52 protein-coding genes, 1 tRNA gene and 1 pseudogene (2 of these 54 only partly in view) are annotated in these 57,671 nt (G+C 46.9%); 46 read left to right on the plus strand and 8 right to left on the minus strand.

Annotated features, from left to right (window positions below):
- The 13 genes and pseudogenes from recR to rlmD all read left to right on the plus strand — a co-directional run.
- On the plus strand, window positions 1–134 hold the 3' portion of the coding sequence (gene recR, locus ICN15_RS04380) for a recombination mediator RecR (protein ID WP_216201411.1). 490 nt of this gene lie to the left of the window's left edge; the window shows 134 of its 624 coding nt (coding positions 491–624); its start codon lies beyond the left edge, outside the window; it ends in the stop codon at window positions 132–134.
- Window positions 135–334: 200 nt separating this feature from the next.
- The gene (locus ICN15_RS04385) at window positions 335–559 is read left to right on the plus strand and encodes a CopG family transcriptional regulator (RefSeq protein WP_216201412.1); all 225 of its coding nucleotides are present in this window, start codon (window positions 335–337) and stop codon (window positions 557–559) included.
- The gene (locus tag ICN15_RS04390; RefSeq protein ID WP_216201413.1) at window positions 543–812 is read left to right on the plus strand and encodes a type II toxin-antitoxin system RelE/ParE family toxin; all 270 of its coding nucleotides are present in this window, start codon (window positions 543–545) and stop codon (window positions 810–812) included. Before ICN15_RS04385 ends, ICN15_RS04390 begins: the two co-directional genes overlap by 17 nt.
- Window positions 812–1,009 carry a ParD-like family protein gene (locus ICN15_RS04395; RefSeq protein WP_255532856.1) on the plus strand — a complete coding sequence of 66 codons (198 nt, stop codon included), beginning with the start codon at window positions 812–814 and terminating at the stop codon, window positions 1,007–1,009. The genes ICN15_RS04390 and ICN15_RS04395 overlap by 1 nt, the downstream gene beginning before the upstream one ends.
- 141 nt (window positions 1,010–1,150) lie before the next feature.
- Window positions 1,151–2,563, plus strand: coding sequence for a carbohydrate porin (locus ICN15_RS04400; protein WP_216201415.1), 1,413 nt, complete (start codon window positions 1,151–1,153; stop codon window positions 2,561–2,563).
- A 175-nt stretch (window positions 2,564–2,738) separates the two neighbouring features.
- A complete protein-coding gene (locus ICN15_RS04405; protein ID WP_255532857.1) occupies window positions 2,739–4,259 on the plus strand; it encodes a TolC family protein in 1,521 nt (506 codons plus the stop codon).
- A gap of 6 nt (window positions 4,260–4,265) precedes the next feature.
- On the plus strand, window positions 4,266–5,528 hold the full coding sequence (locus ICN15_RS04410; RefSeq protein WP_370625400.1) for an efflux RND transporter periplasmic adaptor subunit: 1,263 nt from the start codon (window positions 4,266–4,268) through the stop codon (window positions 5,526–5,528).
- Window positions 5,529–8,648, plus strand: a complete 3,120-nt coding sequence (locus tag ICN15_RS04415; RefSeq protein ID WP_216201416.1) for a CusA/CzcA family heavy metal efflux RND transporter — start codon at window positions 5,529–5,531, stop codon at window positions 8,646–8,648.
- Between the two features lie 5 nt (window positions 8,649–8,653).
- Window positions 8,654–9,442 carry a 5'/3'-nucleotidase SurE gene (gene surE / locus ICN15_RS04420; protein ID WP_216201544.1) on the plus strand — a complete coding sequence of 263 codons (789 nt, stop codon included), beginning with the start codon at window positions 8,654–8,656 and terminating at the stop codon, window positions 9,440–9,442.
- Between the two features lie 29 nt (window positions 9,443–9,471).
- Window positions 9,472–10,095, plus strand: a pseudogene (locus tag ICN15_RS04425) (protein-L-isoaspartate(D-aspartate) O-methyltransferase); the annotation flags it as partial.
- A complete protein-coding gene (locus ICN15_RS04430; RefSeq protein WP_216201418.1) occupies window positions 10,092–10,853 on the plus strand; it encodes a peptidoglycan DD-metalloendopeptidase family protein in 762 nt (253 codons plus the stop codon). The pseudogene ICN15_RS04425 and the gene ICN15_RS04430, both read left to right, overlap by 4 nt.
- A 24-nt stretch (window positions 10,854–10,877) precedes the next feature.
- Window positions 10,878–11,699, plus strand: a complete 822-nt coding sequence (locus tag ICN15_RS04435; protein ID WP_216201419.1) for a 3'-5' exonuclease — start codon at window positions 10,878–10,880, stop codon at window positions 11,697–11,699.
- Window positions 11,692–13,122 carry a 23S rRNA (uracil(1939)-C(5))-methyltransferase RlmD gene (gene rlmD, locus ICN15_RS04440; RefSeq protein ID WP_216201420.1) on the plus strand — a complete coding sequence of 477 codons (1,431 nt, stop codon included), beginning with the start codon at window positions 11,692–11,694 and terminating at the stop codon, window positions 13,120–13,122. The genes ICN15_RS04435 and rlmD overlap by 8 nt, the downstream gene beginning before the upstream one ends.
- Before the next feature lie 294 nt (window positions 13,123–13,416).
- Here the strand turns inward: rlmD and ICN15_RS04445 are convergent, their stop codons facing one another.
- Window positions 13,417–14,118, minus strand: coding sequence for a Bax inhibitor-1 family protein (locus ICN15_RS04445; protein WP_370625401.1), 702 nt, complete (start codon window positions 14,116–14,118; stop codon window positions 13,417–13,419).
- A 295-nt stretch (window positions 14,119–14,413) separates the two neighbouring features.
- Between ICN15_RS04445 and ndk the strand changes: the two genes are divergently transcribed.
- The 15 genes from ndk (at window position 14,414) to ICN15_RS04520 (ending at window position 31,629) form a co-directional block, all read left to right on the plus strand.
- Window positions 14,414–14,839: a nucleoside-diphosphate kinase gene (gene ndk, locus ICN15_RS04450; protein WP_216201421.1), complete on the plus strand. Its 426-nt coding sequence runs from the start codon at window positions 14,414–14,416 to the stop codon at window positions 14,837–14,839.
- A gap of 93 nt (window positions 14,840–14,932) precedes the next feature.
- On the plus strand, window positions 14,933–16,147 hold the full coding sequence (gene rlmN, locus ICN15_RS04455) for a 23S rRNA (adenine(2503)-C(2))-methyltransferase RlmN (protein WP_370625416.1): 1,215 nt from the start codon (window positions 14,933–14,935) through the stop codon (window positions 16,145–16,147).
- 46 nt (window positions 16,148–16,193) lie between these two features.
- Entirely contained in the window at window positions 16,194–17,462 is a 1,269-nt protein-coding gene (ispG, locus tag ICN15_RS04460; protein ID WP_216201422.1) for a flavodoxin-dependent (E)-4-hydroxy-3-methylbut-2-enyl-diphosphate synthase, read from the plus strand.
- 68 nt (window positions 17,463–17,530) lie between these two features.
- Window positions 17,531–18,859 (plus strand): histidine--tRNA ligase, encoded by a 1,329-nt coding sequence (gene hisS / locus ICN15_RS04465; RefSeq protein ID WP_216201423.1) that lies wholly within the window; start codon window positions 17,531–17,533, stop codon window positions 18,857–18,859.
- Between the two features lie 72 nt (window positions 18,860–18,931).
- Window positions 18,932–19,591, plus strand: coding sequence for a tetratricopeptide repeat protein (locus ICN15_RS04470; RefSeq protein ID WP_216201424.1), 660 nt, complete (start codon window positions 18,932–18,934; stop codon window positions 19,589–19,591).
- On the plus strand, window positions 19,591–20,745 hold the full coding sequence (gene bamB / locus ICN15_RS04475; protein ID WP_216201425.1) for an outer membrane protein assembly factor BamB: 1,155 nt from the start codon (window positions 19,591–19,593) through the stop codon (window positions 20,743–20,745). Before ICN15_RS04470 ends, bamB begins: the two co-directional genes overlap by 1 nt.
- Window positions 20,742–22,103, plus strand: a complete 1,362-nt coding sequence (gene der, locus ICN15_RS04480) for a ribosome biogenesis GTPase Der (RefSeq protein ID WP_216201426.1) — start codon at window positions 20,742–20,744, stop codon at window positions 22,101–22,103. Before bamB ends, der begins: the two co-directional genes overlap by 4 nt.
- A 139-nt stretch (window positions 22,104–22,242) precedes the next feature.
- A complete protein-coding gene (hfq, locus tag ICN15_RS04485) occupies window positions 22,243–22,485 on the plus strand; it encodes an RNA chaperone Hfq (protein ID WP_216201427.1) in 243 nt (80 codons plus the stop codon).
- Window positions 22,445–23,719, plus strand: coding sequence for a GTPase HflX (hflX, locus tag ICN15_RS04490; RefSeq protein WP_370625402.1), 1,275 nt, complete (start codon window positions 22,445–22,447; stop codon window positions 23,717–23,719). The genes hfq and hflX overlap by 41 nt, the downstream gene beginning before the upstream one ends.
- Entirely contained in the window at window positions 23,709–25,220 is a 1,512-nt protein-coding gene (gene hflK, locus ICN15_RS04495; protein ID WP_216201428.1) for an FtsH protease activity modulator HflK, read from the plus strand. Before hflX ends, hflK begins: the two co-directional genes overlap by 11 nt.
- Window positions 25,220–26,092, plus strand: coding sequence for a protease modulator HflC (hflC, locus tag ICN15_RS04500; protein ID WP_216201429.1), 873 nt, complete (start codon window positions 25,220–25,222; stop codon window positions 26,090–26,092). Before hflK ends, hflC begins: the two co-directional genes overlap by 1 nt.
- Before the next feature lie 18 nt (window positions 26,093–26,110).
- Window positions 26,111–27,286 (plus strand): ATP phosphoribosyltransferase regulatory subunit, encoded by a 1,176-nt coding sequence (locus tag ICN15_RS04505; protein ID WP_216201430.1) that lies wholly within the window; start codon window positions 26,111–26,113, stop codon window positions 27,284–27,286.
- An 84-nt stretch (window positions 27,287–27,370) separates the two neighbouring features.
- Window positions 27,371–28,714: an adenylosuccinate synthase gene (locus ICN15_RS04510; protein ID WP_216201431.1), complete on the plus strand. Its 1,344-nt coding sequence runs from the start codon at window positions 27,371–27,373 to the stop codon at window positions 28,712–28,714.
- Between the two features lie 57 nt (window positions 28,715–28,771).
- A complete protein-coding gene (locus ICN15_RS04515; protein WP_216201432.1) occupies window positions 28,772–30,985 on the plus strand; it encodes a malate synthase G in 2,214 nt (737 codons plus the stop codon).
- A 134-nt stretch (window positions 30,986–31,119) separates the two neighbouring features.
- Window positions 31,120–31,629, plus strand: coding sequence for a hypothetical protein (locus ICN15_RS04520; RefSeq protein ID WP_216201433.1), 510 nt, complete (start codon window positions 31,120–31,122; stop codon window positions 31,627–31,629).
- Window positions 31,630–31,744: 115 nt separating this feature from the next.
- Here the strand turns inward: ICN15_RS04520 and ICN15_RS04525 are convergent, their stop codons facing one another.
- Both ICN15_RS04525 and ICN15_RS04530 read right to left on the minus strand, forming a co-directional pair.
- Window positions 31,745–31,900 carry a hypothetical protein gene (locus ICN15_RS04525; protein ID WP_216201434.1) on the minus strand — a complete coding sequence of 52 codons (156 nt, stop codon included), beginning with the start codon at window positions 31,898–31,900 and terminating at the stop codon, window positions 31,745–31,747.
- A gap of 71 nt (window positions 31,901–31,971) precedes the next feature.
- Window positions 31,972–32,463, minus strand: coding sequence for a hypothetical protein (locus ICN15_RS04530; protein ID WP_216201435.1), 492 nt, complete (start codon window positions 32,461–32,463; stop codon window positions 31,972–31,974).
- Between the two features lie 88 nt (window positions 32,464–32,551).
- Between ICN15_RS04530 and ICN15_RS04535 the strand changes: the two genes are divergently transcribed.
- The 5 genes from ICN15_RS04535 (at window position 32,552) to ICN15_RS04555 (ending at window position 37,603) form a co-directional block, all read left to right on the plus strand.
- On the plus strand, window positions 32,552–33,856 hold the full coding sequence (locus tag ICN15_RS04535; protein ID WP_255532859.1) for an MFS transporter: 1,305 nt from the start codon (window positions 32,552–32,554) through the stop codon (window positions 33,854–33,856).
- A 38-nt stretch (window positions 33,857–33,894) separates the two neighbouring features.
- Window positions 33,895–34,593 carry a dienelactone hydrolase family protein gene (locus tag ICN15_RS04540; RefSeq protein WP_216201436.1) on the plus strand — a complete coding sequence of 233 codons (699 nt, stop codon included), beginning with the start codon at window positions 33,895–33,897 and terminating at the stop codon, window positions 34,591–34,593.
- A gap of 42 nt (window positions 34,594–34,635) precedes the next feature.
- Window positions 34,636–35,133 (plus strand): hypothetical protein, encoded by a 498-nt coding sequence (locus ICN15_RS04545; RefSeq protein WP_216201437.1) that lies wholly within the window; start codon window positions 34,636–34,638, stop codon window positions 35,131–35,133.
- Window positions 35,134–35,227: 94 nt separating this feature from the next.
- Window positions 35,228–36,037 (plus strand): hypothetical protein, encoded by an 810-nt coding sequence (locus ICN15_RS04550; RefSeq protein ID WP_216201438.1) that lies wholly within the window; start codon window positions 35,228–35,230, stop codon window positions 36,035–36,037.
- Window positions 36,038–36,292: 255 nt separating this feature from the next.
- Entirely contained in the window at window positions 36,293–37,603 is a 1,311-nt protein-coding gene (locus ICN15_RS04555; RefSeq protein WP_216201439.1) for an alpha/beta fold hydrolase, read from the plus strand.
- Window positions 37,604–37,731: 128 nt separating this feature from the next.
- On the opposite strand, the gene ICN15_RS04560 is transcribed toward ICN15_RS04555, so the two are convergent.
- Window positions 37,732–37,818, minus strand: a tRNA-Leu gene (locus ICN15_RS04560).
- A gap of 143 nt (window positions 37,819–37,961) precedes the next feature.
- Between ICN15_RS04560 and rnr the strand changes: the two genes are divergently transcribed.
- The 3 genes from rnr to ICN15_RS04575 are packed head-to-tail and all read left to right on the plus strand — an operon-like array spanning window position 37,962 to window position 41,368.
- Window positions 37,962–40,364 (plus strand): ribonuclease R, encoded by a 2,403-nt coding sequence (rnr, locus tag ICN15_RS04565; RefSeq protein ID WP_216201440.1) that lies wholly within the window; start codon window positions 37,962–37,964, stop codon window positions 40,362–40,364.
- A gap of 31 nt (window positions 40,365–40,395) precedes the next feature.
- Entirely contained in the window at window positions 40,396–41,151 is a 756-nt protein-coding gene (rlmB, locus tag ICN15_RS04570) for a 23S rRNA (guanosine(2251)-2'-O)-methyltransferase RlmB (protein WP_216201441.1), read from the plus strand.
- Between the two features lie 31 nt (window positions 41,152–41,182).
- Window positions 41,183–41,368 carry a DUF2892 domain-containing protein gene (locus ICN15_RS04575; RefSeq protein WP_216201442.1) on the plus strand — a complete coding sequence of 62 codons (186 nt, stop codon included), beginning with the start codon at window positions 41,183–41,185 and terminating at the stop codon, window positions 41,366–41,368.
- 20 nt (window positions 41,369–41,388) lie between these two features.
- On the opposite strand, the gene trxC is transcribed toward ICN15_RS04575, so the two are convergent.
- Both trxC and tal read right to left on the minus strand, forming a co-directional pair.
- Window positions 41,389–41,811, minus strand: coding sequence for a thioredoxin TrxC (gene trxC / locus ICN15_RS04580; RefSeq protein ID WP_216201443.1), 423 nt, complete (start codon window positions 41,809–41,811; stop codon window positions 41,389–41,391).
- A gap of 10 nt (window positions 41,812–41,821) precedes the next feature.
- Window positions 41,822–42,799: a transaldolase gene (gene tal / locus ICN15_RS04585; RefSeq protein ID WP_216201444.1), complete on the minus strand. Its 978-nt coding sequence runs from the start codon at window positions 42,797–42,799 to the stop codon at window positions 41,822–41,824.
- A 109-nt stretch (window positions 42,800–42,908) separates the two neighbouring features.
- On the opposite strand from tal, the gene rpiA reads away from it, so the two are divergent.
- A complete protein-coding gene (rpiA, locus tag ICN15_RS04590) occupies window positions 42,909–43,619 on the plus strand; it encodes a ribose-5-phosphate isomerase RpiA (RefSeq protein WP_216201445.1) in 711 nt (236 codons plus the stop codon).
- Between the two features lie 220 nt (window positions 43,620–43,839).
- Here rpiA and ICN15_RS04595 read toward each other — a convergent pair whose 3' ends face one another.
- Window positions 43,840–44,112, minus strand: a complete 273-nt coding sequence (locus ICN15_RS04595; RefSeq protein ID WP_216201446.1) for an oxidative damage protection protein — start codon at window positions 44,110–44,112, stop codon at window positions 43,840–43,842.
- 86 nt (window positions 44,113–44,198) lie between these two features.
- Window positions 44,199–45,563: an amino-acid N-acetyltransferase gene (argA, locus tag ICN15_RS04600; RefSeq protein WP_216201447.1), complete on the minus strand. Its 1,365-nt coding sequence runs from the start codon at window positions 45,561–45,563 to the stop codon at window positions 44,199–44,201.
- Between the two features lie 17 nt (window positions 45,564–45,580).
- Here argA and hrpA point away from each other — a divergent pair, with 17 nt between their 5' ends.
- The 9 genes from hrpA to ntrC form a co-directional block, all read left to right on the plus strand.
- On the plus strand, window positions 45,581–49,663 hold the full coding sequence (hrpA, locus tag ICN15_RS04605) for an ATP-dependent RNA helicase HrpA (protein WP_370625403.1): 4,083 nt from the start codon (window positions 45,581–45,583) through the stop codon (window positions 49,661–49,663).
- 59 nt (window positions 49,664–49,722) lie between these two features.
- Entirely contained in the window at window positions 49,723–50,751 is a 1,029-nt protein-coding gene (locus tag ICN15_RS04610) for a beta-propeller fold lactonase family protein (RefSeq protein WP_216201448.1), read from the plus strand.
- A 9-nt stretch (window positions 50,752–50,760) separates the two neighbouring features.
- A complete protein-coding gene (locus ICN15_RS04615) occupies window positions 50,761–51,531 on the plus strand; it encodes a polysaccharide deacetylase family protein (RefSeq protein WP_255532860.1) in 771 nt (256 codons plus the stop codon).
- 14 nt (window positions 51,532–51,545) lie between these two features.
- A complete protein-coding gene (locus tag ICN15_RS04620; RefSeq protein WP_216201449.1) occupies window positions 51,546–52,517 on the plus strand; it encodes a sterol desaturase family protein in 972 nt (323 codons plus the stop codon).
- 48 nt (window positions 52,518–52,565) lie between these two features.
- A complete protein-coding gene (locus ICN15_RS04625) occupies window positions 52,566–53,435 on the plus strand; it encodes an EI24 domain-containing protein (protein WP_216201450.1) in 870 nt (289 codons plus the stop codon).
- The gene (locus ICN15_RS04630; RefSeq protein WP_216201451.1) at window positions 53,428–54,291 is read left to right on the plus strand and encodes a molybdopterin-binding protein; all 864 of its coding nucleotides are present in this window, start codon (window positions 53,428–53,430) and stop codon (window positions 54,289–54,291) included. Before ICN15_RS04625 ends, ICN15_RS04630 begins: the two co-directional genes overlap by 8 nt.
- Window positions 54,292–54,488: 197 nt before the next feature.
- Window positions 54,489–55,904, plus strand: coding sequence for a type I glutamate--ammonia ligase (gene glnA, locus ICN15_RS04635; RefSeq protein WP_216201452.1), 1,416 nt, complete (start codon window positions 54,489–54,491; stop codon window positions 55,902–55,904).
- Between the two features lie 11 nt (window positions 55,905–55,915).
- Window positions 55,916–57,052, plus strand: coding sequence for a nitrogen regulation protein NR(II) (gene glnL, locus ICN15_RS04640; protein WP_216201453.1), 1,137 nt, complete (start codon window positions 55,916–55,918; stop codon window positions 57,050–57,052).
- Window positions 57,049–57,671, plus strand: partial view of a nitrogen regulation protein NR(I) gene (gene ntrC, locus ICN15_RS04645; protein WP_216201454.1) — the start only. The gene runs 826 nt beyond the window's last position; 623 of the gene's 1,449 nt are visible here — the first part of the coding sequence; it begins with the start codon at window positions 57,049–57,051; its stop codon lies off the right edge, out of view. Before glnL ends, ntrC begins: the two co-directional genes overlap by 4 nt.

Consider the following 57,671-nt stretch of genomic DNA (forward strand, 5'->3'; position numbering starts at 1 on the left):
TTGGTGAGATGCTCAAAGCCAAAGGCATCAAAGTCACCAGAATTGCCAGAGGCATTCCGGTTGGTGGAGAGCTTGAATATGTGGATGCAGGCACCTTGGCTAGAGCGTTGATGGATCGCCGCACAGTAGGCTAGTTTTCCTAAAAACCCTTTTGTGATTAGCGTTGAATGCCAGACGCTATTTCAATAAAATCTTTCCTTAGTATTTAATTGAAGATGCCCTAATTTCTAGGGTATTTCTCAACTTACTTTTTTTTATTAATGTTGTTCTAGCTGCGTTCCCTTATCAATTCGTCAAAATTGCTATACTTGTATAGCAAAAATAGGGAGGGCATATGTTGGCAATACGATTACCCAAGGAAATTGAATTGAGATTAGATTATTTAGCCAAGGCCACTGGCAGAACTAAAACCTTCTATGCCCGAGAGGCAATACTGACCTACTTAGAGGATTTAGAAGACCTATATCTGGCAGATAAAGGGATGAAGGCGCTAAAAAGTGGCAAAGTAAAAGCTATTCCATTGGATCAAGTGGAGCGAAATCTTGGTTTGGCTGATTGAGTTTCTTCCATCAGCAGAAAAACAATTGAGCAAGTTAGATCGTAAGGTAGCTAAAAGAATTTTAGAGTTTTGTAGGAATCGGCTCGCTGCACAGGTCGATCCAAGAAATCTTGGCGAAGCTTTAAAAGGAACGTTATATGGTAATTACTGGCGTTATCGAGTGGGTGATCACCGAATTATTGCCTCCATCCGAGATAAAGAGATCAACATTCTCATTGTAAGTGTTGGTGACCGTAAGCACATCTACAAATAATGCCTAAAGTGATTCGGATATCTCACGACCTAGTTATGCAAGCCAGAAAAGCTAGGGAGGTAAACGGAAGATCACCATCGCAACAAATTGAGCATTGGGTGCGCTTCGGAAAACTGGCTGAAGACCATTCAGAATTAACACCTCAAATGTTGCTTGATATCCTCAATACCAATTCTCTTAAGCCCATTCGTCACTAAAGAGACACAAATTCTAGGTAAATTGCCCCGTTTTGGGGATAATCCGTTTTGTGTCTTTGCGCGACTTCAATCCCGCACCGTGCCTTTCTAATTAGCTTTACTGGTTACTGGCCATTGATGCTACTTATTGTGAAATTGTGAATGACCCACAAGTCCTATCTTCTCCTGTTGAGTTTGCTTGCTGCAGTTTGTAGTACAAATGCGCTCGCTCAAAAAGCAGGATCGGGTTCAGACCAAGTTGCTACATTTGCTGCCCCCATTGAAGATATACCCACTGAAGGAACGCTCTTTGGTTTACCAGTGAACATTCACGGTCAAACAACTTACATTAACCAGCGCTACAACAATTTCACCTCATCCTATTCTGGTCAGAACAGTTTGAATGCTCAGAAATCGATGAGCTACACCTGGTCAGGTACATTATTCTTTGGTGCTCGCATTGCACCGAATACCGATGTGTATTTCAATCCAGAAGTTGTTTCTGGAGTGCCATTTTCTGGCTTAACCGGTTTGGCTGGTTTTACAAATGGCGAAGCAACCAAAGCGGGCGGAGCCCAAGCGAAGTTTTATTCTGCCCGCGCCTTTGCACGTCATACGATTAATCAAGAGGGCGACAAAGTCGTGCTCGAGAACGAAGCCAATCAAATTACGCAGACTGTGAGTAGCAATCGCGTAGTGCTCACTGGCGGTCAGTTCTCTACGCTCGATATCTTTGATGACAGTCGTTACGCCAAAGATCCCCGGGTACAGTTCATGAACTGGGGCAATATGACCTATCTCGCCTATGACTATGCAGCCGATGCGCGTGGCTACAGCTGGGGCTTAGCAGGGGAGTGGTATCTCGATAACTGGGTGATGCGTGCATCACGCATGTTGGCTCCTAAGTCTCCTAATGGCCGTGATCTGAATTGGCAAATCTTTAACAACTATGGTGATCAGATTGAGGTAGAACGTCAACACCATATTGCCGACCTACCAGGTAAGGTCAGCGTATTGGCCTATCGCAACAAAATGATCTTGGCCCGGTTTGAGGATGCGACAAATTATGTGATCCAGAACAATGCCCAGGGAACACAGGCTATTAATAATGTCCGCACCAGCAATCAATTTAAAACCGGTATTGGTATTCATGGTGAGCAAGCCTTGACCAAAGATCTGGGTGTCTATGCACGTGCCTTCACATCGGATGGCCATACAGAAACCATGTCCTTTACTGAAGCAGATAACTCGCTCTCGATTGGTATGGGTATGAATGGCACAAGCTGGCAGCGCCCCCATGACAGCATCGGTGTCTCCATGATGCAAAATGGTTTATCTAGCTACCGTCGCAGCTATCTGCAAGCAGGCGGCGTTTCTTATTTCATTGGCGACTATGCCAGCCGAAATCAAACGATCTCTTACACACCAGAGCGCATTGGTGAGGTCTATTACAACGCGACGGTAGTTAAGAACGTCCTTGCTGGACTGAACTTCCAACACATCATCAATCCAGCCTATAACTCTGCCCGTGGCCCGGTAAACATCCTCTCTTTTAGGATTCATGCGGAGTTTTGAGTATTTGAGGGTGCTGAGATTTCATTATTTCTTTTAGAATCAATAAGATAGAAATCCTCTATTAATAGACTTTTGGCTTTTCTCACCTATAATCACCCAAACCCCCTGTAAAGACAGATAAATCTGCATCTGGGGCTATAAAAACAGCATTAGTACAGATTTAGAGGCAGTCGATTTGATTCACGCCCAGATTAAAACGAGCGAATTGATTATTCCGAACATCACCCCCTTCAAGCGGGCAATCTGTGCTGTCGCATCTGTGTTTTTAATCCCCTCAGTTTGTGCGCAATCATCCCCTGCCAGCGTGACGGTTCAGACGAATGAATCCAAAGCGCTATTGTCTGCGCCTCCAATTGTAGGTAATGACACTGGTGCGGCAAATGCAGCCTCCCTATTTGCTCCAGTTACTCCTAGCAATATGCCGAAGATTTACGCCAAGGGCGCACCTTCTGGCCCGGCTGAAATGGATTTGCGTCAACTGTGGACCGAGTTAAAGATTAACAATCCGCAACTATCCTCTTTGCGTGAATCTTACTTATCTGCCAAAGCAACCGTGCCCCAGATTAATGCACCAGCCAATCCCCAGGTTGGTCTGGTCTGGTCTGGTATGCCAGTGAACTCGCCATTTGCTTTGGGTGGCGCTAATGCACCAAGTCCTTCAAACCCGGGGGGTGGGGGTATTAGTAGCAACAATTCAATTTCTATTGCTCAGCCATTTCAGTTCCCAGGCAAGAAGAGTTTGGCTGCAGATATTGCCAACACCAATGCTGAGGCGCTTCTGGCCCAGAGTGAATCCACCTATTTGCAATTGGGTGCCCAGCTATCGACTTTGTATTACGGCGCTCTGGCATCCCAAAAACAATTGCAAGTCTTAAAAGAATCTGTGATGCGTTTGGAGATGATCAAGAACGTCGCTAAAGCACGTTATTCCAATAATGCCGCTGCTTACGTGGAATATCTCAACGCGCAGGTCTCGCAAAGTGCGGCCCAAGCTGATCAATTTAACGTAGAGCGTCAACTACAAGTGGCGCTCAACAATATCAATACCTTGGTCGGTCGCCACTCACGAGAGAAGTTAGTCTTGCGTGGTGATGTGCGTCGGGCGATGACTAGCGTGCCAACCTTAGTTGAATTGGAGGATTATGCTGAAACGAGTCATCCCTCCTTAAAGAGTTCCGCATTACAACTCGATGCAGCCCGCAAGGGCGTCGATTTAGCAAAGAAAGCCTATTTACCAGACTTTCAGGTAATTGGATCGTCTTTCACTCCCCGAGGCCCTTTTTCTGCAAACAATGGCGCAATGTTTTATCAGCTAGAGCTAGACCTGATCATTCCGCTGTATTTCTTCACCAAGGAGAAATACGGAGTAGAGCAGGCGCAACGGAATCAAGCGGCCGCTGAAGCGGGTAATATTTCGAATCGGCAGCAAATTGTGTTGGCCGTGAATAGTGCTTTTGCAGCTTATGAGCAAGCGAAGAATCAAACCCAATTCTTGAAAGAGCGTCAAGTGCCTCAAGCAGATGCTGCTTATAAGGTAGGTTTAACGCAGTATTCTAATAATGGTCAGGGATTTAATGATTTACTGACAGCGCAGACTCAATTGCGTAACCTCGAAGTTCAATTAGCGCTAGCGGAGAGCAATCTTCTGCAGGCCCAAGCAGTATTGCTAGTGACCTCTGGCAAAGAACCTTTTTAAGGAGCAGTGTTGAAAGACAAAATTCTTTCTTTTTTGCAATCTGGGCTCAAGACCTCGAAGCGCCTATGGGGCGAACTACTCCATCACGCTAGCGTCAAATTAGAGGAGCTACGAACATCGTACTGGGCCTTAGAGGCTTCGACCCGTGCCCGCATTCGCTTTGCTGCGATTAGCATTTCCATTCTGATGTTCGGTATCGTGATTGGCTTGGCGGTCAATGTAAATCGCCCCGTCAAGATAGAGAAGACGGATAAGAGTTTAAAGATTGAAAAAACGGGTTCGATGGAATTGCGTTTGCCAGGAGTTGAACTCAATCCTAATATTTATATTTTTCAAACCGCAGTCAAAGTTCCCGTTCCTGTCGAGTTAAATGTTCCTGGACGTCTGGCATTTAATGCTGAAAAGTCCAAAGTACTGTCGGCTCGAGCGCCTGGCCGAGTTGAGCGTATTTATGCATTCGATGGAGCGAATGTCAGCATCGGTTCTCCGGTAATCGAGCTTTATAGCCCCGACTTTATTTCTGCCCAACAGGAATATTTATTGTCATCAAAGATGGCAAAAATCCTTGAAGCAAATAAGTCCATGAGTGATCTCATGGCAGATGCCTCCATTACCCAACAGGCTGCAGCCAATCGGATACGCAACCTGGGTGTTGGCGAGGGAGATATTAAAGGGCTGGAGAAGAATGGTAAAACTCAGGCGAACCTAGTGATGCGTTCGCCATTAGAGGGTATCGTTGTCAAGCGTTCCGTTGAGCCAGGTTCAATTGTGAACGCAGGAGATGTTCTGGTTACCCTCGCAAATCCGCGTGAGCTGTGGTTCCTGGGGAGTGTTTATGAGCAGGATATCCGCAAAATTCAGAAGGGCCAGACGATTATTTTGCGCTCTCAATCCTACCCAGATCGGGAGTTCACCGCGGTTGCCAATTACATTTCCCCAGTGATTGACCCTGAGACGCATGCCCTATTAATTCGTTGTGACGTAGAGAATGCAGAAGGTTTGTTGCGTCCAGATATGTATGTTAGCGCCAAGTTAAAAGTCGGTGATGCTGAGGCGGTAGTAGTTCCTCAGACAGCTATCGTGCGGGTGCGCGAAATGCGTTACGTCATCATCAAAACAGCCTCTGATACTTTTCGTCGATTTGCAATTAAGGGCTATGACTTAGATGGCAAGCGATTTGCTGTGACCGAAGGGTTGGAGCCAGGCATGCAAGTGCTGACTGACGGCGCAGTCTTGCTGAATGATCGCTTTGCAAAGCAGGAGGAATAAGTGAGTTTCGTCACCTCATTTATTCGGGGGGTTTTAGAAAAACGCGTCATCATCATGGTCGCTGCTGGTATCTTGCTGTGTTTGGGGGCCTTTAGCCTGAAGCAGTTGCCAATTCAGCCTTATCCTGGTGTTGCACCTCTAACCATTCAAGCCATTTCTCAGTGGCCTGGACGCAGCACGACAGAGGTCGAGCAGCAAGTCACTATTCCAGTTGAAAATGCCTTAGCTGGTATCCCCGGCGTAAAGACATTTCGCTCGGTTTCTCTTTTTGGGCTTTCAGTTGTTACTCTGAAATTTAATGACAGTGCTGATGCCTTTAAAGCTCGGCAGATATTCTTTTCCAGTCTTGCCAATGTCAATTTTCCGCCGGGAGTGAACTCCAGTGTTAGCCCAGACTCTGATGCGACGGGTGAGATCTTGCGCTATCAAGTTAAATCAGACTACGCCTCACCAACCCGTTTAAAAACACTACAGAACTACGAGATCTATAAAGAGCTCAAGCAAACTCCTGGCGTTGCTGATGTTTCTTCTTTTGGTGGCAAAGTTCGCCAATATCAAGTAATCGTTAGCCCTGAGAGCTTGCAATCCAAAAATGTCACGGTCCCTCAGCTAATTGAGGCGTTGTCTAAAGCGAATGACAATATCGGTGGTGGTATTTTGCCCAGTGGAGAGCAGCAATTTGTAGTTCGTGGCGTGGGCTTATTAAGAAATATTGAGGATATCAAGCAGGTAGTCATTGCTGTGAACAAGGGCGTACCAGTTCGTATAGGGGATGTCGCTACAGTTCAAATTGGCAATGCACCACGCTTAGGCCTGTTTCAGTTTGATGAAAATCCTGATTCTGTTGAGGGTATTGTCTATCTGCGCCGTGGTGAAAATGCCTCTGAAGTTTTGGCCCGCGTACGTGAAAGAATTACCAACATAAATGACCACATTTTGCCTCCGGGCATTGAGGTCAAGCCTTTCTATGACCGTCAGGTATTGCTGGACATTACGGTTGGTACCGTCAAACACACCATGTTTTTTGGTATCACCATGGTGTTGGTCTTGCTTTATATTTTCTTGGGCAATATGCGAGCTGCTGCGGTAGTAGCCGCAGTTATTCCGCTGGCACTCTGTTTTTCTTTCATTCAGATGTACATCTTTAATGTACCTGCCAATTTAATTTCTCTGGGGGCCATTGACTTTGGGGTGATCGTAGATGCGGCAGTGATTGTCACTGAAAACGTGATGCGTCACTTAGAAGAAAGAGGCAGCAGACTGAAGCAAAGCATCATTCTCGCGACCAGTGAAGTGCAAAGAGCCATGGTGTATTCAACCAGCATCATTATTGTTGCCTACTCACCACTATTTTTGATGGGCGGAGTAGAAGGGATCATCTTCAAGCCAATGGCCTTCACCATGGGCTTTGCTTTAGTTGCCTCCATCATCTTGAGCTTAACCTTTTTGCCAGCTGCTATTTCCTTAGTGTTTGGTGATAATTTTCATCACTCGCCACCTAAATTTATTACTTGGATGCTTGAGCGGTATAGGCCATTGCTACGAAAGTGGATGGATCACCCAAGGCATGTGATTGCCGTTTCCGTGTTTATTTTAGGATTGACCCTACTGAGCGCTACCCGCTTAGGCACTGCATTCCTGCCGACTCTCGAAGAAAACAATATCTGGCTGCGGGTGACTCTACCCAATACCGTTGACTTGGATTATTCAATCAAAGTGTCGAATCAATTGCGTGAACTTTTCTTAAAGCAGCCGGAGCTGGAAAAAGTGGCGGTACAAATTGGCCGACCTGATGATGGGACTGATTCCACAGGCGTATTTAATCAAGAATATGGTTTATATCTTAAATCTCCTGATGAAATGCCAAAGGGATCTAATAAGGCGCTTTTGCTGGAGCATCTCCAGGCCGAGCTTACCAAGATTCCTGGGGTCAATTTCAGTTTCTCTCAGTACATTCAGGACAACGTCAATGAAGCGCTCTCGGGTGTCAAGGGCGAAAACTCCGTCAAGATTTATGGCTCAGATTTAGATGTCTTAAACGATAAGGCCCACGAAGTGGTTGCACAGTTGAAGAAAGTACGCGGCATCGAAGATGAGAATATCTTAAAAGAATTGGGCCAGCCAACACTCAATATTCAGATTGACCGAGTTGCCGCTGCCCGTTACGGCATCAATGTTAGTGATATTCAAACCGTGGTAGCGAACGCGATTGGCGGCGCTCCAGTCTCTAACTTTTTGGAAGATGAAAAAACGTTTGGTATTGCCGTTCGTTTGAATGAGGCGAGCCGAAACGATATTCCAGATGTAGCCAGCTTGTTGATTGATTCTCCCAACGGGCAAAAAGTGCCCTTATCGATGGTCGCCAATGTCAAGTTGACCGATGGACCCTTCTTTATCTATCGTGAAGCAGGTAAGCGTTATATTGCTGTCATCTTTAGTGTCAGGGGTAGAGATTTGGGTGGCGCAGTTGAGGATGCCAAGTACTTGGTTGAGAAAAATGTCACCTTACCAACTAACTACATGATTTCATGGGATGGTCAATTTAATCAAATGAAGGCTGCCCAGCAAAAGCTGATGGTGATTATTCCATTGACCTTACTTGCAATCTTTTTATTGCTAGTTGCTGCCCTGGGTAACATTCGTGATGCAACAGTGGTGTTGGTTAATGTGCCTTTTGCTGCCATTGGCGGAATTATTGCCCTGCACTTGGGCGGTGAAACGTTGAGCATTTCTGCACTCTTTGGTTTCTTATCTTTATTCGGTATTGCTATCCAAGACGGGGTGATTTTGATTTCGTATATTAATAAAACAATTGCTCATGAGCATGGCGCTATGAAAGATGCCATGGTTGATGGTGCCGCCCTTAGAGTGCGGCCCGTATTAATGACCGCGATGCTTGCAGGCCTCGGACTTTTGCCCGCAGCCTTATCTCATTCCATTGGCTCTGAGGCTCAACGACCGCTGGCGCTAGTGATTGTTGGTGGCATGATCACTACGACGATCCTCACTTTATTAGTACTGCCTGTTCTCTATGCTTGGGTCAGAGGGAGAAGTCAAGGTAGGGGTAAAGGCAGTACCCTAGGCAACACTGATGGCAAACCTACTCCTAGACTGGTTTAATCATGATGGACAATAAAATTCCCCACATCCTCATCTCCAATGATGATGGCTATCTTGCGCCGGGCCTTTTGGCCTTAGTGAATGCAATCCGTCCATTAGGGCGAGTTACCGTAATTGCACCCGAGCAAAATCACAGTGGCGCCTCAAATTCATTAACGTTATCACGACCCCTATCGATTCATCGCGTGGCTGGTGGAGAGCGTGATGGGTTTCTATTTATCAATGGCACTCCAACTGATTGCGTGCACATTGCGATGACGGGTTTCTTGGATGAGAAACCCGACCTCGTGATCTCCGGTATTAATCAAGGTGAGAACATGGGTGAAGATACTTTGTATTCTGGTACCGTGGCTGCTGCAGTTGAAGGCGTGATGTTTGGTGTGCCTGGCATTGCCTTCTCCCAAATTGATCGGGGTTGGAATCGGATTGAAGATGCTGCCAAAGCGGCACACGATATCGTTGCGCAAATGCTAGTTTCTAAACTGGCGCACGCAGAAGGCGCCGCTACCTTACTGAATGTGAATATCCCCAATCGCCCCTATGCGGATCTGTATCGCTGGCGCGTGACGCGTTTAGGCAATCGCCATCATTCACAGCCGGTAGTCGTGCAAAAAAGCCCGCGCGGTGATTTGATTTACTGGATTGGTGCGGCAGGGGATGCGAAAGATAGTTCAGAGGGTACTGATTTTCATGCAATTGAGGATGGTTGCATTTCGATTACCCCCATGCAGTTGGATCTCACCCATCATGCCCGCTTGGCTGCGATGCGGGTTAATGGTTGGGACCGCGGTTGAAGTCTTCTGCTGAGCGCAACGCCGGACATCGGCAGTCCTTAGCCGCTAAAGTCTTGGCGGCTGGAGTAAGGCACGGTAAAACATTAGAGGCAATTGCCACGGTGCCACGCCATGCCTTTATGGATGCTGGGATGCATCCTCAAGCCTATGAAGATACCGCCTTACCGATTGGGCATTCTCAAACGATTTCTAAGCCATCCGTCGTGGCGCGCATGATCGAGCTTTTGCATAAGCGTGGACATACCCTCGGCAAGGTTTTAGAGATTGGCACTGGCTGTGGCTATCAAGCAGCCGTTCTGAGCTTATTGTCTGATGAGGTGTACTCGATTGAGCGGATTCGTCCTCTGCACGATATGGCAAGAGAGAAGCTGCGACCTTTTCGGATTAAAAATCTACGCCTGATTTATGGCGACGGAATCTTAGGATTACCTCAGGCTGCCCCTTTTGATGGGATCATTCTGGCTGCTGCTGGATTAGGTATTCCGGATGCCTTATTGGATCAGCTGGCTATTGGTGGCCGCCTGGTAGCCCCCGTTGCCAAAAATGAAAAAGAGCAGCAATTGATCATGGTAGAGCGTATGAGCTCGCAGCGCTACCAAAGGACTGTTCTGGACGAGGTCTTTTTTGTCCCCTTACAATCAGGGGTAGTATGAAAAAAACCTTTAACCCAATGTCCAAATACGTCCTTTTAGTCTTGGCGGTCATCTCTCTTGCACTCAACGCGGGCTGTTCAACCACGCCCAGAGCCAAGCCAGCGAATGTAGTGGACCGAAGTGGGGGCAGTTCCGAAACTACGCCTCCTGGCTATTACCGTGTCAAACGGGGTGACACCTTGGCACGCATTGCTTTGGACAATGGGCAATCTCCGCGTGATGTAGCGCAATGGAACAATATGGCCAACCCCAATCTGATCGAAATTGGAGATCTGATCTTGGTGAAGCCGCCAGCTGGTTCAATGCCTGCAGCTAAGCCAACATCCAAACCGGACACACCCAAGGTGGATGCCTCTAATACCCCGCAGCCAGAAGCGTCAAAAGACATAGTTGCTGAGCCAGGTATTCGTTTGTCATCGCCAGCCAAAGGCAAAGTCAGCGAGGATTTCAGTGAAAAAACCAAAGGGATTGATATCGCCGGTAAGTTAGGTGATCCGATTACTGCTGCTGCCGATGGAAAGGTTGTTTACGCTGGCAATAGTTTGCGTGGCTATGGCAATCTTGTGATTATTAAACATGACAATACCTATCTCACGGCTTACGCTCACAATCGCACGCTCTTAGTAAAAGAGGGTGACGCCGTCAAAAAAGGGCAGAAGATTGCGGAGATGGGCGATACCGATGCCAACTCAATCAAGCTTCATTTTGAATTGCGCGTCAATGGCAAGCCAGTAAATCCAACGCCATATTTGCAGTAACTGCTGTTTAAGTAGGCCTCAATCATGGCAACCGTACTCGTATTTGATATTGAAACTATTCCTGATGTGGCGGGCCTGCGTCGTCTCGAAGATTATCCAGATTCGATGCTTGACAGCGAGGTTGCAAGCAAAGCAATGGCTGCTCGAGCAGAAAAAACCGGTAGTGATTTTCTGCCGCTCTATCTGCAGCGCATTTGTGCTATCTCTTGCGTCATTCGTAGGACGACTAAAGAAGGCACGCCTCAAATCAAAGTCGGCACATTAGGCACGGCTCAAGATGATGAGAAGGTATTGATTCAGACTTTCTTTGAGCTCGTTGAAAAATATACTCCCCAGCTGGTTTCTTGGAACGGTAGTGGCTTTGATTTACCGGTACTGCATTACCGCGCTTTAGCTAATCACATACAAGCTCCGCGCTATTGGGAGATGGGTGAGAGCCAGGAAAATGATAGCCGTGAATTTAAGTGGAACAACTACATCAGTCGTTACCACATGCGTCACCTTGACCTGATGGATCTCTTGGCAAAATTTAATGGCCGAGCCAATGCACCATTGGATGGTTTGGCTAAATTGTGTGGCTTTCCTGGCAAGATGGGGATGGATGGCAGTCAGGTATGGCCTGCCTATCTAGACGGGAAGATTGATGATATTCGTCGTTATTGCGAAACTGATGTGGTGAATACCTATTTAATGTATTGCCGCTTTCAATTGATGCGCGGTGGTTTCTCGATGGCAGAGTACCAAGAAGAAATCACTTTCGTTAAAGCGTATTTAGAAAAAGAGTCTAAAGAACCCAACGGTGCCCAGTGGCAAGAATACCTACTCGGTTTTGCTCCGGATGCGTAGAGGCGAAAAGCCGGTTCATATTGAAGTCACTGAGCCTATCCGCGTAGAGTCTCTGGATCTGGATGCCCAAGGAATTGCGCGCTTAGCCCCCAACGAAGAAGAGACCGCTCAAGGCCACAGTGGCAAAGTCATTTTTATTCAAGGTGCGCTACCAACGGAGTTAGTGACATATGTGGTGACGCGTGAGAAGGCTCGCTTCAGCAAGGCTAAAGTACTCAATATTCTGAAGCCTGCTGTCTTTAGGGCAGAGCCTAAATGCAAAGCCTTTGGTATCTGTGGCGGTTGCACGATGCAGCATTTAGATATTCGAGCACAGGTGGCGATGAAGCAGCGCGTGCTTGAGGATGACTTAAAGCACATCGCTAAAGTAACCCCCGAAGAAATCCTGCGCCCAATGGGTGGACCGGCATGGGAGTATCGACATCGCGCGCGCTTAAGTGCCGTCAACCGTTCCATCAAAAAAGGCACAGTACTGATTGGCTTTCATGAGGGTAAGAGTGCTTATGTTGCTGACATGACTGCTTGTGAGATTTTGCCGAAGTCTATTTCTGATTTACTCCCTGAAATGCGTAAATTAGTCAACGCCTTATCTATTCTTGATCGCATGCCCCAAATCGAAATTGCAGTGGGCGAGCCTGAGGATCCGAATTCAGATGACCCTAAAAAAACAAAACCCGTCACTGCATTAGTTTTCCGTAATTTATTACCGTTAACGCCAGCAGATGAACAACTCCTGAGGGATTTTGCTGATGAGCACGAAGTATGGGTATGGTTGCAACCCAAGGGAATCGAAACCGTTGCACCATTCCACCCTTTAACCGGCAAGCTTTGCTATCGTCTCCCAGAGTTTGAAGTAGAGATGCCGTTTAAGCCTGCTGACTTTACGCAAGTTAATCACCTGATGAATCGTGCTTTAGTGAGTAGGGCAGTCCGGTTGTTAGAAGTGCAGCCCACTGACCGTGTGCTGGATTTGTTCTGTGGCATTGGTAATTTCACACTCCCCTTAGCGAGAAGGGCGAATGCTGTTTTGGGTATTGAGGGTCTAGAAAGCCTCACAACGCGGGCTAAAGAAAATGCCGAGCACAATCAACTGGCTGATAAAGCGCGCTTTATGCAAAGCAACCTATTCGAAGTCACGACGGAAACGATTGCCTCTTGGGGTAAGGCGAATCGCTGGTTGATGGATCCCCCGCGTGAAGGTGCGATGGAGATCTGTCAGGCATTAACGCAATTGCATGAGCAAGGCAGTAATCTGCCACCACAGCGTATTGTGTACGTCTCTTGTAATCCAAAAACCTTAGCTAGAGATACCGATATCCTGTGCCATCTGGCTGGCTACGTGCTCAAGGGTGCAGGAATTGTGAATATGTTCCCGCACACCTCGCATGTCGAGTCTATGGCCGTCTTTGAGCGCCTGTTATGATCCAGCGATGATCCAGCGATGATCCACTCATGATCTATTGAGGTGCATGATGCATGATTGTGGTGCAATGTGGTGGTACAAGGTTCTCATGAAAGCGTAGTTTGAAATGAAGCAGAGCAGCCATTCTGCATCAACCATCATCTGCCTTAGGAGCTTGTTATGAAAACCTCAGATAGTTTTGCCATCCTCTTGATTTTATTTGCCCTGGCATTTGCAATTAACCTGTTCGTAGGCAACTAAAAAGGCGCCCGCAGGCGCCTTTGAAGTGGACTCAGTATTTCTACTGAGGATTACTTAGTCACGATTTCCGCCAACAATGCCCAATAATGCGAGCAAGTTGGTGAAGACGTTGTACACATCTAAGTAGATAGCTAAAGTAGCCATCACGTAGTTAGTTTCACCGCCATTGATGACGCGCTGAACGTCGACCAAGATGAAGGCAGAGAAAATGGCGATTGCCAATATCATCACAGTCAACATCAGAGCAGGCAACTGCAACCAGATGTTGGCCAATGAGGCAACGATCAGGAGCAATACACCTACCATCAACCATTTGCCCATACCGGAGAAATCACTCTTGCTCACAGTAGCAATCGTTGCCATCACTGCAAAAATCGATGCAGTGCCGCCGAATGCCAGCATGATTAAGGTAGCGCCATTACTGAAGCTATTTAAGGTGTAACCCACCAGGCCGGACATCATGATGCCCATAAAGAAGGTGAAACCTAGCAGCAGCAGGACGCCGGCACCGGTGTCCTTGTTTTTCTCAATCGCCCAGAAAAAGCCAAAAGCAATTGCCATAAAGACGATGAAGCCCAAGAAGGGGCTACTCGCCATAAAGTTCAATCCGAATGCAACGCCAAGCCATGCACCAATCACAGTAGGCACCATTGATAGTGCTAATAGTGCATAGGTGTTGCGCAATACGCGGTTGCGTATTTGGAGGGTACTAACCGAACCAGTTTGCCCAAAGCCGTAAGAGTTAAGATCGCTCACAATGACTCCTTCTTCAAAGTAATTACACTAGTCCACTAGGGACTCTTAGAACTAAGTATAGACAAAATAGGCAAATTTCAAGTCCCCCCTGAAAAGAACTACAAATTGAAGGGTTATACCCTGTAAATTCAATAGCTTAGCCCTGCTTCCGATAGGGTAAATATGCTCAGCCGATGTATAATTCGGGGGTCGCTGATTTTCTGGCGCGCTGTAGGTGGGAAGGAGGTCATTCTCTGTAATACCTCTTTTTGCGCTATTTCAGCTTATATTTTTGAATTCACTATTGGAGTCTTACATGGCTATTGAGCGCACCCTTTCGATTATCAAACCTGATGCGGTAGCAAAAAACGTGATTGGTAAGATCTATGACCGTTTCGAATCTGCTGGTTTGAAGATTATTGCGTCGAGAATGGCACATTTGTCACAAGCAGAAGCGGAGCAGTTCTACGCAGTTCACTCAGCACGTCCTTTCTTTAAGGATTTGGTGAGCTTCATGATTTCCGGTCCTGTCATGATTCAGGTATTGGAAGGCGAAGGCGCTATTCTGAAGAATCGTGATTTGATGGGCGCTACTGATCCTAAGAAGGCTGACGCCGGTACCATCCGTGCCGATTTCGCTGACAGCATCGATGCAAACGCGGTTCATGGTTCTGACGCTCCTGAAACTGCCGCTGTTGAAGTGGCATTCTTCTTCGCTGGCATGAATGTTTTCAATCGTTAATCGGCGATTGCAAACGAACACGCTATTGAATATAGATAAGTAGTCGCATTGACCTCCCCGCGCGTAAATCTCTTAGATTTTGACGCTGACCAAATGGCAGCGTATGTCGCGGGGTTAAATGAAAAGCCTTTTCGGGCGAAACAACTTATGCAGTGGATACACCAACGTGGTGTATCTAACATCAACGACATGAGTGATCTAGCAAAAAGCTTTCGAGCAACGCTGCTAGATAAAGTCGAAGTCCTTTCTCTTCCGGTAATTAAAGATGAACACGCCACCGATGGCACCCGCAAGTGGTTGCTGGATGTGGGCGCTGGCAATGCCGTGGAGTCAGTCTTTATTCCTGAAGATGATCGCGGCACGCTGTGTATTTCCTCTCAAGCTGGTTGCGCTGTTAATTGCCGTTTCTGCTCCACTGGTCGTCAAGGCTTCTCACGTAACCTTACTGCCGGAGAAATCATCGGCCAGCTCTGGTTCGCTGAGCACTTGTTGCGCAACGATCCCAATGCAATTCGCCGTATCGAGGAATATCCAACCCCAGGCTGGGAACATACTGGCCGTGTCATCTCTAATGTCGTGATGATGGGTATGGGCGAGCCTCTGCTGAACTACGACAACGTAGTAACTGCCTTACGCTTAATGCTGGACGATAAAGCCTATGGTTTATCACGTCGTCGCGTCACGGTTTCTACTTCCGGCGTCGTGCCGATGATTGATCGCTTGGCACAGGATTGCCCAGTAGCATTAGCCGTATCTTTGCACGCACCAAACGATCAGTTGCGCGACCAACTAGTTCCCCTGAATCTGAAATACCCCCTAAGAGAATTACTTGCCGCTTGCGAACGCTATTTGCCTTTCGCGCCAAGAGATTTCTTAACCTTTGAATACTGCATGCTCGACGGAGTCAATGACTCTGACATTCAGGCAAAAGAACTCGTGCGCTTATTAGCCAACATTAAATGTAAGGTCAACCTCATTCCTTTCAATCCTTTCCCAGAGTCTGGATTAAAGCGCTCATCAGCTCAACGCATTCATGCCTTTGCTAGCATTTTGTTAGACGCCGGTATGGTTGCAACGGTTAGAAAAACACGAGGCGATGATATTGCCGCCGCCTGCGGTCAGTTGGCAGGTGATGTTGTAGACCGTACTCGGGTGCGTGAACGTGCTATTCATGAGAATCAAATCAAACTTGATGAAGAGGCTGATGCAAAAGTAGACGCAGACGATCTTGACCTTGATGAAGAAGAACAAGAACCAGAGTATCAATCTGAGCGCTCAGTGCAATGGCTCAAAAAATTAGACGACTAACGTAACTAGCGATTTTCAACATCTTCAATATTCCCCAATATTCCCAATGAGTAATTCATCTAACCATCTTCCGCCGCTTCCCCTAGGTCCAGCGTCTAAGAGAACAACACGTCAAGCTACTGTTGCTTGGAAAACCAATATCGTCACCATCGGTGGGGATGCGCCTGTGCGTGTTCAATCGATGACGAATACCGATACGGCAGATGCGGTTGGGACAGCGATTCAGGTAAAAGAACTGGCTCGCGCGGGATCAGAGATGGTGCGAATTACAGTGGATACACCGGCAGCCGCCGCGGCAGTGCCTTATATCCGTGAACAGTTAGACAAGATGGATGTGTTCGTACCTTTGATTGGCGACTTCCATTACAACGGCCATACTTTGTTAAGCGACTATCCAGAGTGTGCCAAGGCTTTATCCAAATACCGTATTAATCCGGGTAATGTCGGTAAGGGTGCTAAACGCGATACGCAATTTGCGCAAATGATTGAAGCGGCTTGTAAATATGACAAGCCCGTTCGGATTGGTGTGAACTGGGGTAGTTTGGACCAAGACTTGCTGGCTAGCATCATGGATAGCAATGCTGCCTTAGCAGATCCGAAGACTGCTCAAGAAGTCATGATTGAATCCTTAATTCAGTCGGCCTTGCAATCAGCAGAAAAGGCAGTGGAGTTGGGTATGAGCCCCAATCAAATTATCTTGTCTTGCAAAGTGAGTAATGTGCAGGATTTAGTGGCGGTGTATCGAGATCTTTCCCGCCGTTCAGATTTTCCCTTGCATTTAGGTTTAACGGAAGCCGGTATGGGCAGTAAAGGCATCGTATCTTCTACTGCCGCATTGGGAATCTTGTTGCAAGAGGGCATTGGTGACACCATTCGCGTTTCTTTAACTCCTGATCCAGGCGCACCGCGTGAGAATGAAATTATTGTGGCCCAAGAGATTTTGCAAACCATGGGCTTACGTAATTTCACGCCGATGGTGATTGCTTGTCCGGGTTGTGGCAGAACGACCAGCACGACCTTCCAGGAATTGGCTGCCAATATTCAGTCTTACCTCCGCCAACAAATGCCACTGTGGAAGAAAACCCACCCTGGTGTAGAGGCGATGAATGTGGCTGTGATGGGTTGCATCGTTAACGGCCCAGGTGAAAGTAAGCACGCCAATATCGGCATCTCTTTACCGGGTACCGGAGAAACGCCAGCGGCACCCGTATTCGTTGATGGCGTGAAAGTAAAAACACTGCGTGGTGATAATATTGCCCAAGACTTCCAAGTGATTGTGGATGAGTACGTCAACCAAAATTACGCGCCGAAGTAAATTAGAGACGAAAAAATAAAAGAATCAAAACAAGAATAATAAAAATAAAGAATCGCACCAACGAAATCATGACTGACCAAACCAACTCCGCTAAAACCCAAAAGATTCCGAAGATTAATGGCGTGCGTGGCATGAATGATTTATTGCCAGCAGATGCTGCGCAGTGGACCCATCTCGAGCATGTCTTGCGCGATCTTACGCGTGCTTATGGTTATGAGTTCTTGCGTACGCCGATTGTGGAAGCAACAGCTGTTTTCCAGCGGGGCATTGGTGAGGTGACGGATATCGTTGAAAAGGAAATGTATTCCTTTGAAGATCGTCTGAATGGTGAGCAGCTCACCTTGCGCCCTGAAGGTACAGCCGCATTAGTGCGTTCCGTGATTGAAAATAATTTATTGTACGAGGGACCAAAGCGTCTTTGGTATACCGGACCAATGTTCCGTCACGAGCGCCCACAACGGGGTCGTTATCGCCAGTTTCATCAGTTTGGTATTGAGGCACTCGGTTTTGCTGGTCCTGACATCGATGCAGAAATTATTTTGATGGGTCAGCGTTTGTGGGATGAGCTCGGACTGCAAGGCGTGCGTCTGGAGATCAATTCTTTAGGCCAAGCCAATGAGCGCGCTGAGCATCGTGCTGCCTTAGTGATTTATTTCCAAAAAAACAAAGAACAATTAGATGAGGATTCACAACGTCGTTTACTCACTAATCCATTGCGTATCTTGGATTCTAAAAATCCGGCGATGCAAGATCTGATTGAAGGTGCACCTAAGCTATTGGATTTCCTGGGTGAAGAATCACTAAAGCATTTTGAGGGCGTGCAGGCATTGCTCAAGGCAAACAATATCCCTTGCAAGATCAACCCCCGTTTAGTCCGTGGTCTGGATTATTACAACCTGACTGTCTTTGAGTGGATCACCGAAGAATTAGGTGCTCAAGGCACTATAGCTGGTGGTGGACGCTATGACCCCTTAATTGAGCGCATGGGTGGCAAAGATGCGCCAGCCTGCGGATGGGCAATGGGCATGGAGCGGGTACTCGAGTTGATGAAAGTATCTGGTTCATTGCCAGAACCTCAAGCCCAATGTGATGTTTTCGTGATTCACCAAGGCGGTGAAACTCTGACTACTGCCATGATTATTGCCGAGCGCCTGCGGAGCGCCGGAATCGATGCCATCTTGTTTTGCCCTCCAGATGGCCAAACAGCGAGCTTTAAGTCCCAAATGAAGAAGGCGGATGCCAGTGGGGCAGCCTATGGTGTCATCATTGGGCCAGATGAATTGGCGAAGAACGAGGCCCAACTCAAGGATTTGCGTAGAAGCGGTGAACAGAGAGCGGTACCCTTAGATGGCGTAGTGGAAGCGATCATTGATGCCATCGTGGGCGCCACCGAATAGAATAACCTGATTGATTATTAAAGTCGTATTCAAATATTGTAATTTTTACTGTAATTATTAGCCTGGATTGACATGCCTTTAGACCTAGAAGAACAAGAACAAGTAGATCAACTAAAAGCCTTCTGGCAAAAGTATCGCAATCTCATCACTAGCGTGGTGACGGCTGCTTTATTTGCTTATGCTGGCTATAGCGGATATCAGTGGTGGCGAACAAGCCAAGCTACTGCGGCTTCTCAGTTATATGAGACGATGATTGCCGCCATTAATAAGGGCGACAAGGATCAAACCTTGCGCGCTGCGGATGATTTGCAAAAGCAGTTTTCGAGCACACCCTATGCTGCGATGTCTAGTTTGATTGCGGCAAAGATCGCTTCAGATGCAGGTGATTCTGCCAAGGCTATGGACTATTTGCGTTGGGCTGCTAAAAATTCGTCTGACCAGGGTTATTTGGCTTTAGCGAAGTTACGCTTGATTTCGCAATTGATTGAACAAGGTGCTGCAAAGGATTTTTCTGAAGCGGATACCATTCTTAAAGAAAAGCCAGTAGCCGGCTTTGAGGCTCTTTGGTTAGAGCGTCGTGGCGATTGGTACTTGGCTCAACAGAATATTCCTGAAGCGCGTAAGAGTTATGAAGCGGCTTGGGCGCAGTTAAACCAAGCAAAAGAATTCCCTGAAGAGGCGCGTCGTCTTCTGAAGGTTAAATTGGATGCCGTCGGAGGAGTAGCTCAGTGATGATGGATTGCAAACAGCTAGCAAAGTTAACAAGCACAGCCCTAGTACTGGGCTCAGTTGTTGTAGCCTTAACAGCTTGCTCTGGTGGTTCAAGGGTTCGCAAGCCGGCTGAGCTTGTTCCGGTAAGCAATCAATTTGATCTTTCTCCGGTGTGGTCAACCAGCGTTGGTTCATCTGAAGGATTTAATTTCCATCCCGCAGTAGCAAGTGATGCGGTTTATGCAGCATCCCATCGCGGTAACTTGGCCAAAATTAATTTGAATACCGGCAATAAAGTATGGGAAGTATCCGTACCGGAACGGCTATCTATTGGTCCGGGATCTGATGGGCGCACGACTGCAGTCGTGACTACTAAGGGTACAGTCTATGCCTACGACGATACCGGTAAGCCGATTTGGAATATCAGTATCGGTAGCGAAGTGTTATCTGAGCCAGTGGTTGCTGGCGGGGTCGTAATTATTAGGACATTAGATAATCGCTTTGTTGGTTTGGATACTCAAACGGGTGTGCGTAAGTGGACCTATCAACGCCAACAGTCCGCGTTATCTTTGCGTGTAGGTTACGGCATGCTTGCGATTGGTAATGAAGTGATTGTGACTGGCTTTGCCGGCGGTCGTTTTGGCATGATTGCCATTGCCAACGGTGGTCTCATTTGGGAGACCCCGGTCTCGTTTCCGAAAGGCTTTTCTGAAATTGAGCGCTTAAACGATGTCACCGCTAAACCCAGCATGGAGGGCGAGATTATTTGCGCCGTCTCCTATCAAGGCCGCATTGGTTGTGGACAAGCCCGCACCGGTAACTTACTGTGGTTCAAGGATTACTCAAGCTATACCGGCACTGCCCAAAGTCCTGATTTAGTGTTTTCATCTAACGAAAAGTCCGGTGTCACTGCGTTTGCGGTGAAAGATGGCTCAACAGTGTGGGAAAACACTCAGCTGACATTCAGAGATGTCGGTGAATCAATGGCGGTAGGCAGAGTGCTACTCCTTGGTGATGCGCAGGGTTATGTGCATGCACTCTCACAAGCGAAAGGCGAAATGCTGGCGCGCATTCGTCATGACAGCAGTCCCATCACAGCCGCACCGATTGCGGTGAACGGACTCATCTTGATTCAATCTCAGGGTGGAAAACTAGCGGCGTACAGTCCAAAATGAATCCAGTCATCACGATTGTCGGCCGTCCCAATGTCGGTAAGTCAACTCTCTTTAACCGCTTAACGCGTTCACGCGATGCGCTCGTCGCTGATTTTTCAGGTCTGACTCGAGATCGTCACTACGGCAAAGGCCGTATTGGTGAGCGTCCCTTTATTTGTGTTGATACGGGCGGTTTTGAGCCCGTAGCCAAGACTGGCATTGTTGCGGAGATGGCTAAGCAAACCAAGCAAGCGGTAGCGGAATCCGACATCATTATTTTCTTGGTGGATGGTCGCTTAGGAATGGCGCCACAAGATCATGTGATTGCCAATTTCTTGCGCAAGACTGGTCGGCCAGTGATCTTGGCAGTCAACAAAACCGAAGGTATGCAAGCTGGCGTTGTCACAGCAGACTTTCATGAGCTGGGTTTAGGCGAGCCGTTTCCGATTTCATCTGCGCACGGTGATGGTGTGCGGGGTTTGATTGACGATGCTTTAGATTCTTTAGGTATCCCTGAGCCAGAACCAGAAGAGCAAGACAATGATCCTAATCGCCCAATGAAAATTGCGGTGGTCGGTCGTCCGAATGTGGGTAAATCGACCTTGATCAATAAATTGATCGGTGAAGAGCGCGTCATTGCTTTTGATATGCCCGGCACAACCCGCGATGCGATTGAAGTGCCGTTTGAGCGCAATGGCAAACCATACATCTTGATTGATACCGCGGGCCTGCGTCGCCGTGGCAAAGTATTTGAAGCGATTGAGAAATTCTCCGTCGTAAAAACCTTGCAAGCGATTGCCGATTGCAATGTCGTGATCTTGATGCTCGATGCTCAGCAAGATATTTCAGAGCAAGATGCTCATATTGCCGGGTTTATTGTGGAAGCAGGGCGAGCCTTGGTAGTGGCTGTTAATAAGTGGGATGGACTAGATTCTTATGTGAAGGAACGTGCTCGCTTAGAGATTGCGCAAAAGCTCCGCTTTCTGGATTTTGCGAATGTACATCCGATCTCTGCTAAAAAAGGCACGGGTCTTAAAGAGCTCTTTAAGGATGTGGATCTGGCTTATGCCGCAGCGATGGCTAAATTACCCACCCCAAAACTCACGCGCATCTTGCAAGAGGCGATTGAGCACCAGCAGCCTAAGCGTGTGGGCATGGGTCGTCCCAAATTGCGCTATGCCCACCAAGGCGGTATGAACCCCCCGATTGTGGTGATTCATGGAACATCCTTAAGCGGTGTCACTGATAGTTATAAGCGCTATCTGGAAGGCCGCTTTAGGGAGGTGTTTAAGTTAATCGGCACCCCCTTACGTATTCAGATGAATACTTCTAAAAACCCATACGTTGATGGGGATAAAGGCAAAAAAGGCAAAAAGTAAGCAATCGGCGTAGAGTTTTAGGTATGTACTGTAGGAAGGGCTTGATTTTCCCAAATCAGGCCCCCTATGACATCAGTAATCTACAAAAAGCAAGACTCCATAAATTAAAAAAGCATCTAAAAATTCATTAAGGAGCAGTATGAGCAAGGCCAAAATCGAACTACTACAGGATCCCTTTCTCAATGCGCTGCGCAAAGAGCATGTTCCTGTTTCCATCTATCTCGTGAACGGCATTAAGCTGCAGGGCAATATTGAGTCTTTTGATCAGTACGTGGTGCTCTTGCGCAATACCGTAACCCAGATGGTTTATAAACATGCCATCTCCACGATAGTTCCTGCACGTGCAGTGGATTTCCGTACGGAAGAACCTGGCTCTGTATAAAACTGGGGTAGATGCGGCTCGCGCCGTCCTTGTCGGAGTGGATACCGGGCGAGAAGATTTTGCAGACAGCATGGCTGAGCTGAGCCTTTTGGCTGATAGCGCCGGCTCTATACCGATAGCCAGTGTGATTGCGCGCAAGGGTAAAACCGATCCGGCTTTATTCATTGGATCTGGCAAGGCCAATGAAGTCAAAAAATTGATGGAAGAGCAAGGCGCCGAGTTGGTGATCTTTAACCATCCCTTATCCCCAACCCAACAACGCAATCTCGAGCGGCATATCGGTTTTCATGTGATGGACCGGACAGGTCTTATTTTGGATATCTTTAGCCAAAGAGCGCAAAGCCATATTGGTAAAACTCAGGTGGAGCTAGCACAAGTGCGTTATCAGATGTCCAGATTGGTTCGCGCCTGGAGCCATTTGGAGCGTCAACGCGGTGGTATTGGTGTCCGTGGCGGTCCTGGCGAAACCCAGATGGAGTTAGACCGACGGATCTTAGCTACCAAAGCGAAGCGTTTAGAAAATGAGTTGGAAAAGCTCCAGCGCCAGCAAAGAACCCAAAGAAGGGCTCGTAATCGCAAGGGTATTTTCTCAGTCTCTTTGGTTGGTTATACCAATGCGGGTAAATCTAGCCTATTTAATGCCCTTACAAAAGCAGGGACTTATGCGGCCGATCAGCTTTTTGCCACGCTGGACACCACTTCCAGGAAGGTTCACCTTGAGGAAGCGGGCTCGATTGTCGTATCCGATACGGTGGGTTTCATCCGAGAATTGCCCCATCAGCTCGTAGAAGCTTTTCGGGCAACCCTGGATGAAACGATCCATGCTGACCTGATCTTGCATGTCATTGATGCCTGTAGCCCAGTTGCCCGCGAGCAAAAAGCCGAAGTAGAGGCGGTTTTAAGAGAAATTGGGGCGGATGACATCCCTCGTATCGAGATCATGAATAAAATTGATCAGATGCCGCAGACCTTTACTGAGGGCGCTGTTTTGATACGGGATTCCGAGGGGATTCCGAGCCAGATTTTCCTCTCCGCCAAGACTGGCTTGGGCCTTGATTTATTGCGTTCAGCTCTCGCCGAATGCTCTCAAATGACTGATAGAATAAGGGTCGAGCAAAATCGCGCTAAGGTCCAAATGGCCCCTGACGAGTTTTTAACTCCTTTACCCGTAAGACCAGAGACTTCTGAATTTAATCCCATTCCTAACCGAAAATATTCACCTAATGATGCGTAAATTTCTTGAGATGTTCTCAGTGAATGATCCAGGCTGGGGCAATAGTCACCCAGGCAACGGATCAAAGAATGCCAAAGACGGGCAGGAAAATGATCAAGCTCCTAAAACAGAGCCGGGGAATCCTGATGCGGATAAGCCTGTAGAGGCTCAACCAAAGAATTCGCCTGCTAAACCAGACGGCCCTCCAGATCTCGATGAGTTATGGCGTGATTTCAACGATCGCATCAGCAGTATCTTTGGCGGCAAGAAAAAGCCAGGCGGAACTGCAGGCAAGCCAGCTAATAGGCCGAACAGTACAGATATTCCTCCACCATCTCAGCGTGGCAACGGTGGTGGTAATGGTGGTGGCGGTGGCGGCGGCTTTAATGCCCCCAATTTCAATTTCACCAATCCATTTAGCTCCAAGACAACCGTCGTGTTGGCTGCAGGTAGTGTTTTCTTAATTTGGATCCTTGGTGGCTTCTTCATTATTCAAGAGGGCCAGTCTGGCGTGGTCACTACTTTTGGTAAGTACTCCTATACCGCAGGGCCTGGCATTAACTGGCGCATGCCTTGGCCCGTTCAAGCTGAGCAAATTGTCAATGTTTCAGGTGTGCGTTCTGTAGAAGTGGGCCGCTCAATTTTGATTAAGGCAACTAATCAAAAAGATACCTCTATGCTCACCGAAGATGAAAACATCATCGATGTCCGTTTCGCAGTTCAATACCGCTTAAAAGATGCCACTGATTATTTATTTAATAATCGCGATCCTGATGCCACCGTGGTGCAAGCCGCAGAAACTGCGGTCCGTGAAATTGTGGCGCGTAGCAAGATGGATACCGTACTTTATGAAGGTCGTGAAAAGATTGCGATTGATTTAGCCGCCTCGATACAAAAAATCCTCGACAGCTATAAAACAGGTATCTATGTTACGAGCGTGACTGTTCAAAACGTTCAACCTCCGGAGCAAGTGCAGGCTTCATTTGATGATGCTGTAAAAGCAGGGCAAGACCAGGAGCGCCTGAAGAGTGAAGGTCAGGCATATGCTAATGACATCATTCCACGCGCCAAAGGCACAGCTGATCGACTTATTCAAGAGGCGGAAGGTTACAAAGCCCGCGTGATGGCTACAGCGGAAGGTGATGCTGCTCGCTTCAAGCAAGTGTATGTTGAATATGCAAAAGCACCTGCCGTTACACGCGATCGCATGTACATTGACAGCATGCGCGAAATGTATAACAACGTCACTAAGGTTTTGGTGGATACAACTAAGAACAACAGCCTTTTATATTTACCGCTAGATAAATTGGTTGCTCAAGTTAGTGCAGAAAGTAATCAAGTGGCAACAGGACAAGCGCCTGCGAGTACCCCTACGGGCTCAGTCACTGTAGGCGGCGCAACGGGTAATCCTGCAGCTCCATCCCCCATTATCAATAGCCCGCTGAACCCAAATTCAGGAGCTGCTAATAATGCTGCCGATAAACGTGATGGTCTACGTAGTCGTGATCGGGAGGTTAGATAATGAACGCAAATCGTCTCTTAGCTAGTATTGCAGGACTAATTGCCCTAATTTATGTTTTGTCATCAAGCATCTTCGTGGTTGATCAACGCAACTTCGCTGTGGTGTTCTCATTCGGACAAATTGTGCGCGTGATTGAGCAACCTGGCCTGCAGATTAAATATCCAGCGCCATTTGAAAGCGTCCGTTTTTTTGATCGCCGTATCTTAACGATCGATACTCCTGAAGCAGAGCGCTTCATTACCTCTGAGAAGAAAAATCTCTTGGTGGATTCTTATGTGAAATGGCGTATTGTTGATCCCCGTAAATTTTTTGTTAGCTTTAAGGGTGATGAGCGTTTGGCGCAAGATCGCCTAACTCAGTTAGTACGCTCCGCTTTGAATGAAGAATTTACAAAGCGCACGGTTAGGGAGATCATCTCCGATCAACGTGAAGAAGTGATGCAGGGTATTCGTAAAAAAGTAGCGGTGGATGCGTCTGATATCGGTGTAGAAATCGTGGATGTTCGCCTCAAGCGCGTAGATCTCTTGGCGGAAATTAGTGATTCTGTTTACCGCCGCATGGAAGCAGAACGTAAACGCGTTGCCAATGAGTTGCGCTCTACTGGTGCGGCAGAGTCGGATAAGATTCGCGCCAATGCAGAGCGTCAACGCGACACGATTTTGGCTGAGGCTTATCGTGACGCACAGAAGATCAAAGGTTTGGGTGATGCAAAAGCGACCGCCTTGTATGCGGAAGCATTTGGGCGCGACCCTCAGTTTGCGCAGTTCTATCAAAGTCTTGAGGCTTACCGAAGCTCATTTAAAGACAAGAAGGATGTGATGGTGGTCGAACCGAATGGTGAGTTCTTTAAGTTCATGCATAAAAAAAATTAATAGTGAATATTTCAGATCATGAATCGTTGGTTACTTCCTGAAGATATTGCTGATGTTTTACCAGCGGAGGCTCGTCGGGTAGAGACTCTGCGTCGTGCCATCCTGGATTTATATCAGTCCTATGGTTATGAGTTAGTTGCACCTCCGATTTTGGAGTTTCTAGATTCTTTGTTAACCGGCACTGGCTCTGATCTCAATTTGCAAACCTTCAAGTTGGTCGATCAGCTATCTGGCCGCACTCTCGGACTGCGCGCTGACATGACGCCGCAAGTGGCGCGAATCGATGCCCACTTGCTCAATCGCGAAGGCGTTACCCGTCTTTGTTATGCCGGTTCTATTGCGCATGCCCGCACTCCGGTAGGCAGCTCTGCTCGTGAAGAGCTGCAGCTAGGTGCCGAGATTTATGGCTGCGCCACTTGGGAAGCCGATTTTGAAGCAATCTCTTTGTTGTTGAAGACTCTGAGTGTTGCTGGCTTAAATAAAGTCTACTTAGATCTCTCGCATGCCGGTGTGCTCGAAGGGATTCTGGATGGTCAAGCAGTTGGGAAGACTGATATCGAGACTCTCTATGGCCTGTTGCAAAGCAAGGATCGTCCCCAATTATCGATTTGGGCCAAATCTTTACCTGCCGCGTCCGCACAAGCATTAATGACTTTGACGGAGTTAAACGGCCCTTGTGCGCAAGTTTTAGCTGATGCTAAAAAGTCTTTACCAAAAAATAAATTAATCGATGCGGCTCTGGCCCAATTAGAAAAATTGGTAGCTGCTACTGAGGCATTTTCTAGCGACGTTGAGCTCAGTATTGATCTTAGCATTGATCTAGCAGACCTACGAGGTTATCAATATCACAGCGGAGTCATGTTTGCAGCTTATGTTGATAAGTTGCCTCAGCCCATTGCACGCGGCGGCAGATACGATCATGTTGGTCAGGCGTTTGGGCGTTCTCGTCCCGCAACCGGCTTTTCTATGGACTTGCTGACCCTGGCTAGCTTATCTCCCTTGGCAAAGCGTAAGCCTGCCATTGCTGCGCCTTGGATTGATGATGCCGCATTAGCAATCCAGATTGCGCAATTGCGTCAGGCAGGTGAAGTAGTCATTCAGGTGCTGACTGGGGATGCCGTAGAGACTGCTGAATATCTTTGTGATCGTGAGCTAGTAAAGCAGGGTGGCTCATGGGAAGTAAAAAAGAAGTAAAAGAATTAAAAAATAAAGTAATAAAAAATAAAGCAATTTTTAATAATGTAGTCATTCTGTAATTACTTTTTGGATTTTCTGAATATGTCTTCTAAGCAACAAGCCCGTGGTCGTAACGTCGTTGTCATTGGCACCCAGTGGGGTGATGAAGGCAAAGGCAAGGTGGTGGATTGGTTAACTGATCATGCGCAAGCTGTAGTGCGTTTTCAGGGTGGACATAACGCAGGCCACACTTTAATTATTGGTGATAAGAAAACCATTCTGCGTTTGATCCCCTCCGGTATCATGCATCAGAATGTCATCTGCTATATCGGTAATGGTGTGGTGCTTTCTCCAGAAGCGCTCTTTAAAGAGATTGGTGAGTTAGAGGCTGCAGGCTTGAATGTCCAATCCCGTTTAAAGATTTCTGAAGCAACGACCTTGATCCTCCCCTACCACGTCGCCATTGATCATGCGCGTGAGAAAAAACGGGGTGACGCGAAGATTGGTACAACGGGTCGCGGCATTGGACCGGCCTATGAGGATAAGGTGGCGCGGCGTGCTCTACGCGTGCAAGACTTGTTCTACCCCGAGAAGTTTGCTGCCCAGTTGCGTGAGAACTTGGAATATCACAATTTCATGCTCACCAATTACTATGGTGCAGAGCCAGTGGATTTTCAAAAGACTTTGGAAGAAGCGATGTCCTACGCCGAGCGCATCAAGCCAATGGTGGTTGATGTCTCCAGCGCTTTGTATGCCGCTGAACAAGCAGGTCAAAACTTATTATTCGAAGGTGCTCAAGGTACTTTATTAGATATCGATCACGGTACCTATCCTTACGTGACATCCAGTAACTGTGTAGCAGGCAATGCTGCTGCAGGATCTGGCGTTGGACCTGACTCTTTGCAATACATCTTGGGTATCACGAAGGCCTATTGCACGCGCGTTGGCGCTGGACCATTCCCAAGCGAGCTATATGACTTTGATAATCCAGCAAAACAAGATCCGGTTGGTATCCGCCTGGCAGAGGTAGGTAAAGAGTTTGGTTCGGTTACTGGGCGCCCACGTCGTACGGGTTGGTTAGATGCTGCTGCACTCAAGCGCTCCATTCAGATCAATGGTTTATCCGGTCTTTGCATTACTAAGCTAGACGTATTAGATGGCTTTGAGACGATTCGTCTGTGCGTTGGTTACACCTTGGATGGGCAACATTTTGATGTATTGCCGCGTGGTGCTGAAGCCGTTGCGCGTTGTGAGCCGATTTATGAGGACTTCCCAGGCTGGAAGGGAACGACTTTTGGGATTCGTGAATGGGACAAGCTCCCAATAGAAGCGCAGAAGTTCCTGCGTCGTATCGAAGAAGTGGCAGGAAAGCCGATCGCGATGGTCTCAACCGGACCCGAACGTGATGAAACGATTCTTCTGCAACATCCTTTTAAGGCTTCATAAGATCATTCTTATTTAGTTTCTTGAATATTTAATTTATATATTTGCTTGGGGTTTTAAATGACTGTACGTACACAATGTAATAGCCTGCAAGTGGCTACACCGCTATTTCGTTTTATTGAAGATCAAGTTCTGCCTGGTACAGGTATTTCGAGCGCAGACTTTTGGAAGGGTTTTGAAGAGATCGTTAAAGATTTAGGCCCGAAAAATGAAGCCTTGCTAGCTAAGCGTGATCGCCTTCAATTGGATTTAGATCAATGGCATAAAGCCAATCCAGGCCCGATTACTGATATGCCAGCTTATCGTCAGTATCTGCATAAAATCGGCTACATCGATGAGGTACCCGACACCGTTGTGGCTTCTACTCAGAATGTAGATGATGAACTCGCTCTTCAGGCAGGCCCTCAACTCGTTGTGCCTGTGCTGAATGCACGCTATGCCTTAAATGCGGCCAATGCCCGTTGGGGTTCTTTGTATGACGCGCTATACGGCACGGATGTGTTGTCTGAAGAAGATGGCGCTAGCAAAACTGGTGCATTTAATCCGATTCGCGGCGCCAAGGTAGTGGCTTATGCCCGGGCTTTCTTAGATAAAGCGGTGCCACTGTCAAAAGGTTCTCATAGTGAGGTAGTAGCTTACGCCGTCGCGGATAATAAGTTGTCCGTCAAGCTCAAAGACGGTAGCACCACTGGCTTAGTTGATGAAAAGCAGTTTGTTGGTTATCAAGGTAATGCTGCCGCACCATCTTCTATTCTGCTTCGTAATAACGGCATTCACATTGATATTGAAATCGATAAAACCAAATCGATTGGTGCTACTGATATCGCTGGCGTCAATGATGTGGTGCTCGAAGCAGCGCTCTCGACTATTCTGGACTTAGAAGACTCCGTAGCAGTAGTAGATGCTGACGATAAAGTGCTCGCCTATGAGAACTGGTTAGGTATTCTGAATGGGACTTTGGTTGAGGAAGTCAGCAAAGGCGGCAAGACCTTTACTCGTAGATTGAATCCAGATCGACAATATACAGCGGGCATTGGTGCGGTAAATGCTAAAAATGGCATCGTCACTTTGCATGGCCGCTCATTACTATTCCTCCGTAACGTAGGTCACTTGATGACTAACCCAGCGATCCTGACTGGTGAAGGTAAAGAAATTTATGAAGGCATCTTGGATGCTGTAGTCACAGTGCTGATTGCTTTGTATGATATTAAGCGGCCAGCAAGCCAAGCAATTGGTAATACCCGTAAAGGCTCTGTTTATATTGTGAAGCCAAAAATGCATAGCCCAGAAGAGGTTGCCTTTGCTGGTGAACTCTTTGGCCGTGTTGAGAAATTACTGGGACTGCCTGAGAATACTGTGAAACTCGGCATCATGGATGAAGAGCGTCGCATGAGTGTCAACATTAAAGCGGCGATTGCAGCAGCAGGCCCGCGTGTTGCTTTTATTAATACTGGGTTCTTAGACCGCACTGGTGATGAAATTCATACAGGGATGTATGCCGGCGCGATGGTGCGCAAAGGGAAAATGAAGGTCAGTAAATGGTTTAACGCGTATGAGCGCCGTAACGTATTAGCTGGCTTAAACTGTGGTTTAAGAGGCCGTGCCCAGATTGGTAAAGGCATGTGGCCTGCACCAGATCTGATGAAGGATATGGTTGAGCAAAAAATCGCCCATCCTCAAGCGGGTGCAAATACTGCTTGGGTGCCTTCTCCAACGGCTGCCACTTTACATGCAATGCACTATCACCAAGTAGACGTTGCGAAAATACAAGCCGATATGGAAAAGCAAGACACTGCCGCTGAATATGAATCTCTCATGGATAATTTATTAACGGTACCAGTTGCGCTAGAGCCTGATTGGACTAAAGAAGAGATTCGGGAAGCGCTCAATAATAATTGCCAAGGTATCTTGGGATATGTCGTTCGCTGGATTGATCAGGGTGTTGGTTGCTCAAAGGTGCCTGATATTTACAACGTCGGATTGATGGAAGACCGCGCGACATTGCGTATTTCTAGTCAGCACATTGCCAACTGGTTGTTGCACAACATTGTGACCGAAGCCGATGTCAACGAAGCTTTGCAGCGGATGGCTACGATTGTTGATACGCAAAATGCCAATGACCCGTTGTACAAGCCAATGATGCCGGATTACAAAAATTCTACCGCCTATAAAGCTGCTAGTGATTTGATTTTCAAAGGCCTCGAGCAGCCGAATGGCTACACTGAGCCCTTGCTTCATGCCTGGCGTTTGGAAGTGAAGAAGGCAAATGCCTAAGGCAATCTGATCTTCATCGTAGACTAAGATGGATTTGTCGTGAGACAAGTCCATTTTTTCTTTTTTAGATATCCTATGCTGAACCATCTCTTTATTGCGATCCTAATCCCAATTTCAATTCCATTCCTAATTCCGTGTTTAGCTTTTTAAATCCTTTTTCAAGACCTACTGCTACGCAAAGGCAGTTGCTTGGCTTTTCCCTTAACGATGGGGGTAGGGAAGAGGCTGGCTTTAAGGGTGGTGCTGGTGATTGTGTTGTGAGAGCCATTGCGATTGCTACCCATCTACCGTATTTGCAAGTTTATGAGGACCTTCGGGTGGCTAATCAGAGTTATGCCGACCAAAGGAATAACCAATTGGCAAGAAGATTAAATGCCAAAGGGGCATCTCCCCGCAATGGTAACCATCGTAATGTCTTTCATAGTTACATTCTGGGTCAGGGATTTGATTGGGTTCCAACGATGAAGGTTGGGGGAGGCTGCCAGGTGCATTTGCTGGCTAATGAGCTACCCTCTGGAAGATTAATTGTGAGAGTTTCTAAGCACTTAACGGCTGTTATTGATAGGGTTATTCAAGATACGCACAATCCCTCACGGGGTGGAAAGCGCTGTGTTTATGGCTACTACATCCAGCGCACGCAATAAGTATTAAAAAGCCCCAAAAGAGAAAGCCCCAAATGAAAAAGCCCCTGAGAAATCCAGAGGCTTATTTTCTTAAAAGACCATACACGGCCTAAATTGGGGTCAAATCAGTTAATGATTACCAATTTCCGCTGGTTTTACGTGATTTCTGTTCCATTGCTTTGGCTTCGGCAAATGATTCAGCCAAGATGCTAAAAAAGTCTTTGATTGCATACAAAGGCTTAGAGCTAAAGAGGGGTGCTTGGTTCAGCTTTACAGTATTTGAATGTGCCATTAGGGGCTCCTTAAGGGTTAACCCTGATTATGCCCTAAATCCAGAGATTGCATCAAGCTCGCCAACGCAGCTTAATACGCCTTGGTATGACGGTATTTTTGATCCCAGGCTTGTTTATAGGTAGTAGTCATGCCAATCATGATGGAAGTAGTCCATGCCAATGCAAAAAGTCCGCTGAAGGAAATGAAGAATGCAAAGGTTTTCCAGCCATCCCTTAGGTTATCGGATTCAAATCCAACAGTGGTGTAACAACTCCCTGCAAAAAGAATGGCATCAATGGGCTGGCTCATTAATCCTAAGCCAATAATGAATATCGCCCAAATAAGAATCTCCGTCAGGTGAAACATGGCCAGGAAAACAAAAGCGGCATAGAAATGGAAAAAGACCCGGTTGTATTGGGACAGCTTAATATTTTGACGTGTGAGGCGCTCAAAGCGCATATAGACATGATTAATGGCGCTACCATGAAATATTAGGATAAAAATAAGGCAAGCAATCCCCCACGCAGAATCTCGAAAAAGTTGCAAAAAGGGAAAGTCGGAAAATGCGGTAATGATATTCATGGGCAGCAATATTCTTTAACGAGATGAGTCAAGATCAAATGGGGCGGTTTATAGAATCCGCTAGCAGTTGAATCATTGAGGGATGATAATGGAGTATTTCCCAAATCAAGTAAAGAAACCATTGACCGAGCAGCACATGCCAAGAGGAAAGCGGAAAGAGCAATTTTTCTTAATCTCTTTAGCTGGAATACAGTTCACTCACATCTTAGACTTCATGATCATGATGCCTTTGGGCCCTGAATTTATTCGGGAGCTCAACATCAATACCCATCAATTTGGGCTCTTACTCTCTTCATATACTTTTGCCGCTGCCATTGCTGGTGTATTGGCCACCTACTTTATTGATCGATTTGAGAGAAGGATATTGTTGCTGAGCTTATATGCCTGCTTCATTATTGCGACCTTGATCTGTGGTTTAGCTCCGGATTACCATTCACTATTTATTGCACGAGCTTTTGCTGGTGCCTTCGGCGGAATTCTAGGCTCTTTAGTGCAAACCATTGTTGCCGATTCCATTCCCTTTGAGCGTAGGGGTAAGGCCTTGGGAGTGGTGATGTCTGCCTTCTCGGTATCTACGGTTGCCGGTGTACCGCTCAGTCTACTGTTAGCGAATAACATCCCATCCTTAGGTTGGCGTGCCCCATTTATTTTTATTGCCTTGATATCTTGCGTCATTTTGTACTTGGCTTATCGCAATATCCCCAGGATCGTCGGTCATTTAGATCAAGTTCATGAGGGTAGTCGTCTGAGTCAGGTATGGAATGTGTTTATTGCGCACCAACATTTAAGGGTGTTTGTTTTCATGGCGCTAATCATGATCACCGGCTTTTCTGTCATTCCTTATATCGCCCTTTATCTCACCTCCAATGTGGGGATCAGTAATGCCTATATTCCATTGATCTATCTGAGTGGCGGCATTGCTACCTTAATGAGTTCTAGATTAGTTGGGCATCTGGCTGACCGCTATGGCAAGGTGAAGATCTTCAAAATATTGGCTATCGCTAGCCTCATTCCTTTGCTGGTCACCACCAACCTGATGCCTGTGCCTCTATGGGTAGTTTTGCTTAATTCAACTGCATTTTTCGTCCTGATCTCCGGTCGGATGATTCCAGCCATGGCGATTGCCAGTCAAATGGTAGAGGCTAAAATCCGCGGTACTTTTATGAGTCTCATCGGCTCTGTGCAGATGTTATCCAATGGCTTAGCTTCAGTCATTGCCGGAGTGGTTGTGACGATTGGTGCTGATGGGAAAATGGAGCATTACAACGTCGTTGGTTATGGGGCAGCGGCGTGCGGCTTGCTGACCTTCTGGTTGGTAGGATATATTCATACCGATAAACCAGCCAAAGCCATAGCCAATGCGAAAACCCCGACCAAAACCACAGCGACATAAATAACAAGCAAATTTATTTTTAAGGAAAAGAAATTCCGATGATTACATTTAAAAGACCGGATGGCTCAACCGTTGAAGCCTATTTAGCAGAACCAGCTAATACACAACAAACCAATGCACAACAAGCACCAGGGATAGTGGTGATTCAGGAGTGGTGGGGTCTTGATGATGAGATTCGATCGGTTGCTGATCGTTTGGCAAAGGCAGGATATAGAGCCTTAGTTCCTGATCTGTATCGTGGCAAACTCGCTTTAGAAGCCAAGGAAGCTGAGCACTTAATGGGCGACCTCAACTTTGGAGATGCTGCAAGCCAGGACATCCGTGGGGCTGTCCAGTATCTCAAGTCAACGGGAAGCGCTAAGGTCGCAGTGACTGGTTTTTGCATGGGTGGAGCACTAACAGTATTAGCAGCTGGTCTCGTTCCAGAATGCGATGGGACTGTTGTTTGGTATGGCTATCCGCCATTAGAGTATGTTGATGCCCAAGCGATTCAAAAGCCGATGTTGGCACACTGGGCGCTTCATGATGAGTTTTTCTCTATTGCTGGAGTAGATCAGTTGGAGCAGAAATTAAAAGCAGCGGGCGTGAATTATGATTTCCAGCGCTACGATGCCAAGCATGCCTTCGCAAATCCAAAGTCGGACTCTAGACATCTGCCGCCATTGCAATACAACTCGGCAGCTGCGGATTTAGCTTGGGAGCGCACAATGGCTTTCTTAAAAACTCAACTATCTTAATCAGTAATGCATTACTGAGTACTTCATTTGCCAATCTATATCATGCATCTTTTTGCCGAAAACCTCGCGGTTGAACTTTCTTCCTACTATCGCAATCTCGCATTAGGGCATGGCGTAATTCCGAAGGTCTTTACATTAGTCAATGGAGCAGGGGATCAATACCTCTTTTTTATTGATGACCTGCGCATGGATCAAGATGAAGAAAACCAATTTCTAGCCTACATCGTTCAAGAGCATGAGGCAGTTTGCTATGCCAGAGGAACGTTGGTTATTTTGGAGAAGACTCAGCAGTTGATCGAATTTGCTGTGATTGATCAAGATGATGCTGAGGCGATTGTATGTTCTGCACAATTGACTCGGGATCTCGACGACAAGCCAGTGGGACTAAGTGAGTTTGAAAAGACCTTAGCCCCAAAAAAGACAATCTTCTTCAGTGGCCTGTTTGAGCCCATTGAGCTCTCAGAGGATAAGGCGGAGGAGTTTGAAGGTCTCTGGGATGTAATGAAGCCCAAGATCTTGCATCGCACTATGGGCATCTAAGTGACATCTGATCTAAATGTCCCAAATCGCCCAATAGTTGTGTATATTAAAATCGTTTTAATTAAATGCCATTTTTCATGCAACGAAAGCAAATATGATTTCTAAAGTCTTCAAGGCGATTTTAGTTAGCGCAATTGGATTGCTTGTCTCTAGCGCATATGCTCAGTCAGATGGCTCCCCAATACCTAAAGTTTCTGAACAATGGCGTTTTGAGGTCACCCCATATCTATGGTCACCTGGGATTAGCTCAACATTATTTTTTAATGACAAATATTTGACTACAGCATCTTTGTCATCAAGCGATGTTCTGGGTAATCTAAAAACGGGTGGCATGATTGCAGCAGAGGCTCATTATGGTAATTGGGGAATAATGGGCGATTTAGTTTCTGCAACTTTGCAACAAAATCAAACTATCAGCACCACAGTACCTACCGCTCAAGGAGCAGTTCCCGCTAAATTTGCTACTACCGCAACATTGCAGCAGACAATTCTGACCGGAGCTGCAACATATACCGTTATTAACAACCAAGACGCCTATTTTGATGGTTTAGTGGGTGCACGAAGCATTGGAATGACAGCGACTCTTGGCTTGGTTTTAGACGGAACTTCATTGCGTGCCAGCGACTCAAAATCAACCTCAACTGTTGACCCAATTGTGGGATTCAAAGGTAGGTATCGTTTGGCTAATTCTAGCTGGTATATCCCTGTGTACGCAGATATTGGTGGAGGTGGTGGCACAACGAATATGACATGGCAAGGAATGATTGGCGTAGGTAAGACTTTTGACAAATGGATCGACGTCTCCTTAGCATATCGGGCTTTATACTATGACATGAATAGTAACGGTTTATTGCAAAAAACCACTATGAAAGGTCCGCAGTTAGCGGCCACCTTTAACTTTTAACTTTTATTATTTCCCATCGGGCGGCTTTTCTTTGGGCGTCTGCTTTGGGTCTAGTTGTCATTCAAAGACTAGCGGATTTATTATCCTAAGTGTTTATAGAACGCTTTCGACAATCATCAGGCGCTCAAATATGACAAATGATTATTTTAGGGGTTTGAAAACTATAAAAAGAGAATCTAGATAGTGTTTCAGAAGTTTAGTTCCTAATGATATTTTTTGTTAATATCGCATGAATTAATAACATCAAAACACAATATGAAATCACTTCTACGTAGCCTGACTCTCGCATGCATATGCCTTAATTTTTCAAGCGTATTTGCAGAACCGCCTGTGGCGCCTTTTTATGAATCATTAAAAACGATCAAGCCCGCTGGCAAGCTTGGGCAAATTATTAAGCAAGAGAAAATCAAAACATCCGTTAAAGGTGCTCAAGCTTGGAAGATTGCTTATATCTCCTCTGATTTAAATGGGCAAAAAACCATTGTTACTGGATTGGTAGTAGCGCCAGTGGGCGCAGCACCAAAAGAAGGCAGGCCCATTATGTCTTGGGCTCATGGCACAACTGGCGCCGCTCAAAACTGTGGCCCCTCCCAAGTACTAGATCCTGTTGTTCCCTTGAATGAGTATTTCCTCCTCGGTGGAAACTCTTGGACAGACTATGGCATTCCAAGTATTGCTGAATTTATCAATGAGGGATATGTCGTTGTAGCAACAGACTACCAAGGGCAGGGCGGTGGTGGGAGACATCAATACGCTCTAGCTGCTACCAACTCGATGGATACGATTGATGCCGCAAGAGCTGCAAGTTCTATGAAGGAAACTGGTGCCGGTAAAAAAACCATTATCTATGGCTGGTCACAAGGAGGTGCTGTTTCTATAGCAGCGGCCAGCATGCCAGAATATTTTGCTAAAAAAGGAACAGCCTCTGACAATCTCGAATTAATTGGTACCGTAGCTATGGCACCTGATGATATTGGGATCATGATTCCTGGTGCGACTGACAATCAAGCTAGTGCCCAAAAGTCTCTGGATGGATTAATTAAGATGTTCTCAGGCAATGTCTTCAATTTTGCTCATATGGCCATGAGCATGTGGGGCGTACAAGCGGCTAATCCGAATTTAAAGTTGACCGATATTTTTACCCAAGATGGGGCTAAGGCACTTGATGAAGTGATTAGCAATAAATGTATGCACGCTTTTGCCGATACGCTCAATTACAACTACAGTACCCAATACAAGACTTTGTTAAAAGATCAGTCGAGTAATGCGCTGGAGTGGACGAAGACCATGATTAGAGGCAGCGTGAATCCCATTAAACCCATTGCGCCAGTAGTCATTTATTGGGGCAATAAGGATGTGACAAATCCCCCAATCATGGGAAAACTGTATCAAGAGCAGATGTGCAAACTGGGTGGCAATGTGAATAGGGTTGAGTTACCAGGTGACAATGACCACTTTACAACCCCAGGATCATCTAAGTCTCTGTATCTCAGCTGGATCAAAGATCGCTTGGCTGCAAAACCTGCCACAAACAATTGTGTGCTAGCAGCTCAGTTACCTAGTTAGTCAAACAGCGGGGGTTGTTTATTGGATAAACGCCCCCATGTAGTCACTGTGTAGTTTTATATAGAAATGGCCAGTTTTCTCCACAATGGCCTTTTGGTAACAGGCGCAAAGCGCCATTAAACCTTGTTTGGTGCCCAGGAAGGGACTCGAACCCCCACAACCTTACGATCGCCAGCACCTGAAGCTGGTGCGTCTACCAATTTCGCCACCTGGGCAAGCCGTTATTATAAAGGTACATGCCGTTTGGCTCACTTCATCACCTTATTGGGCTTTTTCCCTTCTGACTTGATGGTTTGATACAGTAGCCTAGTTAAGTAACAACATTGAAATATAAGGCATGTTTTGCCGAAGGAAATGAATGCGTAAAGCAAAAAACTTGGTCCCACGAGAGGCTGACCGTCTAGGTACAGTCCAAGGTCACCGAGATGGATTTGGATTTGTAATCCCAGACGATGGCGGAGAAGATGTTTTTCTGTCTGAAAGAGAAATGTCGCGCGTCATGCACGCCGACAGAGTGAGTGTCAGAGTATTAGGAACGGACCGCCGTGGTCGCCCAGAGGGTCAAATTGTTGACGTGATTTTGCATGCCAACAAGGTAGTCATTGGACGCCTCTTAAATGAGAACGGTGTATTGATCGTTGCGCCAGAAGATAAGCGTATTGGCCATGACATTTTGATTCCACCAAAAGGCCAGGGTGATGCCAAGTTAGGCCAGGTAGTCAGTGTCGAAATTATTGATTACCCCGATAGCTATAGACAAGCGGTTGGTCGGGTGGTTGAAGTGCTCGGTGAGATTGATGATCCCGGTATGGAAATCGAAATCGCTGTGCGTAAGTATGGCGTTCCCCATGAGTTCTCAAACGCTGCTAAAAAAGAGGCGGCGGCATTGCCGGATACTGTTCAGCAAGCGGATCTAGAGGGTCGGGTAGATTTACGGGATGTACCACTGGTCACAATTGACGGTGCTGATGCCCGCGACTTTGATGATGCGGTGTATTGCGAACCAGTAATGTATGGCAAGAGTAAGGCGTGGCGTTTGATCGTAGCCATTGCGGATGTCTCTCATTATGTTAAGCCGGGTCACCCATTAGATGATGAAGGTCTCTTACGGGCGACCTCTGTGTATTTCCCGAGACGCGTCATTCCTATGCTGCCCGAGAAAATCTCTAATGGACTATGTTCATTAAATCCTGGAGTAGATCGCCTGTGCATGGTTTGCGACTCAGTCGTGGACAATAATGGCATCGTGTTGGCATATCAGTTCTATCCAGCAGTAATGCATTCTGCACAGCGCTTTACATACGATATCGTGTGGGAGATCCTGTCAAATAGTAAAGGTCCTGAAGCAACCCGCTTTTCTGAGTTCAGACCTTTATTAACGAATCTCTATTTACTGTATAAGATCTTGTTAGATGCCCGTCAAAAGCGGGGCGCTATTGAGTTTGAAACCACTGAGACTCAAATTATCAGTAACGAGCTTGGCAAGATTCTCCGCATTGAGCCGCGTCTTCGCAATGATGCGCACCGCTTAATTGAAGAGTGTATGTTGACCGCGAACGTCTGTGCAGCCGATTTTATTGATAAAAATAAGCACCTGAGTTTGTACCGTGTTCATGGTGAGCCTTCTGAAGAGAAGTTAATGACCTTGCGTCAGGTATTACGTACCTCCGGTCTGTCACTAGATGGCGGCGAAAAGCCGAAGCCGAGAGATTTCGCTAAGCTCATGCGCGAAATCAAGGATCGCCCTGACGTGAATATGTTGCAGACAGTTGTATTGCGCGCGATGCAACAGGCGATGTATCAGCCTGATAATGAAGGCCACTTCGGCCTGGCCTATCCCGCGTACTCTCATTTCACAAGCCCCATTCGGCGCTACCCGGATCTCTTAACGCATCGGGTGATTAAAGCCATCCTAGCCAAGAAGCCCTATGTACCGGCATTGCCGCCAACCGTTCCTTTAAATCTCACCTTACCTCGCAAAGGCAAGGGTCGTGAAAATGCCGTAAATGCCAAGAAATCTCTTAGTGATGCGAAAGAGGCTGCTGCTTCAGGTTCACGTTCACCTAAGCTGCCGAAGGGGGCTAATGCGGCATTGCCGATTTGGGGTCAATTGGGAGTGCACTGCTCATCGAATGAGCGCCGTGCAGACGAAGCTTCACGAGATGTCGAAGCGTGGTTGAAGTGTTACTATATGCGTGATCATCTAGGCCAAGAATATGCCGGCAACGTGACTGGCGTAGCCACTTTTGGATTATTTGTTCAGTTAGAAAACCTCTTTGTTGAGGGCATGATTCATGTCACTGAACTGGGTGGCGATTACTTCCAGTACGACGAAGCGCGTCAAGAGTTGCGTGGTGAGAGAACGGGTATTCGTTATCGCTTAGGCGATCGCGTCCATGTCTTGGTCAGCCGTGTTGATTTAGATGCGCGCAAGATCGAATTTAGCCTGGTGAAGTCAGTTGGTCTAGAGCCTGGGGGTACAACCAATCGCCGTCAAATTGTCTTGGCAAGCGATACTGGCAGACCCAATAAGAAGGCCGCGGCCAAGAAAGGCCATTCTGGCAGCAAAGAGCCGCAAAAGCATGCAGGTGTCAATGTCAATGCGGCTAAATCTGCCGGTAATCTGGGGGCCAGTCAATCAAAAAATAAGGCGGGTCGAAGTGCTAGCCAAGTTTCAAAAACGGGCAAACCGATCAGACCTACTGGAAAACCGGCTGGCACAAAACCCCCTGTACGGAGTACTAAGGCGCGACGTAAATAAGTAGTACTGAAGAATCGAGATCAAGTAAAAAATGAAGCAAATATTAGTAGGTTTTCATGCGGTGCAAGCGCGCTTACGGGTAGACCCAGATAGTCTGAAGTCAGTGTATTTTGATCCCAGTCGGCGTGATCGTCGGATGGGTGATTTCTTAAAGCAGGCTGAAGAAGTCCTCGGAGAAAGATTACATGCGGCTGATGCTGAGCGCCTGCATAAGTTGGCTGGCCATGATCGCCATCAAGGCGTGGTAGCCCTAGCTGAGAAGATGACGATTGCCCGCACTATTACTGAGGTGGTAGAAGATGCTGAAAGCAATCAAAATAAGGTGATGTTCCTAGTCCTAGACGGCGTTACTGATCCCCATAACTTTGGCGCGTGCTTGCGCGTAGCTGACGGTGCAGGTGTAGATGCAGTAGTGATTCCGAAGGATCGTTCAGCTTCAATTAATGCCACAGTGAGCAAGGTCTCTAGTGGCGCCTCTGAGGTGATGCCTGTCATTACTGTCACCAATTTAGTTCGTAGTATGAAAGAGATGCAAGAGGCCGGCGTTTGGTTAATTGGCACCGATGATGAAGCAGAAAAATCAATCTATGACCTTGACCTCACAGGCCCGATCGGCATTGTGATGGGTGCAGAGGGCGAGGGCATGCGGCGCTTAACGCGTGAGAACTGCGATGAGTTGGTGCGCATTCCAATGAAGGGTGTTGTTGAAAGTCTGAATGTTTCTGTTGCCAGTGGCGTATGCTTGTATGAGGCACTTCGGCAACGCTTAGCCAAAGAGCCTAAGTAAGTCTCAATCGCAATTTACTCCAGAGGCCGCTATGAAATGCAATATCGGACGTACTGATCGTATCCTGCGAATCGCTATCGGTATTATCTTGATGGGTCTGGCTGCTTTCGAAGTCATCGGTCCTTGGGGATGGTTTGGCATCCTGCCCTTGTTTACTGGAGTGATGGGCGTCTGCTCGGCCTATAGCTTATTAGGGATTAATACGCTTAAGAAATAAATTCGCGAGTGATGAATTCATTAACTAATGAACGGCTTTAAAAACTCTGCTAGTTCATCCGGCGGCAATGCGCCACTTACTCGTTTTATTTCCTTGCCACCTTTAAAGCCTGCGATGGTGGGGATCGATCGGATATTCCATTGAGACCCGAGAAGCTCTTCTGCTTCGGTATCTACTTTTACAAACAGAATTTGATTGGCATGGGCAATGGCAGCTCTCTCAAAGATAGGTCCAAATAGCTTGCAAGGCGCACACCATGTTGCCCAAAAATCCACTACCACTGGCATGACTGTTTGGGTCACTAGTTCATTAAAGTTTTCTGCAGTGGCATTGATTGGTAGCGAAAGTAGTTCCTCTTTGCAGGCGCCGCAGATGGGAGTCTGGTTGAGTTTTTCAGCAGGAACACGATTTCCTTTTGAGCAATGCGGGCAATGAACAATCATGTGATTTCTTTCATTCACTGATGATAAGCTCTAACTTATCAGTATCAATACAAAAATTCCGAATTCCTTCAGCCAACTTCTCTGTCGCCATCGCATCATTATTTAGCTGCAATCTAAAACTAGACTCATCAAGCTTCAGAGGGGAGATCTGCTCACTCGCCAAAGCACTTGCAGCCTGACTAGCATCGAGCTTCTTCTCAACCACAGCTGTGCTCTTCTGAAGATCACCTAAAAGCTCTGGACTGATGGTGAGCAAGTCACAACCAGCGAGCTCTAATATTTGATTCGTGTTACGAAAACTCGCACCCATAATTTCAGTAGCAATACCAAAGTGTTTGTAATAGTGAAAGATGCGTTTTACTGAGGTGACGCCAGGATCATTAGCGCCGCCATGAATGGCATCACTCCAATTGCTGCCCAGTTTAGTTTTGTGCCAATCCGTAATGCGCCCGACAAATGGGGAGATCAATGTTGCATGAACTGCCCCGCAGGCAGCCGCCTGCACCAAAGAGAAGAGTAATGTCATGTTGCAATGAATGCCTTCGGCTTCCAAGACCTTCGCTGCCTGAATGCCTTCCCAGGTGCCGGCTAACTTAATTAAGATGCGATTTCGATCAATGCCATGGGATTCGTACAGTGAGATGAGATGCCGAGCCTTCTGAATCGTTGCCTCGGTATCAAATGAAAGCCGAGCATCTACTTCAGTCGAAACCCTGCCAGGGATGATCTTCAAAATCTCGAGTCCAAAGGCAACCAGGATGTAGTCCACCAGCTCAACCGGTTTCATGCCTGGGTGTGCTGATTTCACCTGATGAACCAAGGCCTGATAGTTGGCTTGCTGAGCAGCCTTAAGGATCAAGGAAGGGTTGGTAGTAGCATCCTGTGGCTGGTATTCCTCCATACGCTCAAAATCGCCCGTATCGGCTACGACGGTCGTCAGTTTTTTAAGTTGCTGCAGTTGGCTTGGGGTAGAAGTAGGAGAGGTCATCAGGATCTTCGTCAATCGGGATTAATTAATGTCGGCTTTATATTGAATATCATATGATAGATGTATCAATAACACTGTTCCAGTACAGACAAAGGCATCTAGGAAGCCCATGAATCAAGATCAACTCAAGCAATTGGTAGGGGAGGCAGCGCGTGACGAGGTGTTAAAGCTTCCCGCTGGTCAGGTATTGGGTATTGGCACGGGCTCTACTGCCAATTGCTTTATCGATGCCCTGGCAGCCTATCGGAGTCATTTCTCTGGAGCGGTATCGAGCTCCAATGCCACTACCGAACGTCTCCTAAAGCATGGTTTTCAGGTTTTAGATCCTAATGACGTAAATGTTTTACCTGTTTACGTTGATGGCGCTGATGAAATCGATCCCGCTGGACATATGATCAAAGGTGGCGGCGGTGCTTTAACCCGAGAAAAGATCATTGCTTCCATGGCTAAGCAATTTATCTGTATTTGCGATGCCTCCAAACAGGTTTCCGTATTGGGTAGCTTTGCCTTACCGGTGGAAATTATTCCTCTGTCTAGGGGAATTGTTGCTCAAGAGCTGGCAAAGCTGGGCGGTACAGTGAGCCTCAGAATGGCCAAAGTGACGCGTACGGATTTAGACCAGACTCCGAGCGAGCCTTTTGTAACGGATAACGGCGGCTGGATTTTAGATATTGCCGGTCTACAAATAACAAACCCGCTGGCACTAGAGTCTCAAATCAATCAAATCGCGGGTGTGATTACAGTCGGCTTGTTCGCAAAAGAGAAGGCCAACATTCTCCTGGTGAGTAATGCAGCTGGCGTGAGTAAAGTCACTTTCTAATTAAAAAACCCGACGGGGCAGCAAGCTGATCCATCGGGTTTGTTTGCCATGAAGAACATGGCGGAGACAAAAGGAAGAGATTGAGTTCCTGATGTCCAATAAGCATATAGATATGCTTACGTGTAGTGGCTTGCGCCAATGTAGTTAGTCACAAAAGCTGACCAGCTACCAATTCATCCTATTCCCCTCAAACTCAATCGTCAAGGGATAGCAAAAATATTTATTCAGTAGGTGGAACGTAGCCCTGAGCTAAGTCTGCACCACCTTCAAAGAAGTGTTTTTCAACTTGCTTGAGAAGATATTGGCGCGCACGGGGATCTGCCATATTGAGCCGATTCTCATTAATCAACATCGTCTGATGTTTTAACCAATCTGCCCAAGCCTCTTTAGAAACTTGATTCCAAATCTTTTTACCAAGATCACCAGGCAATGGAGCAAAGTCCATCCCTTCAGCTTCTTTATTGAGTTTGATACATTGAACCATGCGTGCCATCTGTAATACCTTTCAAATACTGTTGAGTGTTTAGAGATCTGAGGTCAGAGTTCCGAAGTTAAAGCTCCGAAGTTAAAGCTCCGAAGTTAAAGCTCTTTAGTGAGAACCATCGACTTGCGATCCCAGTTGTAAATTTGTTTTCTTTCTTCCGGCAGATCATCTACGGAGGCACGCTTAAAGCCGCGCTTTAAAAACCAATGCTCCGTTCTGGTCGTCAAGACGAAGAGCTTTTTAATGCCCTCCAGTTTTGCCCGCATTTCCACCCGCTTCAGTAAACGCTCTCCATCGCCCGAGCCTTGGACGTCTGGATCCACTGCTAAGCAAGCAAGCTCACCTACACCATTAGGGAAGGGGAAGAGGGCGGCGCAGCCAAACAGAACGCGATCATGCTCAATCACCGAGAAGCGTTGAATATCTCGCTCAATCACATCTTGACCGCGAGCAGCCAAAATACCTTCATCTTCAAGCGGACTTGTGAGCTGCAAAATGCCACCCACATCATCTTGATTGGCTTCACGTAGATTTTCAATATCGGAGGAGGCGAGCATCATGCCAATACCATCATGAGTAAAGAGCTCTTCTAAGAGCGCACCATCTCGATTACAAGGTAAGAAGTGCACACGGCTAACGCCCGCCCGAATAGCTCTACCAGCAATATTCAGTAAGCTCTTCAGCCCCAGATCGAGCTCTTGGTGACTGGCTATATACTCATTCAGCTGCGGCATGGAGAGCTCAGTAATGTAATCACCTTCCGCATCCTTTAGGCCAGCATGGGGGCTTAAAAAGATGAGCTTATCTGCTTTGAGTGCGGCAGCGGTAGAAGCAGCGACATCTTCAAAAGCCAAATTAAATGCTTGACCTGTTGGCGAGAAACCTAACGGCGATAGCAACACAATCTTATTGCTATCGAGTGAAAGCTTGATTGAAGTAGAGTCGACCTTGCGCACCAGACCGGTATGAATGTAATCCGTTCCCTCAACTACACCCACTGGCATCGCAGTAATAAAGTTACCCGAGATCACCGAGATGCGAGATCCTGCCATGGGAGTATTGGGAAGTCCACGGCTAAATGCCGCTTCAATATCTAGGCGCAATTCACCAGCAGCCTCTTTGGAGCACTCTAAGGCGGCGGCATCCGTAATCCGATAACTGTGCATGGCGCTTTTGCCAAACTGACTCTTGATGTTCCGGAGCATGAGCTGCTCTTCAATTTGCGGACGGATGCCATGAACCAACACAATCCGCATACCCATGGCATGCAACATGGCGATATCTTCAATCAGGTTTTCTAGACCAATTTCTTGGACTAATTCACCAGCAAAGGCAATAACAAAGGTCTTTTCACGGAAGCTATGAATATAGGGCGCAACGTCACGCAGCCATCCTACAAAAGGAAAGTTGGAGCTGGATTCTTCGGCATTTGAGCCGGGGTTTGGTGCATTTGTTGGCATAGTGAGAAAATTATAGGGTGCAAGAGCCTATAAACCAACAAAAACCCAAAGCAAGCCCTGCGACTGTGCCTGCTTCCAACACCCCGAGACGACTTGAGATTCGCTTTCCGGAGGAGTTGCCGGTCTCTGGCCAGCGTCAAATCATCAAAGATGCCCTGAGCGCACATCAAGTTGTCATTGTCTGTGGTGAGACGGGCTCAGGTAAAACAACCCAATTACCCAAGATTTGCTTAGACCTTGGCAGAGGCACCATGAATGGGGGCAAGCTCATTGGGCATACTCAGCCTCGCCGGATTGCTGCCACCGCGACTGCTAAGCGTATCGCGCAAGAGCTAGGCACCCCGATTGGCCAGGATGTGGGCTACCAGATCCGTTTTGCCGATAAGACCAGTCAAGGTGCTTCGATCAAGTTAATGACCGATGGCATTTTGCTGGCAGAGACGCAACGCGATCCTCAGCTGCGCGCTTATGACACGCTCATCATCGATGAGGCTCATGAACGTAGTCTCAATATTGATTTTCTATTGGGCTATTTGCGCCAGTTACTGCCGAAGCGCCCAGACCTCAAGCTGATCATTACTTCCGCCACGATTGACGCTCAACGCTTCTCTGAGCATTTTGCGGTGCACGGTAAATCTGCTCCCGTAATCGAGGTGAGTGGGCGACTCTTTCCGGTAGAGCAGCGATATGAGCCGCTTGAGCCTGATGCAAAGCCGGATGGCAAGAAAGTATTTAAGGAAGTAAAAGAACTTCCGGACGCGGTAGTAGAGGCCATCTCTAATGTGTGGCGAGAGGGAGCATTGGGAGCCGGTGATGTACTGGTCTTTTTACCGGGGGAGCGAGAAATTCGGGATTGTGCTGAAACCCTCAGAAAAGACCATGTACTACAACAGCGCTTTCATCCGGAGATCTTGAGTCTCTTCGCCCGGCAATCAGTTGCTGAACAAGAGCGCGTCTTTAATCCAGGTAATGGTCGGCGCATCATTCTGACCACCAATGTGGCTGAGACTTCTTTAACGGTTCCCAATATTCGCTATGTGGTGGATAGCGGCCTAGCACGAGTCAAGCGCTACTCCTATCGTAATAAAGTAGAGCAATTGCAGATTGAGTCCATCTCTCAAGCGGCGGCCAATCAAAGAGCAGGCCGTTGTGGACGCGTATCAGATGGTATTTGTATTCGTCTTTATAGCGAGCAGGATTATTTAGGGCGCGCCAAATTTACTGATCCAGAAATCTTACGCAGCTCCTTAGCAGCAGTGTTGCTGCGCATGAGCTCTCTGCGCTTACCCAGAATTCAAGAATTTCCCTTTATTGATAAGCCATTGGGTCGTGCCATTGCCGATGGAGTCCAGCTCTTAGATGAGTTGGGTGCAATTGTGTATGACGATGTGGCTGCTGCTGATATCAAGGATATCAACCACAGCTTCAAGCTAACACCGATTGGCAAACAATTAGCAGACCTACCCCTCGATCCACGGATCGGTCGGATGCTCTTAGCCGCCAAAGAACAACAGGCATTACGTGAAGTCACCATCATTGCTTCTGCTCTAGCTACGCAAGATCCCCGCGATCGACCGATGGACCAAGCTGCTGCTGCCGATCAAGCCCACCTTCAATTTGCTGATGAGCGTTCTGAGTTCCTCAGCTATGTCAAGCTGTGGGATTGGTATCAGGATGCACTAAAACACAAACACAGCAATCGTCAGTTAGAAAATCTCTGCAAGAGTAAATTTTTGTCGCCAAGACGTTTGCGTGAATGGCGGGATGTTCATGGCCAACTGCATACGATGTTGGGTGAAAAAGGCTGGAAAGAAAATCCATCCGCTGCCACCTATGAACAGGTCCATCTCTCCTTATTAACTGGCTTGTTAGGCTATGTTGCTAAAAAAGAAGAGGATGAAAAATCACAAGAGCGTGGTAGTAAGACTGGTGGCTACATTGGTGCACGCGGTATCCGTCCATTTATTTGGCCAGGTTCCACGATTGGTAAGAAAGCCGGAGCTTGGATTCTGGCGGGGGAACTTCAAGAAACCAATCGCATGTATGCGCGGACGATTGCCAAGATTGAGCCTCAGTGGGTTGAAAAAGTAGCCGCTCATCGCCTCATCAAGTCTCTCAGTGAGCCCTTTTGGGATAGTCGTCAAGGCGAGGTCATGGCATTTGAGCGGGGCACCCTCTACGGATTACCCATCTATCACGGACGTCGAGTGCGTTATGAGGCACATAACCCTGAAGATGCGCGGACGTTATTTATTAGCCAGGCTTTAGTCCAAGAAGAAATGTTTGGACGCATGGATACTCCTGCATTAATGCGAGAAACAGAAGCGGATGCCAGAAAAAAATACCCTGGTAGTTTTGAATTTTTCTGGCATAACCGCAGGCTTATAAAGGAGATCGAGGCCTTGGAGCATCGCTCACGTCGGCCGGATGTCTTGGTGGATGATGATCTGTTATTTGCTTTTTATGATTCACGGATTCCGCCAGAGGTTCTCAGTAGAGAGAGCATGAAGGCTTGGCTGAGAAAGACTTCCCAAAAAGACGACGCCACTCTGGAATCAAGTGATAGTCTCCTGCGTTTATCTAAAGCAGACTTAATGCGCCACGAGGCTGCTGGTATTACAGTAGATCGTTATCCTAAAAAGATGATGGTCGGCGGTAGTGATCTGAGTTTGACTTATCACTTTGAACCAGGCAGTCCCAAAGATGGTGTCACCTTAGTTGTGCCTTTGACGCTGCTCAATCAAGTGGATGGGCGCCGTTGTGAGTGGTTAGTGCCAGGCATGTGTGAAGAAAAAATACAGCTCTTACTGAAGTCACTCCCCCAAAAATTACGTCGTCACTGTGTTCCCTTGCCAGAGTATGCCAAATCCTTCCTAGAGCGGAGGCTGACAGAAAGGCAGTTTGGCATTGGCGACTTCTTGGATAGCTTGATTACTGATATCAGGCAGGAGCGTGGTTTAGAAATTAAACGCTCCGACTTTAGGCCAGAAGCTTTACCCATCCATTCTTCAATGAATTTTCGTTTAGTCGATGAGCATGGACGGCAACTGGAGTTAGAGCGAAATCTAGTGCGGCTTCGTGCGGAGTATGGAGAAACCGCTCGTACTGCCTTTCAGGCGATTGCTCAGCAAGCCATTCATGAAGAGCTGGGTGCGGATAGTGCGCCAACCGATGCTAGCGTAGCTAGTAAAGTGAATCCATCAAACGCTAGCTCTGCGGTGAAAAAGGTAGAGCAGGGCGGCTATCGCAGTTGGGACTTTGGCGAGCTCCCTGAGACGCTAGAAATTCAGAAGGGCAATCGCACTTTATTTGGCTATCCCGCATTAGTGGATCGGATTGAAGCCTGTGATCTCGAAGTATTTGATGATTTACTTGAAGCTAGAAAACATCACTGGCAAGGCCTGCGTCGACTGTTTGCTTTATCGAATAAAGACACGCTTAAAGCACTGCAAAAACAGCTCCCTGGAATTCGTGAGCTTGGTCTGCTATTTATCAATATAGGTTCAGTCGATGACTTAATTGAGCAAATACTCCATCTCGCTCTAGAGAGGGCATTTATGAATGACCCATTACCTGTGAATGCGGAGCAATTCGCGGAGCGTCTCCAAGCAGGAAAACCCCGCTTAGCCTTAATCGCTCAAGAAATATCGAAGCATGCATTAGCGGCCTTACAGGCCAATGCCGATCTGCAGAAAAAACTGGCGCAGGCAAAAGCGGCTTCATCGAGCGCTTATGGGGACATACAGACTCAAGTGCAAGGCTTAATTTTTCCCAGATTTATCTCAGATACGCCTTATGCGCAGCTGGTTCATTTCCCTAGGTACCTGAAGGCTATTGTTTTGCGTATTGATAAGTTGCGCTCCAATCCGAGTAGAGATGCCCAGTGTCAAAAAGAGTGGGAGTCTGTTGCTCGCCCTTGGCAAAAACTTCTTCAAGGTAGTCGTGGATCTGCTGCCTATGCAATGACTGAAGACCAGGCGCTAACCGATTTTCGCTGGCAGTTAGAGGAATTGAGGGTTGCCTTGTATGCCCAAGAGTTAAAAACGCCAACCCCAATGTCTCTCAAACGTCTCGAAAAAGTGCTTGCTAGCTTGCGTTAGGTCAAAGGAGCCTATTTGCACTCGCTCCAGAGTGGGCTCAATTGCTTACAATGTAGGATATGCATATATTTATCAGTAAAGCCAGATTTGGCGCTATTTCAGCCCTGGCAACATTTGCCTTCCTTGGCCCTCACGGCGCCGTATTGGCTCAAACATCATCAGTAGTGGATGCCAAGGCAGAGCCCAAGATAGCGATTGTCTTAAATTCGGGTGAGGCAACTGTGAGCTTGATTGATATGCCGACTCGTAAGGTGATTAAGACTGTCCCGGTTGGTAAAGAGCCTCACCATCTGATGATGACTCCCGACCAAAAGACGTTACTGGTGGCGAACGCTGCTGGTGATAATGTGACTCTAATGAATCCTGTGAGCGGTGAGTTGACAGGAAGAATCTCAGATATCATTGATCCATACCATATTGGCTACTCACCGAACTATAAATGGTTTGTTGCCAACGGTAATCGCTTAGATCGGGTGGATGTGTATCATGCGCAAGGCGCCGATTTGAAGCTAGCCAAATCAATCAAGCTTGGTAAGACACCAAGTCACGTAGCATTTACAGCAGATAGTAAAATCGCGTTCATTACCTTGCAGGACTCCAATGAGCTGGCTGCAATTGACTTAGATACTCAAACGGTAATTTGGAAAATGACTACGGGTAAAGTGCCAGCTGGCATTTGGATGACGCCTGGTGATCAGTATTTACTGGTTGGCATTACTGGTGAAGACAATGTCCAGGTAATCGATTGGAAAAATCGTAAAGAGGTAAAACGAATTTTTACTGGTAAGGGAGCCCATAACTTCCGTCCGCAAGGTGATAAAAAGCACGTCTTTGTGAGTAATCGCATTGCCTCAACCATTAGCTTAATTAATATGCAGACTTTAGAAAAAGTCGGTGATATTACTGGGCTACCTGCGGGACCAGATGATATGGAGATTACTCCTGATGGCAAGACTTTATGGGTGACCCTGCGCTTCTCTAAAAAAGTAGGCGTGATTGATATCCCTTCTATGAAGCTGGTCTCTGTCATACCAGTTGGTAAGTCGCCGCACGGCGTATTCTTTACCCCGCGCGCTGGTTGGGAGTAATTTCAGTACATGCAGATGAAAGTGACTTTGGCGAGATTGGTGACGCTACTTTCATTGGCGATATTTCCAGTCCTGGTCTCTGCACAAGAGGGGCAGTGTAAAAAAACGGTTTACCTAACCTTTGATACCGGCAATATGTCAGTGGCGCAAACAGTCGCCGATATATTGCATCGTCAGAACATCAAAGTGACTTTTTTCCTTTCGAATGAAAAAACTAGCCGCGGTGATTTTGCCTTAGATGATTCTTGGAAGTCGTATTGGCAGGATCGCGTAAAAGAGGGTCATCACTTTGGCAGCCATACCTACGATCATGTCTACTTTATTAAAGACGGCCCTGGCGCAGAAATCTTTGCCAAGCCGCAATTTGGTCCTAAGGCAGGGATCATGAGTCTGTATAACGAAGCAAGTTACTGCCGAGAAATTAGAAGGGTGGATGATCGATTTAAGGAGCTCACTGATGCCAGCCTACAAAAAATTTGGCGCGCTCCTGGCGGTAAAGCATCGCCCCGTTCCATTCGGATGGGAACCCAGTGTGGTTATCAGCATATTGGCTGGAGTCCTGCGGGATTTTTGGGTGATGAGCTAAGTTCCCAGACGCACTCCAATCCGGTGCTACTGGATCAAGCGAGCAGAAAGATGCAGGATGGGGATATTGCGATGGCTCATCTGGGAATTTGGTCCCGAAAGGATCCTTGGGCACCGGCCGTTTTAGAGCAACTCATTATTAATCTCAAAAATCGTGGCTTTTGTTTTGCAACTCTGCCAAAACTGGATAAATAGGTCAAAATAAACACATGTGGCCTAATTTACTCACTCCAATTTCTGATGCTTACGCCGGTATTCAGGAATTTCTATTCACCAATATTGCAACCCCTATTTTGTATCAGTTTGATCTGATGGCAATGGCGGAGGATGTTTATGATGGTCTGGATTGGTTTCTATTTGGCTGCATTCAAATTCTGTTAATTGTTGTTGTCTTGCGGACCTGGGAAAAGCTTGCTCCTGCAGAGATTCAGGAGCGATCTTCTAATGCTTCTAAAGCGGATGTGATTTACACGCTCTTTCATCGATTGGGTATTTTTCACGGCTTAATATTTATTGCTTTGTCGGGATTCTTTTTTGGGATTGACTCGGTATTGCATGACTTTCGTTTCGGCAGGCTCAATGTAGAGTCTTGGTATCCGCCGATCACTGCGATTCCGTTGGTGAGCTTTTGCATCTACTTGGTATTACTAGATTTTGTAGAGTACCTTTACCATCGCGCTTCACATACTTTTAATTGGTGGTGGCAACTACATGCCCTTCATCACAGCCAAACTCAGATGACTGCCTGGTCTGATGATCGTAATCATATTTTGGACGATATCATGCATGCGCTGGTATTTGCTTTCTTTGCTTTGTTGTTTGGTGTTTCTCCAAGCCAATTTATTGTTTTAGTGGTTATTAGTCAGCTCATTCAAAGCTGGCAACATGCCAATATTAAAGTCGACCTTGGAGTAGGAAAGTATTTTTTAGTCTCTCCTCTGTTTCATCGTATGCATCACGCAGTTGGTTATGGTCATGAGGCTCAAGGAAAGCCCGGTATTCTCGGTGGATGTAATTTTGGAGTCTTATTTCCCTGGTGGGATATGTTGTTCAAAACGGCAATCTTTACGAAGCTAGTTCACCCAACCGGTGTGAGGGATCTCTCGCTCTCATCCCATGTGTTGCAGCAACAGTGGCAGAGTTTGAAACATGCTACTCGTGAAATTTTTCCTAAACATTAATTATGTTCTACACATCTCCGGATGTTGGTAGGAACTTGATAGGAATAGATGGATAACATGCAGCTGGTATTGAAGTCCTTTGGCTTAGCTTTGGTTGGCACCATGCACCCCAAAATGCTCTGGCTGAGCTTGCGTCCATTTCTGATTGTGTCTGTCTTGTGGGGCTGCTTCATTTGGCTAACTTGGACCCCTGCATTAGAACTGCTCAGTATTTTTTTGACGACCTCAATTTTTACAAGTTGGATTCAGGATGGTTTGATTTGGGCAGGCTTTGAAAATGCACGCGCATGGATTGCGCCACTCTTTTTTGTCATGCTATTAATCCCCTTGATCTCGATTAGCTTGCTGGTCTTTATTGCCCTTACCACTGTGCCAGCCATTGTAAAAATGGTGACTCGCCAATCTGCCTATCAGGACATAGATAAGAAAAAGGGTGGGGGCCTCTTAGGTAGCTTCATCTATACCATTTGGTCAGCTTTCATTTGCTTGGCTCTAGTCATGTTGACTTTACCGGTATGGTGGCTGCCGCCATTGGTTGCAGTACTGCCACCATTAATCTGGGGTTGGTTAACGATGCGTCTGATGTCTTATGACGTGCTGGCACAGCATGCCAGTCCTCAAGAGCGGGACACGCTTTTGCAGCAACACCGTTGGCCACTGTTGGCGATGGGGATTGTCTCCGGCATGCTCGGTGCTGTACCCACCTTTTTTTGGGCTACCTCAGCATTAGCGCTGGTCTTGTTTCCGATTGTCAGCTTTGTAGCGCTCTGGGTCTATTCTCTGATCTTCGTGTTTGCTGCACTTTGGTTTGCCCATTACTTGCTTGAAGCCTTAAAAGAGTTGCGCAGAATAGAATTAGATCAGCCCCTCAATATTGAGGCACATGTAATTGATGGGGAGCTCCCGAGCCATGGTTGACGCATTAAAGCAGTTTGCGATTGATGTGCCTGATGTGAAGGCGCGTCGTTTTGGATTAATTGTGATCGGCGATGAAATTCTGTCTGGTCGTCGTCAAGATAAACATCTGAGCAAATTGATTGAGCTCCTAAATGAACGTGGTCTCAGCCTTTCTTGGGCGAAGTATGTCGCAGATGATCCCGAGCAAATTACGGCTACGCTCAAAGAGAGCTTTGCTAGTGGCGATGTTGTCTTTAGTACAGGTGGTATTGGAGCCACTCCAGATGATCACACTCGGCGGTGTGCTGCTTTAGCCTTAGGTACCAAAACAGCATTGCATCCGACTGCTCAATCGTTGATCGCAGGACGTATTCAATCGATGGCGGAAGGAGATCCTAGCAAGGCGGATCTCAATACTCCTGAGAACCAACATCGTTTTAAAATGGGTGAGTTTCCGATGGGCAGCGACATTATTCCGAATCCCTACAATCAGATTCCGGGCTTTTCTATTCAAGAGCACTATTTTGTCCCGGGCTTTCCGGTAATGGCTGCGCCAATGATGGCTTGGTGCTTGGATGCCTACTATCAAAATCTATTTCATCAAGAAAACTGGGCGGAGCAGAGTTTTATTGTTCCCAAAGGCATTGAATCCAACTTAACCCCATTGATGGAGCGTATTGAGGTCAACTTTCCTGGGGTAAAAGTCTTTAGTCTTCCGTCAGTCGGCGATCCATCCAAGGGCAGTATTTATGCGGATCGCCATATTGAGCTGGGGATTAAGGGTAATGCCCAGCTTCTTGATAGCGCTTGGATTGCACTTCGTGCCGGAACCGAGGCCTTGGGCTATGAAATTTATGATATTTCTCAATCCTCATAAGCACTAAATTGGTGCAATAATGGCGTCTTTTAGACTTTTGAACACTATTTGAGCACTTAATTAGTGCAATAATGTGTATTCCCGTTTGTTTGCTTCAGTAAATTAGATGCATTGCAAAGGCATATTTAATGCCTGGAATGAGCAAGGGTGTACACCTTAAGTTTGTATTCCGAATTCAGTTAATAGAGGAGATTTGCATGACGAAGACCGTCGCTGATGTGATGAAGTTAGTTAAAGAGAAAGAATGTACTTTCGTTGATTTCCGCTTTGTTGATACAAAGGGTAAAGAGCAACACACCACGGTACCTATTTCCCATTTTGACGAAGAGAAATTTACAAGCGGGCACGCGTTTGACGGATCATCTATTGCTGGGTGGAAAGGGATTGAAGCATCTGACATGCTGCTAATGCCCGATCCGAAGGCTTGTTACATCGACCCATTTTATGAAGAGCCAACCCTAGTCATTACTTGCGATGTTGTTGAGCCATCAGACATGCAGGGATATGATCGCGATCCTCGCTCTATTGCGAAGCGTGCTGAGTCCTATTTAAAGAGCACTGGCTTAGGCGATACCGCCTTTTTTGGTCCAGAGCCAGAATTCTTTATTTTTGATGGCGTCCGTTGGGGTGCTGACATGCAAGGCTGTTTTGTAAAGGTGGATTCTGAAGAAGCTCCATGGTCTTCAGGTGCTGAAATCGAAGGCGGTAACACAGGTCATCGTCCAGGCAAAAAAGGCGGTTACTTCCCAGTTTCTCCAGTAGATTCATTCCAGGATATGCGTTCTGAAATGTGTTTGATCTTGGAGTCATTAGGTATTCCTGTCGAAGTACATCACCATGAAGTGGCTGGTCAAGGTCAAAATGAATTAGGTACCAAGTTCAGCACATTGGTTCAGCGTGCTGACTGGACTATTTGGCAAAAATACGTTATTCAAAACGTAGCACACGCTTATGGCAAGACAGCAACTTTCATGCCTAAGCCGATCGTTGGCGACAACGGTTCTGGTATGCATGTACACCAATCTATTTGGAAGAACGGTGAGAACTTGTTTGCTGGTAAAGGTTACGCAGGTTTATCGGAATTTGCCTTGTTCTATATCGGCGGCATCATTAAGCACGCTAAGGCGCTGAATGCGATTACTAATCCAGGTACAAATTCCTACAAGCGCTTAGTTCCAGGCTTTGAGGCTCCAGTGAAATTGGCGTACTCTGCACGTAACCGTTCTGCGTCAATTCGTATTCCGCACGTTTCTAACCCTAAAGGTCGTCGTATTGAAACGCGCTTCCCTGATCCATTGGCTAACCCATACCTCTGCTTCTCTGCACTGATGATGGCTGGTTTAGATGGTGTTCAGAATAAGATTCACCCAGGCGAAGCTGCTGATAAGAACTTGTATGACTTGCCACCAGAAGAAGATGCAAAGATTCCAACTGTTTGTGCTAGCTTAGAAGAAGCATTAGATGCCTTGAACAAAGACCGTGAGTTCTTGACTCGTGGCGGTGTCTTTACTAATTCCATGATCGATGCCTATATCGCATTGAAGATGGAAGATGTCACTCGTTTCCGTATGACTACACATCCGATCGAATTCGATATGTACTACTCCCTGTAAGCGAAGTAGAGATGTTGAGCGCAGGTCTCTTGCGCAATTCGTTAAAAGGGGCAGCTTCGGCTGCTCCTTTTTTTCCGACATTGCTCGAACAAATGCCTAATGCCATCGTCGTATTTGAGGCAGAGAGCCAGCAATTGGTTTATGTGAATCCCGCTGCAGAATCTGCGCTAGATCTTTCCCGTAAATCGCTTGAAGGGCATTCTGTGAGCAACTTGTTTGGAGACAACGAGTTACTTAAACACATGATTGATGAGGTTAAAGCAGGGCATGTGTCCGCCCAGCGTCAAGAGCTAGTCTTGCACTCCTTGCCGGGGAGCATTCATCAGGACTCTATTCCGGCCCATGTAGTCGTTGCTAGTCTAGAAGATCCCTCGCTCATCATGATGGAGTGGTTTCCGATTGACCAACAGTTGCGTAGCGAGCGTGATGAACGCGTGACTCAGCAGGTTGAAGCAAATAAGCAATTAATGCGGAACTTAGCACACGAAATTAAAAATCCATTGGGGGGTATTCGTGGTGCCGCCCAATTGCTTGAGTATGAACTGCCAGAAAAAGGCTTGCGCGAATATACCCAAGTTATTATTAAAGAATCTGATCGCCTCCAGGACCTGGTAGATCGTCTGCTGGCACCGCATCGTAAAGCACATGCGATGGAGTTATTCAATGTACATGAAGCCTTGGAGCGTGTACGAAGCTTAGTGTTAGCTGAATTCCCAAAAGGACTCAAGATTATTCGTAGCTATGACACGAGTCTGCCAGAAATACTGGGTGATCGCGAGCAGTTAATCCAAGCAGTCTTAAATATTGCCCATAATGCAGCTCAAGCACTTTCGGTAGAAATTGCGCAAGGTAATGCTCAAATTGAATTCAAAACCAGAGTGGCGCGATCAGTCACGATTTCCAAGCAACGCTACAAGATGGCGATGGACTTGCATGTGATTGATAACGGCCCTGGTGTTCCAGAAGATATTCGTGAACGCATTTTCTTTCCCTTAGTCTCTGGTAGGGATGGGGGGAGTGGTCTTGGCCTTACTTTGGCTCAAACTTTTGTTCAACAGCATCAGGGTTTCATCGCTTGTGACAGCAGTCCAGGACGGACTGATTTCCATATTCAAATTCCTTACCGTAGGCAGGAGAAACCATTATGAAACCCGTTTGGATCGTGGACGATGATCAATCAATTCGGTGGGTGCTAGAAAAAGCACTCACTCGTGAGAATATCCCCCATAAAAGTTTCTCCAATCCTAATGATGTGCTGGATGCATTGGATAAGGAAGCCCCCATTGTTTTGATTTCAGATATTCGTATGCCGCGGGGTAACGGTCTTGATCTATTACAAAACGTCAAAGAAACCCATCCTCTGTTGCCTGTCATCATCATGACGGCGTATTCTGATTTAGATTCAGCGGTATCGTCTTTCCAGGGCGGTGCATTTGAATACCTCACCAAGCCATTTGATATTGATAAAGCGGTAGAGTTGATTCGTCGCGCCATGGAGCAAAGTGAGCGTAATCAATCTGGCAATAAAGAGATGAATGGCTGGAGACAGGACTCCACTGAAATTATTGGCCAAGCACCGGCGATGCAGGAAGTCTTTAGAGCCATCGGACGTCTTGCCCAATCGCATTCAACAGTATTAATTACGGGCGAATCTGGTACTGGTAAAGAGTTAGTGGCCCAAGCTTTGCATAAACACAGCCCTCGTGCCAAAGGCCCATTTGTTAGTTTTAGTACGGCAGCAGTTCCAAAAGATTTACTCGAGTCAGA

Source organism: Polynucleobacter sp. CS-Odin-A6 (genome assembly GCF_018882095.1).
Classification (GTDB): domain Bacteria; phylum Pseudomonadota; class Gammaproteobacteria; order Burkholderiales; family Burkholderiaceae; genus Polynucleobacter.

Excerpts from the sequence above, each read along its gene's own strand:
- ICN15_RS04385 (WP_216201412.1), top strand. The coding sequence starts at position 335 with ATGTTGGCAATACGATTACCCAAGGAAATTGAATTGAGATTAGATTAT.
- ICN15_RS04395 (WP_255532856.1), top strand. The coding sequence starts at position 812 with ATGCCTAAAGTGATTCGGATATCTCACGACCTAGTTATGCAAGCCAGA.
- ICN15_RS04400 (WP_216201415.1), top strand. The coding sequence starts at position 1,151 with ATGACCCACAAGTCCTATCTTCTCCTGTTGAGTTTGCTTGCTGCAGTT.
- surE (WP_216201544.1), top strand. The coding sequence starts at position 8,654 with ATGGACAATAAAATTCCCCACATCCTCATCTCCAATGATGATGGCTAT.
- ICN15_RS04430 (WP_216201418.1), top strand. The coding sequence starts at position 10,092 with ATGAAAAAAACCTTTAACCCAATGTCCAAATACGTCCTTTTAGTCTTG.
- ICN15_RS04435 (WP_216201419.1), top strand. The coding sequence starts at position 10,878 with ATGGCAACCGTACTCGTATTTGATATTGAAACTATTCCTGATGTGGCG.
- rlmD (WP_216201420.1), top strand. The coding sequence starts at position 11,692 with ATGCGTAGAGGCGAAAAGCCGGTTCATATTGAAGTCACTGAGCCTATC.
- ndk (WP_216201421.1), top strand. The coding sequence starts at position 14,414 with ATGGCTATTGAGCGCACCCTTTCGATTATCAAACCTGATGCGGTAGCA.
- rlmN (WP_370625416.1), top strand. The coding sequence starts at position 14,933 with ATGGCAGCGTATGTCGCGGGGTTAAATGAAAAGCCTTTTCGGGCGAAA.
- ispG (WP_216201422.1), top strand. The coding sequence starts at position 16,194 with ATGAGTAATTCATCTAACCATCTTCCGCCGCTTCCCCTAGGTCCAGCG.
- hisS (WP_216201423.1), top strand. The coding sequence starts at position 17,531 with ATGACTGACCAAACCAACTCCGCTAAAACCCAAAAGATTCCGAAGATT.
- ICN15_RS04470 (WP_216201424.1), top strand. The coding sequence starts at position 18,932 with ATGCCTTTAGACCTAGAAGAACAAGAACAAGTAGATCAACTAAAAGCC.
- bamB (WP_216201425.1), top strand. The coding sequence starts at position 19,591 with ATGATGGATTGCAAACAGCTAGCAAAGTTAACAAGCACAGCCCTAGTA.
- der (WP_216201426.1), top strand. The coding sequence starts at position 20,742 with ATGAATCCAGTCATCACGATTGTCGGCCGTCCCAATGTCGGTAAGTCA.
- hfq (WP_216201427.1), top strand. The coding sequence starts at position 22,243 with ATGAGCAAGGCCAAAATCGAACTACTACAGGATCCCTTTCTCAATGCG.
- hflK (WP_216201428.1), top strand. The coding sequence starts at position 23,709 with ATGATGCGTAAATTTCTTGAGATGTTCTCAGTGAATGATCCAGGCTGG.
- hflC (WP_216201429.1), top strand. The coding sequence starts at position 25,220 with ATGAACGCAAATCGTCTCTTAGCTAGTATTGCAGGACTAATTGCCCTA.
- ICN15_RS04505 (WP_216201430.1), top strand. The coding sequence starts at position 26,111 with ATGAATCGTTGGTTACTTCCTGAAGATATTGCTGATGTTTTACCAGCG.
- ICN15_RS04510 (WP_216201431.1), top strand. The coding sequence starts at position 27,371 with ATGTCTTCTAAGCAACAAGCCCGTGGTCGTAACGTCGTTGTCATTGGC.
- ICN15_RS04515 (WP_216201432.1), top strand. The coding sequence starts at position 28,772 with ATGACTGTACGTACACAATGTAATAGCCTGCAAGTGGCTACACCGCTA.
- ICN15_RS04525 (WP_216201434.1), bottom strand. The coding sequence starts at position 31,900 with ATGGCACATTCAAATACTGTAAAGCTGAACCAAGCACCCCTCTTTAGC.
- ICN15_RS04530 (WP_216201435.1), bottom strand. The coding sequence starts at position 32,463 with ATGAATATCATTACCGCATTTTCCGACTTTCCCTTTTTGCAACTTTTT.
- ICN15_RS04535 (WP_255532859.1), top strand. The coding sequence starts at position 32,552 with ATGGAGTATTTCCCAAATCAAGTAAAGAAACCATTGACCGAGCAGCAC.
- ICN15_RS04540 (WP_216201436.1), top strand. The coding sequence starts at position 33,895 with ATGATTACATTTAAAAGACCGGATGGCTCAACCGTTGAAGCCTATTTA.
- ICN15_RS04545 (WP_216201437.1), top strand. The coding sequence starts at position 34,636 with ATGCATCTTTTTGCCGAAAACCTCGCGGTTGAACTTTCTTCCTACTAT.
- ICN15_RS04550 (WP_216201438.1), top strand. The coding sequence starts at position 35,228 with ATGATTTCTAAAGTCTTCAAGGCGATTTTAGTTAGCGCAATTGGATTG.
- ICN15_RS04555 (WP_216201439.1), top strand. The coding sequence starts at position 36,293 with ATGAAATCACTTCTACGTAGCCTGACTCTCGCATGCATATGCCTTAAT.
- rnr (WP_216201440.1), top strand. The coding sequence starts at position 37,962 with ATGCGTAAAGCAAAAAACTTGGTCCCACGAGAGGCTGACCGTCTAGGT.
- rlmB (WP_216201441.1), top strand. The coding sequence starts at position 40,396 with ATGAAGCAAATATTAGTAGGTTTTCATGCGGTGCAAGCGCGCTTACGG.
- ICN15_RS04575 (WP_216201442.1), top strand. The coding sequence starts at position 41,183 with ATGAAATGCAATATCGGACGTACTGATCGTATCCTGCGAATCGCTATC.
- trxC (WP_216201443.1), bottom strand. The coding sequence starts at position 41,811 with ATGATTGTTCATTGCCCGCATTGCTCAAAAGGAAATCGTGTTCCTGCT.
- tal (WP_216201444.1), bottom strand. The coding sequence starts at position 42,799 with ATGACCTCTCCTACTTCTACCCCAAGCCAACTGCAGCAACTTAAAAAA.
- rpiA (WP_216201445.1), top strand. The coding sequence starts at position 42,909 with ATGAATCAAGATCAACTCAAGCAATTGGTAGGGGAGGCAGCGCGTGAC.
- ICN15_RS04595 (WP_216201446.1), bottom strand. The coding sequence starts at position 44,112 with ATGGCACGCATGGTTCAATGTATCAAACTCAATAAAGAAGCTGAAGGG.
- argA (WP_216201447.1), bottom strand. The coding sequence starts at position 45,563 with ATGCCAACAAATGCACCAAACCCCGGCTCAAATGCCGAAGAATCCAGC.
- ICN15_RS04610 (WP_216201448.1), top strand. The coding sequence starts at position 49,723 with ATGCATATATTTATCAGTAAAGCCAGATTTGGCGCTATTTCAGCCCTG.
- ICN15_RS04615 (WP_255532860.1), top strand. The coding sequence starts at position 50,761 with ATGCAGATGAAAGTGACTTTGGCGAGATTGGTGACGCTACTTTCATTG.
- ICN15_RS04620 (WP_216201449.1), top strand. The coding sequence starts at position 51,546 with ATGTGGCCTAATTTACTCACTCCAATTTCTGATGCTTACGCCGGTATT.
- ICN15_RS04625 (WP_216201450.1), top strand. The coding sequence starts at position 52,566 with ATGGATAACATGCAGCTGGTATTGAAGTCCTTTGGCTTAGCTTTGGTT.
- ICN15_RS04630 (WP_216201451.1), top strand. The coding sequence starts at position 53,428 with ATGGTTGACGCATTAAAGCAGTTTGCGATTGATGTGCCTGATGTGAAG.
- glnA (WP_216201452.1), top strand. The coding sequence starts at position 54,489 with ATGACGAAGACCGTCGCTGATGTGATGAAGTTAGTTAAAGAGAAAGAA.
- glnL (WP_216201453.1), top strand. The coding sequence starts at position 55,916 with ATGTTGAGCGCAGGTCTCTTGCGCAATTCGTTAAAAGGGGCAGCTTCG.